The sequence below is a fragment of the Saccharomonospora sp. NPDC046836 genome, from assembly GCF_040645195.1.
GTDB lineage: Bacteria > Actinomycetota > Actinomycetes > Mycobacteriales > Pseudonocardiaceae > Prauserella_A.
In genome coordinates, this window is the sequence record NZ_JBEYXW010000020.1 from 1 (window position 1) to 56,332 (window position 56,332).

The following is a 56,332-nucleotide window of genomic DNA, read 5'->3' on the forward strand; positions in this document are numbered from 1 at the left end:
AGCAGGAGAGCCAGCAACAATCCGATGCGATGCTTAGACGGCAAGGAAAACCCTTTCGTTGATCTTTCCATCGGGAGATTCGCTTGGCACTCCGTATGAGCGCACAGGGTACAAGCACTTGTTGGTGTGCAACGGGGACGCCGCCGGTCATGGTATTGCGGGAATGTCTTGCGCTCGGTCGTCGGCCGGTTCGATCCCGGCGACGAGGTTGAACGCGCCGGTCATCAGGTTGACCGTGACGACACCGACGACCTCAGCAATGGCTCTGTCGGTCCAGCCGTGGTCTCGGAGGGCGCTGATGTTCTGGGGCGCGCTCGCATTCGCCTTCCTGATCGCGTTCCTGGTCACCATGCCGGTCAACGAGTGGCTGATCAGCCGCGGCCACGCCGTCGCCCACGCATACCACCACTAGCCCAACAACCACTCGGCCGACCAAGTACGTCATCTGGACTTGCCAACCCTCCACTTTCATTCGCAACCGCTTGCTGGCCTGGCGCGAGCAACGCCTCGGCCAGCGTGGCGTGAAGTACGGCGCCCGCACGGGAGCCGGTGTCTGACATGCCGCTGCTTGCGAACTCCGAAGCCGTAGGGTCGGGTGGGTGTTCCCAACAGACCAGACTCGGCGCGTGCTCGTCGATGCGGGTGCGGCGGTGCTGTGCGTACTGGTGTTCTGGTTGCCTGTTGATCGCTCGCTCGATGGTCTCGTCATCGCGCTGATCGTGCTGGTCGTGGGCGGTCTGCTCACGCGGTCGCGGTGGCCCGTCGTGGCGTTCGGCGTCGTTGCGGCGGCGACGCTCGCTGGTGCTTTGCTGGGTGTGACGCGTGACCCGTTCGTCGCTGCGGCGTGGACGTTGTACCCGGTCGCGATCGCGCACGGCAGCGCTCACATGTCGCGCGCCATGTCGGTATCGCTCGGGCTCGTCGTCGCGGCCCTGGTCCTGCCCGGCTATGCCCGAGCCGAGGACATCGCCCGGTACGTCATCGTGAGCCTGCTGTTCCTGGCAGGTGCGTGGCGCCTGGGTGAGGCGGTCCGCCGCGAACGCGTCGAGGCCGAACACGCCGCCCGCGCCGAGGGCGCCCGTGCGGTACTGGCGGAACGGCTGCGGGTGGCCAGGGAAGTGCACGACGTCGTCTCGCATTCCTTGGGCACGATCGCCGTGACCGCCGGGGTCGCTGCCCATGTCGATGGTGACAACGCGGAGAAACTGCGGCGGAAACTGGCCCAGATCGAGCGTGCCAGCAAGGACGCCCTTGGTGACCTTCGCGCAGTGCTCGGCGCGGTCAGGGAACCCGGCGAGCAAGCCGAACGGAGCCCCCAGCCAGGGATCGCGGATCTCCCGGCCTTGCTCGATGGCGTGCGTAGCACGGGAATCGACGTACGACTGACCATGTCCGGTGCGGCCGGCATCCCGGCCGGTACCGGACTCGCGGTTTACCGGATCGCGCAGGAGGGGCTGACGAACGCGGCCCGGCACGCCCCGGGATGCAGTTGCGAGGTGACCGTCACCGCGTCCAGCCAGACGGTCACCGTCGAGGTCATCGACGACGGTGGAACACTGAAAGCGTCACCGGCCAAAGGAGGGTTCGGACTGATCGGGCTGAGGGAACGCGTGGAGTCACTCGGCGGCGAACTGACCGTCGGTCCGCGCGAGGTTAACGGGTTCGCGCTACGCGCGTCACTGCCCTATTCGGAGCGGGACGGGTGAGCGGCCGGATCCGGGTGCTCGTCGCGGAGGACGATGACCTGCTGCGTAGCTCGTTGTGCGAACTCGTCTCATCCGATCCGGCGCTGGTCCTGGTCGGCGAGGCGCGTGACGGCGAGGATGCGATCGAAGCCGTGCACCGGCTGCGTCCCGACATCGTCCTCATGGACATCCGGATGCCTGTGCTGGACGGGCTGGCGGCCACGCGGGCCGTGTGCACGTCCGCCTCCACCGCCCGGGTACTGATCCTGACGACGTTCGATGTCGACGAGTACGTGTACGAGGCCCTGCGAGCGGGAGCATCCGGCTTCCTCTTGAAGAACGCCTCGCCGTACGAGATCTTCCGTGCGATTCGGACTGTCCACGAAGGACACGCCTTGCTTTCGCCCGAAGTGACTGGCAGGGTGATCGCCGAGTTCGCGGCGCGCCGGAGCCGTCAGGAGCCGGCGCTCGCCCGCTTCGCCAGACTGACCGACCGCGAGCGTGACGTGGTCGCCGCCATCGCGGAAGGCATGTCCAACGAGGAGATCGCGGGCGCGTTATTCCTCAGCAGGGCGACGGTGAAGACCTACCTGAGCCGCCTCTTCGACAAGGTCGGCGTCCGCGACCGCACCCAGCTGGTGATCCTCGCCTACGAGTCGGGGTTCGTGGACACGCTGCGCTCGTAGGCGCCTGTCAACCTTTGGCCGATGCGCCCGCGCCGGTCCGGCTGAAGGCTGGGGCCGTGATCGAAGTGTCCCGTCTCGTCAAGCGGCACGGCACGAAGCCGGCCGTACACGACGTCAGCTTTACCGCGCCGGCAGGTCGCGTCACAGGATTCCTCGGCCCCAACGGCGCCGGCAAGTCGTCAACACTGCGGATCCTGCTCGGCCTCGATTCGGCCGATTCCGGCACCGCGTTCATCGACGGCAAGCCGTACCGGGCGTTGCGGAACCCGCTCCGCACCGTCGGCTCACTCCTGGAGGGCAGCGGCGCGCATCCGTCGCGGACCGCCCGCGCGCACCTGTCGTGGGTCGCCACCAGCAACGGGATCTCACGAGCGCGGGTTGCCGAGGTGCTGGAGACCGTCGGGCTCAGCGACGCGGCCCGCAAACGCGTCGGAACCTTCTCGCTAGGCATGAACCAGCGGCTCGGGCTGGCCGCCGTGCTGCTGGGCGAACCCGAAGTGCTGGTGCTGGACGAGCCGGTGAACGGTCTCGACCCCCTCGGCATCCGCTGGCTACGTGAGTTCCTCCGGTCCTATGCCGCCGAGGGCAGGACCGTGTTGCTGTCGAGCCACCTGATGAGCGAGCTGGCCAGCACAGCAGACGACCTCGTCGTGATCAACCATGGCCGGATCGTCCACAGTGGATCTGTCGAGAAGGTCACAGCGGGACACGCCTCCCTCGAGGAGGCGTTCTTCGCGCTCACCCGCAAGGACGACCCATGCTGAGGTACATCGACGCTGAGCTCCGGAAACTCGTGTCATTGCGCGCGATGTTCGTCGCGGCCGGGATCTGCGTGGTCGCCGCGCCTGCGCTCGCCGTGCTGAACGCCGGCTCGATCCGCGCACGGCTCGACGCGGGGGACACCAGTTCGCTTGCCGACTGGCCCACGTCGCAGGCCGGTTCCGAGGTCGGCCTACTCGCGGCGGTGGCGGCGGTCGTGCTCGGCGTGTTCGCCATCAGTAGCGAGTACGCGGCCGGTGCCAGCGAGGTCGGCGGCGGCAGGCAGATCGTGACCAGCCTGACCTGTGTTCCCCGCCGTGGCCTGCTGTTCGCGGCGAAAGCGATCGCGCTCGCGGTCGTGACCGCGCCGCTCGCTGGCTTCGGGATCGCCGCGGGAATCGCGGCGGCCCAGCTTCGGCTCGGCGAATACGGGAACTCGGCGCGCCAACTGGCGGACGCCCTCGGCTGGCGGCCGCTCGGCGCCGTCGTCTACTGCGTCTGCACAGCGCTGCTCGCCCTCGCCATCACCACCATCACGCGCAACGGCCTGATCCCGCTGGTCGTCCTCATCATCAACAGCTCCGTCGTGTCGGTCTCGATCCTGCTCTCCAGGCTGACACCGCTGGCGAAGTTCCTTCCCGACGCGGCGGGACTGCAGTTGTTCGCCTACAACGCCGCGATCGAGGACCCACTGTCTCCCGCCATGGGCGGGGTCGTGCTGGCGGTCTGGACCGCCGCCGCCCTGCTTGCCGGTGCGACAGTTCTCGTGCGGCGCGATGCGTGAACCGGAGGGCTCGATGACCAACAGCGTTCGCAACGTGGTCGCCGCCGAACTGGGCAAACTGCGGACCCTGCCGGCCGTGCCCGTCACGGTGGCGGTGACGATCCTCGCCATGCTGGGCCTCGCAGCCGCGTTCGCGGCCAACGCGGCCGGAACGGGGCTTCGCGCGGTGAACTACGGACAGCTCGGCCTCATTGTGCTCGGCATACTGACCGCGGCCAGCGAGTACAGCAGCGGCCAGATCCGGACCAGCTTGGCCAGTGTGCCGAACCGCGCACTGCTCCTGGTGGGAAAGGTACTCGCCTACCTTGCCGTCGCCGCCCCGGTCTCGCTGCTCGCCGTGGCTGGAAGCGCCGCCCTCGGCGGTGTTCCGGTACTGACAGCCAGAAGTCTCGGCGCCACCACGTATCTCACGCTGATCGGGCTGCTCGGGCTCGCCGCAGCCGTGGTGCTCCGCAGCCTTGCAGGCACGTTCGCGCTGATGGCGACGCTCGTGCTTGTCGCTTCCCCGTTGCTCGTATCGGTCACGGCCCTCGCCCGGTACCTTCCCGACCGAGCGGGGATGCAGCTGTACCAGCCCGGTGACCTCACCGCCATCCACGGTGGAGCAGTCATGACAGCCTGGATCATGGCCGCGCTGACCCTCGCCATTGTTACGTTCGTCAAGCGGGATGCGTGACGGGCCCGCTGCCGTTATGGCAGGCGGGCCCGTCACGTCCTTGTTAGCGGGTGGTCTGCTTGCTGGTGCGCCGACGCGTGTACCAGGCACCGCCGCCCAGGGCGGTCAGTGCGACAACTCCGCCTGCGGCGAGGCCGACCAACGGGACCTCGACCTCAATGATCTCGGTGGAGGTGTTGTTGTCGGTGTTCGGGTCGGGGTCATTACCGATGACCTGTGCCGTGTTCGCGACATATGCCACTGTGCCGTCAGCAATCCCGGTCACGGTGTAGGTGTGGGTCTGCCCGTACGGCAGTGGACCACCGGTGCAGGTGACCACCCCGGTCGCGATTTGGCAGCCCGATGACACAGTCACCTGGGTCAGCCCCGCGGGGATTGGGTCCCGCAGGGTGTAGCCGGACGAGTCGTTCGGCCCGTTGTTGGTGACCGTGATCGTGTAGACGATCTCGCTTCCCTGCTGGATCACACTGGACTGGGCGATCTTCGCCACCGCCAGGTCCGCCGCCGGGTCGGTGAAGGTCACGTCAGTCGACCCCGGCGGGTTGAGGCCCACAGTGGACACGTTGTCCGGCCCATTGGTGTAGGTGCCGGTCTCAGACGAGGTGACGTTCACCGTGACGGTGCACGATGCCATGCCCGCGTTGAGGTTGCCGGAAACCTGAATCGAGGTGGCACCAGCGGGAGCGGTCACGGCCCCGCTCGGGCAGTTCGTCGACGCTGCCGGCGAGGCGACCGTCAGACCCGCCGGGAGCGCGTCGGTGAAGGACCAGCCGTTCTTGGCAGCCAGTTCGCTGGTGTTGGTGATGGTGAAGGTCAGCGTGGACGTCTCGCCGACCGTCACGCTGGCCGGGCTGAACGACTTGTCCAGCTGCGGAGTCACATCGAGGATCCTGATGTTGTCGAAGGCATGGTCGTTACCAGTCCCGCTGGGCTGGTTGTTGACCAGCTGCACCCCGATCGAACTGCCGTTGACCAGTACGGCACCGTTCGAGTTGTAGGTGCCGACCTGAACAGGACGCGCAGCGTTCTGGCCGAGGGCCGGCGCGTTGACCGTTGTGGGGCTGCTGCAGCCGTTGATCACCGAGCCGACCGGGGTGGCCGCACCTGAGTCGTTCAGGAGCGAGAACTGCAGCAGCGGCGGGTTTGCATGGCAGTTGAGGGCTGCGACGTCCACGCTGAAGGTGATGAAGCGATTGCTACCACTGAACGGGATGTTCGAGCCGGTCTGGAACTCGACGTGGCCGGCGCCGGGGTCTCCGGCGGTCATGGCCGAGACGGCGAAGTTCGCGTTCGGATCCGCCGCACCCGCGTACGCACCAAGGGCATAGGACGCCTGCTGGACCGAGTTCCAGTGGGTCTGGCTGACGCAGTCGGCAGTCTGTGCGGCATCCGCCACCGGCTGGTTCGCCGCCGCGACCCAGCCGTTGCATCCCGTCAGCCATGGCTGATCCGCGGTGTATGTCTGCCCGCTCGCACCCGTGTACTGGTCAAGCTTGACGATCGGAGTCGGTCCTGAACGGTTCTGGAAGTCCTCCGCGTACACGGTGATCGGCGCCTGCGGCGTGCCGGGGCTACCGGGCGCGGCGCTGGCGGTGGAACCCGCCAGCGCCAGCACCGATCCGACCGCCATCGCTGCGCTCGCGACACCGGCCAATCTGCGCACAGATGATCTCCGTTGTGCTTCAGTCACGCGTTCCCACCTTCTCTTCGAGGTGTGTCGGCCGAAGTTCGCGCATGACGGACTCGACCCTGACCTCCAAAAGACCAGTCCGACGGCGCGAACATGACGGGAGAACGTTCCACGAACGGGCCTACTCATGACCAGCCCTACCGCACTCGGCGACCTGGTCGACGGCCAGGCATCTGGGGTGGGCCTCGCAGCGCCCCAGATCGGAGTCCCGCTGAGGATCGCGGGCATCGAGGATCCGTCTGTCTGGTGTGGACGAAAACGGACAGGCGCTCGACGAAGAGATCCACGGCTGGCCCGCCCGGATCGTCCAGCACGAGACCGACCATTTCGACGGTGTGCTCTACCTGGATCGGGCCGAGATCCGGTCGCTGTCCTCGAACGAGCACGTCCTCGAACGCTGGACCGATCCGACCCCGGCACAGGCCGCGCAGGAACTCGGGTTCTCCCTGCGCGACAGCTGATTCGGAGCCAAGTCGCCACCCTGAACTGAATGCGCGTCGCGCGAGCATGCACTGCTGTGCATCATGATCGTTCAGCCCGCCGAGTCGACCATTCATGACGCCAGCGCCACAGGATCTGGCGGGGTCAGGCGCTTTGATTCCGGCCAGGCGTGGAGGATGTTGCGCCGGGGCCGTTGCCCGGGGTCGATGTGGGGTGGTGGGATGCACCAGGGGATTCCGTTGATCATGCGGATCTTCCAGTCGCTGTGGTGCACCACCCGGTGGTGATAGGCAAACACCAAAGTGAGATTGTCCAAAGTGGTGGGTCCACCGTTACTCCAATGGGCGACGTGGTGGGACTGCGACCACTTGGCCTTACGATCACAGTCCGGGAAGGTGCAGCCAGCGTCCCGGTGGATCAGGGCCCGCCGGAGACTTCGGGGAACCGTGCGGGTCGTCCGTCCGACATCCAGGACCTCGCTGGCGGTACCGAACACCATGGGAGCGGCTTTCGTGTCACAGGCCATCCGCCGGGTCTGCCCCGCCGACATCGCCAGGTGACCATCCACGACGCCCTGGCCGATGCCGGTGGTGAGCTGGTCCAGGGTGGCCGACACCAACAACGTGACCGGTTCCCCCGCCTCGGTGGGGCTGTTCGGACAACGAGCCGCGAGGGCGAGTATCTCGGCGAACGCATCGCCATAGCGTTCGTCCCGGGAGCGGAGGTCCGGCCCGTCATCACTGGACCGGGGCGCCGTCAACGGGGACAGCAGATTGGCCAGCAGCGCACCGGCTTCCTTGTCCAGCCCGAACGTGCCGGTGACGCCGTTGGCGGTTTCCCGGAAGTCCAGCCACCGTTTCGGCCGTATCAGGGCCTCATCCTTGGGCTCGGCGCCATCGGGGTCCAACCGGTCCCGGATCTCCCGACCAAGCCTCGCGATGATGCGGGGCTCGCTCACGATTGCGGCCTCACACAAGATCTTCTCGGCCGCCGCCCGGTCCTCGTCAGTAGCATCAAGCGGTAGCTGGAGGATCGCCTTGTGGATGGCCTCCACATGCTCAGGCCCGATCAGGCCGTTCCGCAGGGTGTCCGCGGTCATGGGCAGTTCCGCCGCGACCGGCGCACCCGAGGTCGTGACCGAGGGCAACAACGCGCGGGCGTGGGCGACCATACGCCGCGCATCGATCGGGTTGAGGTTGAACATCTCCCGGGCATAGGACTCCCGACGGCCCTGCTCCAACCCCCGCAGGCCGTCAACAAGTTCCTTATCCCCCAATGACATCGGGGAGATCACGCTCTCGCACACAAACACAGCTTACCACAATACTCGAACATGTGTTCGACAAATCTGCCCGGGTGTAGTAACCTGGATCGAAGTGGTGCGGACCAATAATCGGAGAAAGGAGTCCTGTTTGGATTAGTTTTGCAGCCGTGTTGGCCGGTGAGGACGGCGCTGGCGCAGGTGGAGCAGGAGTATCGCGAGTCGTGTGACGGTGAGGGCGAGGCCTAGCACGATGATGGCGATGGCGAGATGGCCGATGTCGGGCATGAATCGCACGACGTGCCGTAGTTCCAGGTCGAAGATGCCGGGTAATAGCAGTCCGGCCACGACCGCGGACAGGCTACCGAGCCCGCTCCAGCCAGCTGTGGCAAGCCAGGTTCGCCAGGTGTGAGGCCGACGCGCGAGGAGACGGTAGCTGCTCCAGGCCAGCGCGCCGGCAAGCACGAGGGCCAGCACGCCAAGTGCGACCAACGCGATGGGTTCGGTTGTGTTGCCGGGAATTGGGGCGGGTGTACCGCCGAGCGCGATGGTCAGGGCGCCGAACGCGGCAGCGTTGAGGGCTGGGTCGTGCAGCGGGGAGTAGACGTTCTGCTGGACAGCGATCGCCCAACCGGTCTCGGGTGCGGTGATGAGGGCTGTGTGGTAACCGGTGACCGCGCCCGCGTGCCAGACGATCGGCGTGTTGACGGTTGCGAGTGTGCAGTGGCGCCATCCGAGCGGGTAGTGCCCGCAGGTGGCCTTAGGGCCGCTGTGCTGGAGTGCGGCGATCGTGCCCGGGGTGAGGAACTGGGTGTCGCGGTAGCGGCCGTTGTCGAGGAGTGGAATAGCGAGGTGGGCGAGGTCGGTGACGCTGCCGGCGAGGTAGCCGTAGGCCAGGCCGGAGGTGTCGAAGGTGCGGTCGGCGGCGCGGACGCTGCCGAAGTAGTACTCGTGCCCCGGTGGCATTCGCTCGGCGTCGCGGGCGTCGGCGATGCCATCGGCCATGTCCAGCGGCGTGAACACCTCTCGCCGAATGACCTCGGAAAACGACAGGCCAGTGACTTCCTCGGTCATGGCGGCAAGGATGGTCGCGTTGGCGGGGCTGTACTGATGTCGTTCGCCGGGCGCCGCGGTCGGAGCCACATCCGCCAGACTTGTCACCCAGCGGCTGATCGCGCCCGGAGCATTGTCGTCGAGGTCAGAGCGAACGAAACCGTCCCGCGAGGAGATCCCGCTGGTCTGCTCGAGCAGGTGGCGCACGGTGATCCGGATGGCGTGGTTCTGGTCTGCGAGCCGGAACCAGGGCAGGTGGCGGACAACGGGATCGTCTAGGCCGATCGTGCCCGCGTCGACCATCCGCAGCACCGCGGTGGCGGTCACGGGTTTGGCGACAGAGCCAAATCCGACCGGCGTGCGCGGGGTCATCGGGCGGCCATACCCGTCGTAACCCCACGCCCCGGAACTGACCACGTCACCGCCGTGGATCAGTGCGTAAGACAGCCCCGGTGCTCCGCTGACCCGCATGTGATCGACCAGATACCGCTCAAGGTTCGGCGGCTGCCCCGCCATCGCCCCGGCGGGGGCGGCGGCAAGGAAGAGAACACCCGCGACCAGGCCGACGCACCACCAGCGCCACGACACGCCCACGACCCACCCCGCTCTCCAATATGAGCATATTGTTTCTAGTATGACTGTACTATCGATGACGCGGAGAAGGAAATGGCCACCGAGGAGTACCACGCGCTGCGACGTCGTCAGGTCGCCGAGGCAGTCGAGCGACTGGTCGCCGAACACGGACTTGCGGCGGTGACGATCGCCAAGGCCGCAGCCGAGGCCGCCGTGTCGGTGGGGTTGGTGCAGCACTATTTCGCCAGCAAGGACGACCTGTTGCGCTACGCCTATACTCAGGTCACCGAACGGGCGCTGGCACGCGCCCAGCAGCGGGCACAGGAACTCGACGCGCACCACGGCAGCATCCGCCGCGCGCTCGGCGAGAGCCTGGCCGAACGACTCCCGCTGGACGAGACGCGACAGGCGGAGTGGCGGGTGTTGTTTGCGTTTACCGCCCGCGCCGTGGACCAGCCCATTCTGGCCGCGGTACGTAACCAAACGGAGGCTGCCCTGCGCGCGCAGGTCGCCCAGGCCATCACCAACGGCAAAGAATGCGGCGAAGTCCCGCCTGACACCGATGCCGATCCGGCGGCCGCCGGACTGCTCGCCATCGTCGAAGGGCTGAGCCTGCATGCCTACCTGGATCCGGCCACCATGCCTGCATCGGTCGCACTGGCCGAACTGAACCGCGCGCTCATGACCGTCCTGCCCGGCCAATGCCGGCAGTACGACTGATCAATGCACGACAAATACCCCGAACCGGATCAAATGATCTGACCACAAAGGACTTGCCAGGCCGCGGGAGTCACTCACCAGCTACGCTGCTCGCCAGTTACATCTTTTCATGGGGGAGAATGATGCTTCGTCGCTGTGCCGCTGTGGCCTTCATGGCGATTGTCACCATGGGCGCCCTGGCCGCCTGCTCGCAGACAGTGACCGGAGAAGGTGGGGCCGTCACGACCCGGGCGCAGAGTGTCCCGGTGTCGGACACTCCGGACGCGGCCGAGCCGCCCTACCTCGACGAGCTCAAGGAGTTCGTCCCCGCGCTCGCCACAATGCGGACCTGGGACCCGTGCGCAATGCACGACATCACCGCAGCCGAAACAGCCACCGGCGGGAGCCGCTCGTTCATCGTGCCACTGGGCGAACTCAACCGGTGCACGCTGACCCTAGCCGGAGGCAACGGCGTGAAGGGCGACTGGTCGCTCAACGTCGAGCTGCTACTCGAGACCATTTTGGACAGTTCATATGAGAGCGGGACCCTCGACGGGGCGAGGGTGTTCCGGCAGCTGCCGCCCGAGCCGGACGCCCCGACCTTCGGAATCTCGTGTGCCTTCTTCCTTCCACTCGACGAACCGGTCGGCGCCAAACTGGACGTGACGACGGTCGATGAATCCGTACCGCGCGACACGGTGTGCGAGATCGCCGAGAAGTACTTCACGACTCTGTTGCCGAAGTGGCAGAACCCGCCGCTGGCCGCTGATGGGGCCAGCACACCGCGGATCAGCCTGTACGGCAAGGATCCGTGCGCCGCGCTCGCCCCCGCCGTCGAGGCCGAACCCACCGACCAGGCCGGCGAGCAGCGCTACCTGCTCGCCCTCAACCCCTACGCCTGCCAGCTGACCAGTGAGCAGACGTTCACGCCGATCGAAGTGAGTTACGAGTCCCTGCTCGACGAAGGCGGTCAGAGTGTGGATCTCGCGGGCACGAAGGCGTTCGTCCGCGAGTCGGGCGGCGGCTGCGAGTACAAGGCGCCCATCGACCCGGAGATCAAGTTCCGCGTCGACGACCCCAGCCTGGCCGGCGTCGAGCCTGGCCTGGTGATCTCCCTCGACACCTGTGACACAGCGCTGGCCGCCGAGATCGCCACCGCCGCGCTTGACCAGCCGGAGCCACGCGGCAACGGCTCCCGCACAGCCGAACCGATCACGCTCGGCCGCCTGTAACCGGACCTCACCCGCGGCGGAGGAGGACCCTAGTACCGCCGAGTGACCACAGTCATCGCATGACCACGCGCACACCGGCGGACACCGCCGAACTCGACGAGCTGGGCCCGATCGACTACCTCGTGATCGAGTTCCCAGCGGGCGGACCGACGGGAAAGGCCATGCCCCTGCTCCTCGATCTCGTCGAGCGGGGCATCGTCCGGGTGCTGGACCTGGAGTTCCTGAGCATCAGCCCGGACGGCACGATCACCAGAGTGGCCGTCGAGGATCTCGGCGGCGACGAGGAGCTGGAGCTCACGGTCTTCGCTGGGGCGAAGTCCGGTCTGCTCGACGAGGACGACCTGCAGGAGGCGGCCGCGGCCCTCGAGCCGGATACCAGTGCGGCGATCCTCGTCTACGAGAACCTGTGGGCAGCACCGCTGGCTCGCGAACTGCGACGGAGTGGCGCGCAGCTGGTCGCCGGCGGCCGCATCCCGGTGCAGGCCGTGCTCGCCGCGCTGGACGCCACCGAGAACGCGGAATAGACGGGAGGACCGACCATGCCCGGTCTGCTACGGGGTGTGGCGCGCACCGCCGTAATCGCCGGTACCGCCACCACAGTGTCGAATCGCGTGTCGCGCAGGCAGCGCGGCCGCTGGGCGGCTGAGGAGCAGGCACAAGCCGAACCGCAACCCGCTCCCCAGCCGGAATCTCCCACGGGCAGCGGCGATGTGCTGACGCAGCTCAAGCAACTGGGTGAGCTCCGAGACCAGGGTGTGCTCACCGAGGACGAGTTCCAGACGCAGAAAGCGCGACTCCTCGGGTCCTGACCGATTCGCGGACTCATCCCCCGCGGGTGAGTTCACGATGGCGCACTGACGCGTGGTCGAACCCAGCCGCCTCCGCACCCCGGATGGGTGCGGTCTGCCTGCGCAGGTGCGGCAACAGGTGTTCGAGGTCGTCGAGCAGCAGGTCGGCGATCTCCCGTCCCATACCGTTGCGTACCACGATCCGCAGCACCGCAAGGTCTTCCCGGTGCGGCGGGAACGTGTAGGCGGGCACCTGCCAGCCCCGCTCGCGCAGCCCCGCCGAGACGTCGAACACGCTGAAGTTCGGGATGTTCACGGTGAACGCGAAGACGGGCAGTTCATCGCCGTGGGTCAGCAACCGGAATGGACCCATCGCCGCTACCCGCCGGGACAAGTAGGTGGCGACACGGCGGCATTCGGCCTGGATCTGGCGGAAACCTTCCCAGCCAAGCCGCAGGAACGTGTAGTACTGCGCAACGACCTGCCCGCCAGGCCGCGAGAAGTTGAGTGCGAATGTGGCCATCTCGCCCCCGAGGTAGTTGACCTTGAAGATCAGTTCCTCGGGCACCGCCTCGGCGTCGCGCCACAGCACCCAACCGACGCCCGGATACACCAGCCCGTACTTGTGCCCCGAGGTGTTGATCGAGGCAACCCTGGGCAGCCGGAAGTCCCACACCAGTCCGGGGTCGAGAAACGGCGCGATCATGGCGCCCGATGCCCCGTCGACGTGGACCGGAACATCGAGGCCGGTTCGCGACTGCAGGTCGTCCAGTGCGGCGGCGATCTCGGCGACCGGTTCATAACTGCCGTCAAAGGTCGAGCCGAGGACAGCCACGACCCCGATTGTGTTCTCGTCGCAGAGCCGGACGGCCTGCTCCGCATCGAGGTGGAACCGCTCGCCCTCCATCGGCGCGAAACGCGGCTCCACCTCGAAGTAGGTACAGAACTTCTCCCAGCACACCTGCACGTTGATGCCCATCACGAGATTGGGCCGCGCCGTGTCCGCCCCGTCCCGGCGCCTGCGCTGCTGCCAGCGCCGCTTGAGCGCGAGTCCAGCCAGCATCGCCGCTTCGCTGGACCCTATGGTCGAGCAGCCGAGGGACGTGGCCTCGCTCGGCGCGTGCCACAGCTGGCCGAGCATGCTGACACACCGTCGTTCGAGCTCCGCCGTCTGCGGGTACTCATCCTTGTCGATCATGTTCTTGGCCGAGCATTCGGCGAGCAGGCGGTCGGCCTCCGGCTCCATCCAGGTGGTGACGAAGGTGGCCAGGTTCAGCCGCGCGTTTCCGTCGAGCATGAGGTGGTCGTGCACGAGCTGGTAGGCCGTGTCCGGATCCATCGGCCTGGCAGGCAGCCGATGCTTCGGCACGCTGATCTCCGCACCATGCCGCGCGAACATCGGGTTCGCGGAGACGAACTCGCCGGCCGACGTGCTGTGCTGCCCCTTGTGCAGTGCCATGACCCTCTCCCGCCGACGGTTGTGCCCGACGAGTCGAGGGCGACCCACAATCACCGACCACGCATGTTCACTGCGTCTCGGCGGCGCCGTAACGCGCCATCATGGCGGCCAGCGCCGCGCCGGCGTCCGCGCTGGCCTGCACGTCAGCGCGAACCCGCGCCTGCACATCGGCCGGCATGTCCTGGCTCAGCTTGAACACGCTGCGTGCCGTGCGCACCCGGAGCCGGAACGCGACGACGTGCTCGACCAGTGCGGCGAACCGCTCCCGCGACGACGTCAGGTCCCAGGCACGCGCACGGAGCGACTCGGCGGCGCGCACCGTCTGCTCGACGACCTCGAGCGTCTCCGCGTCGCTGTTGACCAACTCGACCGTGCCGGTCAGGTGAACGGCAGCGTAGTTCCAGGTCGGCACCGCCGGGGTGTAGCCGTAGGTGGTCGGAGACACGTAGCCGTGCGGGCCGCTGAAGACGAGCAGCAGCTCCGCGCCACCGGCGAAGGCACGCCACTGCGGGTTGACCCGAGCCAGGTGCCCGAGCAACGTGGCCCCTGCCCACGCCGTCGGCACCTGCCGGAACACGACCGGCAGGTGCGAAGCCGCCGGCGGTCCGTCCGGCTGCGCGCTGACGACGAGCGCGAACGGATGCCGCCGCACCAGCTCGATCTCATCGGCCGCCGACGGAGCCGCGTACCGGGGGAACTCGTGCACCGCCTACCGGCCGTGCCCGTGACAGTGGCCGCCGGCCGGGGCCGGCACATCGAGCGTGGGATTGCGGTCGAAGAACCCGACGGGTTTGAGCGTGAAACCGCAGCGGTCGACGGGCATCACCGGCCAGTCCTCCAACCTCGGGAAGTGGGTCAGGCCGAAAGTGTGCCAGACGACGAGGTCGGCTCCGTCCAGATCACGATCGCCACCTGTGTATGCAGGCAGCCCGGCGCCCGGCGCGCTCTGGTTCACCAGGTCGCCTGCCGGGAAACGTTCGGACTCGTCGTACCTGGTCACCCAGAGGTGCTTGGTGGCGAACGTCGCGCGCCCGTGGATCGCCGATGCCTCGTCGGCCACCAACGTCGGCAACCCCTGCGGGGTCAGCGCATACCCCGGCGCTTCCCCGAGCCTGTTGCGCTGCTGCGGGTTCACGATGTGCCACACCCTGCCCCGCTCGGGCGCGGCCATGCGCTGCGCCGCACGCTCGCTGGTCAGCCTGCGGCAGCTGCGGGTGAAGGCGTTGCCGAACGGGTTGTCCTCCCCCATCGGCACCCGCTCGACCTCGATCTCGTCGACCGCGTTGATGTCACCGTCGACCGCCATGTCGAGCCGGACGTTGAACAGGTGCTGGTGGTACGGCGCGGCCAGGCCGGGCGCCACCTGTGACGCGTACGGCGCGATCCGCTCGTCGTAGTGCGCGGTGAACACGATGCCGGTGGCCTTGCATTCCAGCTCGATCGTGCCGTCGAGGTAGAGGTACCAGTAGAAGCCGTAGTCGTAGTTGCCGACGGTGACGAAGAAGGAGATGACGAGCCGTCGCTGGCGCCGCGTCTGCCTGCTCCCGTTGGCCGGGTCGGTGTGCTTCCACAGCACGCCGAAGTCCTCCTCGTGAATGCAGATCGCGTTGGCCAGCGTCACCGGTTCCCCGTTGCCGTCTGCGACCACAGCGTCCACATAGGTGATCTCGCCGAGACAGTCGCAGCCGAGCTCCAGCGAGTTGGCGAGCCTGCCCAGCTGATACTCGCCGGTGTCGAAGTAGTTCTGCCAGAACCGGATCGGCCCCGGATCGCCATAGGGCACGACCATCTCGGCAACGGAGGCGCGGTTGACGATCGGGCGCAACCTGCCGTCGTCGGCGAAACCGATCTGGTGCAGAACGAGCCCCTCCCGCATGTCGTAGCCGAGCCGGACCCGCCAGTTCTCCCAGCGCAGCTCGCCGTCCCGCAGCGTGAAGCTGGGCCCCTCGGGCTGGGTGATCTCGATCGGACGCTGCGTCGTCCTCATCGGACCGGACACGGCAGGGTCGTCGTAGTCGCCGGACTCCTGCGGAATCGGCACGACTCCGGTGTCGACGATCTCGACCACCCGCCGCTCGATGAGATCGACGTAGGCAACCAGGCCGTCGACCGGATGCGCCCACACCATCGTGGACGGTTCCGGCTGCCAATGTGCGAGCACCCGCACCAACCGCCGCCCCGCGTCCGGAATGGACTCGAAACGGCCTGCCGACAACGCCGCGAGGTAGACGTGCGCGGGATCGTCGATACCGCGCTTGCGCAGCGCAGCACGCCAACCCTCGTCGGCGGCCATGACCTCGCGGACGACGTCGTGCTCCTCGGCGAGCACCGGCACCTGTCCGTGCTCGCTGCGCACCGGAGTGCGCGACCGGACAGTGCGGTCGGTGATGCCGACCAGGACGTCCTCTGCCTCGCCCGTCCCGATATCCAGCAGCAGTGCGCGCGCGAGCCGGTCGACTGGCGAGCGGTCGCGGTCGTACCGGGCCACGGCCGTCTTGGCCGGCTCAGCGAGGCCGACGTAGGAGAACCGGGTCGTCTCCTGCAGCACACCGCCGGTTTCGAGGATCTTGCGCACCTCCGTGATCTCGGCCGCCGACAGCGGCGCGAGGGGGTGTGCTTCGCAACGGTCCGTCACGTGACTCTCCTGGGTGTCCCGATATCGATTGCCGGAACGTTCCGGCATCGCTTCAGGCAGGCTAACTCGGATCGCGGCACCGGTCAATGATTGGTAAACAGGGGTTGACGGCTCTCTCCGACCATCGTTTAATCACTGCCCATGTCGGAACGTTCCGGCAACTAACGACGGGTCACCTTACCGCGCTCACGCCATGCCACCGCCGGAAAGCTGAGGTCCAATGCGGATCCCCCTTCTCTACTGCGCCGTCGCGGCGACACTCATCGTCACCGGCTGCTCGGCGGCGCCGACGAACACGCCGGCCACCGAACAGGCGCCCGGGTACCTCGCCGTCACCGACGAGTCCGCCCCGGACGGCGGCACCCTCGAGCTGCAGATGACCGTCGACAATGGAGCAGCCACCGGGCTCGACCCGCAGCTGGCCGATGTCGCCACGGCGTGGCAGCTCATGTCGCTGGTCTACGAAACCCTCGTGACCGTGGGCCCCGACTTCACCATCGAGCCCGGACTCGCCGAGAGCTGGGACACCCCAAGCCCCACGCGCTACGTGTTCCACCTCCGCGACGACGTCACGTTCTCCAACGGCAGGGCGATGACCGCCGACGACGTCACCGGTAGCCTCAACCGGCTCCTCGAGAGTGAAGGCGTCTGGCGCACCCAGATCGGCCCGGTCGAGGAGGTGTCCACAGTCGACGAACGCACTGTCGAGGTGACACTCAGCAGCCCATACGAACCGTTTCTTGCCGCTCTGGCGAACATTCCCGCCGCCGTGCTGCCCATGAAGGAAGTGGCCGACGGCTCGGTCGACCTCGCCAGGACGATGCTGGGGACCGGACCGTTCGTCGTCGAGTCACACCGGCAGGACGTGTCCTGGCGGTTCACCGCGCGAGAGGACTACTGGGGCGCAGGCAAACCGGCGGTCGACACCGTCAACATCGCCATCACCGGCCAGGAGCAGGCGAGAATGGCCGCGCTCCAGAACGGCAACGCCGACCTGGTGATGCTCGGCAACGTCGACGCGCCACAGCTCCTCCAGGGCGTGCGCGGCACGACCGTGGCGACCCAGGCCACGACCGACTTCTACTACCTGATGCTCAACAGCAATGCGCCGGGCGGGAAGTTCAGCGACCCGCGCGTCCGCAGGGCGATCAACATCGCCATGGATCGCAACGCGATCAGCGCATCGGCGTTGGGCGGCCTCGGCAAGCCCACCGGCGCCACTCCCGCCGGGCTGCCCGGCGCGTGTGACCCCGCGCAGTTGCCTTCGGCCACAGCAGGCCTCGACCAGGCACGGCAGCTACTCGCCGAAGCCGGGGCCGAGAACCTCACCTTCGAGCTGGCCGTGTTCTCCACCGAGCCCGCACCCGCGATCGCGCAGGTGATCCAACAGAACCTGGCGCGCGTCGGGATCACCGTCACGATCGAACAGCTCGACGAGGGCAGCTGGTCCGGCAAGGTCTACGGCGAGGTGCCTGCCACCTTCGACGCGGCGCTGTCGTGGTTCGCCGGGTATGCCGATGCCGGGATGGTCGGAAAGTGGTGGAATCCCGAGCAAGCCGGGTTCAACGCCGGCTTCATGAAGCCGAATCCGGAGCTGAACTCGGTCATCGACGCGGCGATCTCCACTGCGGACAGTGCGGAACGAACCACCGCCTTGCGAGAGCTGTGTACGGCGGTCGACGAGGACGCACAGATGATCCCGTTGGTGACCCGGCCCGCGCTGATCGGATACCGGACGGACACGCTGAGTCCAACGCTGTACGCGACGGAGGGCTACGGCAACGTCTTCCGCGGAGTCGCCGACTTCCGCCTGCTCACCCAGTAGCCGGCGAAAGGACGGGTTGTGCGACTGTTCTCCTGGTGGCTGCGGCGGGCGCTGAGCGCGGTCGTCACCCTGTTCCTCGTCTCGATCCTGATCTTCGCCGCATCGCGGCTGATGCCGGGCGGCTTCGCCGAGGTGGTACTCGGACCGTTCGCCAGCCCGGAGCAGAAGGCCGAGGTGTCGGCAAGGTACGGATTGGACCAGAACATTCTGGTGCAGTACTGGCTGTGGCTGACCACCGCGCTCACGGGTGATTTCGGGATCTCGATGATCAGCGGCGAACCGGTCACCACCGAGTTCGGGCTGCGCCTGCCGGTGACCGCCGAACTGACCGTGGCCGGTTTCGCCGCCGCGATCTGCCTCGGCGTCCCGCTCGGCGTCTACACCGCGGTGCGGGCGGGCCGCGGGCGGACGGCCGCCGTGGGCAGGCTGGCAAGCGGGCTCGGCGTGAGCGTGCCCGAGTTCGTCCTCGGCAGCATCGTGGTGTTCCTGTTCTCCCGGTTCGCATTAGGACTGACGGTCGGCGGCTACGTGCCGTTGAGCGAAGACCCGGGGCAGAACCTGCGGTCGATGGTGCTGCCCGCGGCCGTGCTGTCGGTGTTCGTCATCGCGGTGACCGCACGCACCACACGCGATGCCGTGCTGACCGTGCTCGTCGAGCCCTACATCACAGCGGCCATCGCGCGCGGGGAGAGTCCCTGGTTCATCGTGACCCGTCATGTCCTGCGCAACGCGTCCATCCCGGTCGTGACGGTGCTCAGCACCATTACCGCGTATCTGCTGGGTGGCGCGGTGATCATCGAGTACCTGTTCAACCTGCCCGGCGTCGGCTCCTACATCGTGCAGGCTGTCGGCAGGCGCGACTACGCGGTGGTGCAGGCGGGTGTGCTGCTGGCGGCCGTGGTGTTCATCGTGCTGAACACGCTCACCGACGCGGCGGCCGGGGCGCTCGATCCCCGTTTCGGTACCGGTTCCAAGGCCAGGAGGTCACGATGAGCTGGTGGCACAGGACCGACTGGCTGACTCGCGCGGGCCTGCTGTGTCTCGCAGTGCTCGTGCTCGGCACCGTCGTGGCCACGGTCTTCGGTATCGGTGGCGACCCGGAGGCCATGGTCGGGCCGAGGCTCGCACCACCGGGGGGCGACTATCCACTGGGGACGGACCAGCTCGGCCGCTCGATGTTGCCGAGACTGTTCGAAGGCATCGGCACTACTCTGCTGCTGTCGACGGTCGCGGTGCTCGTCACCGCCGTGATCGCGACGCTGCTCGGCATTGCCGCCGGGTACTGGGGCGGCTGGCTCGGCGAGGTCGTCATGCGGCTGGTCGAGGTGCTGTACTCGTTCCCGACGATCGTGCTGGCCATCCTGGTCGCCGCTGTCGTCGGCCCCGGGCAGACCGCGACGGTGTGCAGCATCATCCTCATCACGATCCCACTGATGACCCGTCTGGTGCGGGCAGCGGCGATCATCGTGGCACAGCGCGACTACGTCACCTCCGCGGTGATCAGCGGCGCGGGCTGGCCGCGCATCCTGTTCCGGCACGTGCTGCCCAACATCTCCGGCACGATTGCCGTGCAGGGCACCTACGCACTGTCCGTCGGCATTCTCGTCGAGGGCGGCCTGAGCTTCCTCGGGTTCGGCGTGCAACCGCCGCAGTCGTCGCTGGGCGCGCTGATCCAGCAGGGCAGCACCTACCTGATCGCCGCGCCCTGGCTCGTCATCGTTCCCGGGATCGTGCTCGTCGTGGCGATCCTGGCCATCAACGTGTTCGGCGACGGTCTGCGCGACAGTCTCGAACCGAGGGAGGCACGGTCGCTGGTATGACACCACTGCTGGAGATCGACGACCTCGTCGTCGACTACGTCTCGGCGGACCGCACGGTGCGGGCGCTCGACAGCGCCGCCCTCACCGTCTCCGCAGGGGAAACCATCGGCATCGTCGGCGAGTCCGGCTCGGGAAAGTCCACATTGGGCGCCGCGATCGGCGGCCTGCTGCCCGGCGCGGCTCGTGTCGTCAGCGGGTCCGTGCGGGTCGACGGTGCCGACGTCACCACGTTGCGGCCCAAGCAACTTCGTGCGCTGCGGCGGGAACAGCTCGGTTTCGTTTTCCAGGAGCCGATCGGCTCGCTGGACCCCACGATGCGTGTTGGCAAGCAGGTGGAACTGGCCCTGCGTGGCTGGGGCACTCGGGCCGACGTGCTGGCGCACCTCGAGCGTGTGAAGCTCACCGATCCCGAACGCGTCGCCCGCTGCTACCCACATCAGCTGTCGGGTGGGATGGCGCAGCGGGTAGCGATCGCCATGGCCATGGCGGGCCGTCCGGAGATCCTCGTCGCGGACGAGCCGACAGCCGCGCTCGACAGCCAGGTCCGTGACGACGTGCTCGACGTGATCTTCGCGCTGGCCGCCGAGTCGGGAACCACGATCCTGTGGCTCAGCCACGACCTTCCCGCCGTAGCGAAGCGCTGCTCAAGGGTCGTGGTCATGTACGGCGGCGGTGTCGTCGAGTCGGGGGCGGCGAGCGCGGTGCTGGCCGAGCCGCGCCACCCCTACACCAAGGCGCTCGTACGTGCCGTACCCGCCGCTGTCGCCGACGGTGAACGTCTCACGTCGATCCCGGGACAGCCACCGGTACTCACCGGCTCGGCTCCCGGTTGCGTGTTCGCGCCCCGCTGTCCCGACGTACTCGCCTCGTGTACCGAGCAGCGGCCACCGCTGGTCTCGGCGGCAGGCCGGGATGTGCTGTGCCACCTCGCAGAGCAGACCGTGGAGGCAGGCCGATGATCCTGGAACTGGACGCGGTGACCGTCACCTTCAGCTCCGGCCCACCCTGGCGGCGCCGCCACGCGCACGCGATGCGTGAGGTGTCGCTCGGCCTCGCCGCGGGCGAGATCCTGGGTCTGGTGGGCGAATCCGGCTCCGGAAAGACCACCACGAGCATGGTCGCGCTCGGGCTGCAGGCACCGACAACCGGAAGGGTCCTGTTCGACGGAAAGCCATTTCCCAAGCGCCGCAAGGAACTCGCGGGCCGGATGCAGGCGGTGCTGCAGCATCCACAGTGGTCACTCAACCCGCGCATGCGGGTGGGGCAGTGCGTGGCCGAGCCGCTCGCCGTGCTCGGCGGCACGCCGAGAGACGAGCTGAACGAGCGCGTCCGCACGACCCTCGTGCAGGTCGGCCTCGACGACTCGTTCGCGCAGCGCTACCCGCATCAGCTCTCCGGCGGCCAGCGCCAGCGCGTGTCCATTGCGCGCGCCCTGATCACCCGGCCACCTTTCATCGTTTTCGACGAGGCGGTGAGCGCGCTGGATGTGTCAGTACAGGCGCAGATCCTCAATCTCATCAAAGATCTGCGTGCGGAGTTCTCCTTCGCGGCGCTGTTCATCAGTCACGACATCGGTGCGGTGCGCTACGTCGCCGACCGGATCGCCGTCATGCGCTACGGCGAGATCGTCGAGACCGCGCCGGCCACCGTCTTCTTCGGAACCCCCGAACACGAGTACTCGAGACAACTTGTGGAGGCATTGTGAGTACAGGCAACGGCGTCGCCCCGAGACCGGCAACGCCGTCGGCGTTCGCGCCGGGCGCGCCGACCAATGACGACGTCGAGCTGGCTCCGCAACCCAGCCCTGGCAGTGCGGTCGTGCCATTCGACATCCCCGGCGTGTACGTCGGCACCGCCGAGTACTCCGAGGGCCCCACCGGCTGCACGGTCATCTACCTGCCCAAGGGCGCCCGCACAGCGGTCGACGCGCGTGGCGGCGCGGTGGGCCTCAGCGGTGGCTACGACTTCCACCACGCCATCGTCCTGGCCGGCGGGTCCGTCTACGGGCTGGAGGCCGCAGCGGGCGTGAGCACGGAACTGTTGCACCGTGCCGAGAACCGCACGCACTGGGCTGCGCTGGCGCACGTGTCAGGCGCGGTCATCTACGACTTCTCGGCCCGCGACACCGCAATCACACCGGATACCGCGCTCGGCAGGGCCGCGCTGCGCAACGTCGTCGAGGGCGAGTTCCCGATCGGCCGGTGTGGTGCGGGACGCTCCGCGTCGGTCGGCAAGATCGACTTCGCACGCGCCGAGTTCGCAGGGCAGGGCGCTGCCTTTGCAGCCCATGGGCAGGTGAAGGTTCTCGTGGCGACAGTGGTGAACGCCATCGGCGTGATCGTCGATCGCGACGGCACTGTCGTGCGCGGCAACTACCACGCCGCCACAGGGGAACGCCGACGTCCCGCTGTCGACTACGCCGCTGCCGCGACCGGCAACGGAACGGCCCGCACCGTGGCCGGTAACACGACGCTCACCGTGGTCATCACAAATGCACGGCTCACTGATGTGGCGCTCAAACAGTTCGCCATTCAGGTGCACAGCTCGATGCACCGAGCAATCCATCCGTTCCACACCGAACTCGACGGCGACACCCTGTTCGCGCTCACCACCGACGAGGTCGAGCTCGACGGGATCAACGCCACGGGACTCGGCACGCTGGCCTCCGAGGTAGCCTGGGACGCGGTTCTGGCGAGTGCCCGATGACCGCGACCTTGCCTGCCCATGTCTCCACCGAGCACGATCCCGCCGAGCGCGGGCGCGAGTTCGGTCGCGCTCACCGGGAGTCCATTCGCGACACCGCCGAGCGGTATGCCGAGTTGTTCGCTGCCCACGGCCTGCACCCACACCATGTACGGGAGTGGGGCCGTCGAGCATTCGCGGCGACGGCTGCGTGGGCACCGGCCCTCGCCGAAGAGATCGCGGGGACCGCCGAGGGTGCCGGGCTTCCGCTCTGGCGGGTGGCCGCGCTCAACGCGCGCACCGAGATCCTTGCCGCTGCGGCGGTCACCGGCGAGGGCGAGTGCTCGACATCGGTGGTGCTGCCCACTGACGGCAGCGCGCCGCGCACCGTGCAGACCTGGGACTGGCACGACGTGCTACGCGGCGCGATGGTGCTCCGGTCCCTGGAACCGGCGCCGGGGCACCGCACGTCGACGTTCACCGAGTTCGGTGTGGTCGGCAAGATCGGCGTCAACAACCTGGGCCTCGGGGTGCATTTCAACGTGCTGCGGCACCGTTCGGACAGTGCGGACATCGGCGTGCCGGTGCACGTCGTGGCGCGGCGCATCCTGGACGAGGCGAGCACCGTCGCGGAAGCGGCGCAGCTCGCGCGCTCGGCCCGCCTTTCAGCGTCCTCTGTGCTCACCGTCGTGACCCGTGCTGAGGTGCGCTGCCTCGAGCTGTGCCCGGCTGGCGTAGCCGAGCTGTCTCCCCAGGACGGAATCCTGTTGCACACCAACCATTTCCTCGACTCCGAGCTCGCGCAGGGCGAGCGGACCACCGCCGAGGTGTCCAGCACGTTCGCGCGCCTGGCGTGGCTGCGCGAGCAGACCGACGCGCTGGGCGCCACGGAACGCACCGACCGGGCGCGTGCCCTGTGTGCCCACGATGCCGGTGTACCGGTCTGCGCTCATGCGAACACCGCGCTGCCACCGCACCAGCGGTGGGAAAGCCTCGCGACCATCACGCTGGACGTGTCGGCGCACCGCATGCACGTACATCGCGGCGGTCCGTGCACTGTGGACGACCAGTCGTGGACGACCCTATCTGCCGAGGAGGGCGTGCCCGCATGACCGTTGACATCAGCTATGACGCTCGCACCGGGGAACCGGTGACCGAGCTGGCGACGAGCACTACGCAGGACGTCGCCGTCGCACTGGCAGCCGCCGCCGCGGCGGCGCCCGTCGTGGCGTCGACCGCGCCTGCCGAGCGTGCCACCTGGCTCGGCGCCATCGCCCACGCGTTGGACGTGCCCGAAACGGCGGCCGAGCTGGTCCGGCTCGCCGACGAGGAGACCGCGCTCGGCGTCGACCGGTTGACGATGGAGATCGGCCGCACGTCCACACAACTGCGGTACTACGCCGAAGTCGCCGTCGAAGGGTCCTATTTGGATGCCACGATCGACAGCGCACAGACGGACCGACCTGCGTTGGCCAGGGTGGGCGTTCCACTCGGTCCGGTCGCGGTCTTCGGCGCGAGTAATTTCCCGTTCGCGTTCAGCGTGCTGGGCACCGACACCGCTTCCGCGCTCGCCGCGGGCTGCCCGGTCGTGGTGAAGGGCCATCCGGCGCACCCCCGGCTCAGCCGTGCCCTCGCGGACCTCACGCATCGTGCGCTCGCTGGCACAACGGCACCGGATGGGCTGTTCGCCCTGGTCACCGGCTTCGCCGCGGGCACGGCTCTCGTGCGCGACGAGCACACGGCGGCGGTCGCGTTCACCGGCTCCCAGCGAGCTGGGCTCGCGCTCTGGCGGCTGGCGAACGAGCGCGACGTCGTGATTCCCGTGTTCGCCGAGATGGGCACGGTCAACCCTGTCGTGGTCACCCGCCGGGCGGCGACGCGGATGGACGAGATCGCCGCGGGTTTCGCCGCTTCCTTCACCCGCGGGGCCGGTCAGTACTGCACGAAGCCCGGCCTGCTTTTCGTGCCGAGGGGCAGCGGTGCCACCGACGCCGTTGCCGACGCCCTGCGCCGGCTCGCCCCGAGCGCCTGGATGCTCACCGAGCCGATCGCAGGCTCCGCGGCCACCGGTGTCGGTGAGCTCGTGCGGGCCGGTGCCGAGGTCGTGGCTGAGATCCCGGGCCCCGCGGGCGGCTGGGCCGTTGGCACCACTCTGCTCAGGGCGCGGATCGAGCATCTCCGCGCGGGCTCAAGGCTGCTCGACGAGTGCTTCGGCCCGGTCGCGATCGTCACCGAGTACAGCGATCGCGCCGAGCTGGACCGGGCACTCGGCCGACTGCAGGGCACCTTGGTCGCCGCTGTGCAGAGCGGCGCGCCGGACGATGGCGACGATCCCGACCTAGCGCCGCTGCTCACGAGGCTCAGCGCCTTGGCGGGCCGAGTGGTCGTCAACGACTGGCCGACCGGCGTCGCGGTCACGTGGGCGCAGCACCACGGCGGCCCGTGGCCCGCAACGACGGCGCCTGCGACGACCTCGGTCGGCGCCGGTGCGCTGGCACGGTTCACGCGCCCGGTGGCCTTCCAGAACACCCCCGACGCGGCGCTGCCGCCCGCGCTTCGCGCGGACAACCCGTGGCGGTTGCCCAGGCGTATCAACGGAACCGTGAGCTAGAAAGGTGGGTCGTGCAGGGGTTCGGGGCGGCTGGTGTAGGTGGCGCCAGACGGTGTCGTGACCGTGACGGCTTCGGTGGTCGGATGGAGCCGATATGTCCACCCGGGCCGGTCTTTCAAGAGATGGTGGCGGCGGCAGTAGTTGACCAAATTGGACGGTTCCGTTGATCCGTCGTGCTGCCAGGGAGTGTGGTGGTCGTTGTCGCCGAAGTGGGCGGGCCGGTGACACCAGGGAAACCGGCATTCGCGGTCACGTACCCGGACGAACTCGTCGGTGACCGCTGGTGGGCGGTACCGACGGCGCCCGACGTCGATCGGCGCCCCGGTGAGGGGATCGGTAACGATCCGCCGCCACGTCGAGGAGGGTTGGTCGGCGATCTGTCGAGCTACCGAAGCGGGAACCGGACCGTAGCCCGCCAACTGTGCGGGGTTGTCGTTCAGTCCGGCCAGGGTAGTGAGGTCGACGTAGACGTGCACGTTAGCTTTCGCCCCCGAACCGTCGGTGTTCGAACCGAGCAGCAGTTCGGCGAAGACATCCGCCCGTAGTTGATCGAGGGTGCGGGATTCATTGCTGCCGCGCAGGGTACGGGCCATGCGGTCGATCCGCGCATAGGCGGATGAGGCAACCTCGGCCGGCAGGTCAGCGAGAAGGGTGGACATCCCGTCGTCACCAGGCAGCAATTGCACCGACCGCTCAGTCCGACGGTGGTCGGCACGCCGGGCGGCCCCATCCGGATCGGCCCTCATGGCCCAATAGGAGGCAACGCGCCGCACCTGATGAGGATTCTTGCCAGCCAGCTTGGGGGCGACGGTCGAGTCGACCTCCCGAGCCTGCGAGTCACTCAACCAAGCCGTAGCCGCAGCAACCTTCGACGCCCGAAAGGAATCGACAACACCGGACTCCATGGCAGCCAGAGTCCGAGGCAACCGATGAACCAGAGCAGTGGACAGATCCAGAACCCGCCGAGCGTGCTGCTCACTAACCGAGAGCACCAACGCCAACTCAGCAGCCACATCGGGAGCATGCCCGCGAAAGTCATCGAGCTCCTCAATGGTCCGATGCAACGAGGCATCAACCCACATCTTGAGCCGATTAAGACCCTCAATCCGGGCCAGAATTTGTTGGCCTAGCAAGGAATCCCCCACGAGACCATCATACCGAACCAAGTAGCCAACTACAAGCAGAACCTGACAACGATACCCGGACCGTGGGGAACTGTCGCTAGTGGACAGTGACAAAACCCAACCACAGGAGCGACAGTTTCACACGGCGCGCCGAAGGCGTGCTTGAAACCCAAGAATCCCCACCAACAATCTCAACCACGCACCGTAGAACGACGCACGGTGAGACCAATCGGCTGAGCACGCGAGGTGCCCCGGGGCGCCTCGCCGGCGAGGATGTCGAACAGTAGCCGCGCACACGCGGCGCCCGCCTCGCGCGGGCGCAGGTCGATGGCCGTAATGGGCGGATCCGTGTACCGCAGCGCGGTACTGTCCACACAGGACGCGAGGAGCAGGTCCTCACCAATGGTCCTGCCCGCCGCACGAAGGACAGGCAGGACCGCTGCGGCGGCGCCGTCGGGTGCGCACACGAGCGCGTCGACCTCCGGCTCGGCGTTGAGCAGGGCACGCACGTGGTCCTGCATGACCGTCGTCGGTGAGCCGAATGCCATCTCCCGCAGCCGTGCGTGGCGGCCATTCCGCTCGCACCAGTCGAGATACGTCCGCTGCAGGGTCCGGCCCCAGTCGGTGACCGTGCTCGACGCGAGCAGGGCGATGTGCTGGGCCCCGGCATCGGCGAGATGGCCGAGCAGCCGCTCGAGCTGCGCACCGTGATCGGACAGCACCACACCTGCCGGCTCGGCATCACCGGTGAACCGCTCGCAGGTCACGACCGGCACCGACGAGTCCAGCAGCCCGCGCACCACTGCGTCCGTCTCCAATGGATCACCGAGCACCACACCGTCCACGCGATGGGTGGCCCGCGACGGCGGGTGGTGTGAGGTCAGCAGGGTGACGTCGCAGTTCATTCGTGCCGCCTGATCCACTACGCCGAACACGAACGACATGTAGTACTCGGACCGCGTGAGGACCTCGGGCAGGTGCAGACCTATCGCGCCCGTTGTGGCCATGCGCAGTGAGCGAGCGGACGGGTTCGGTGTGTAACCAAGCCGGTTTGCGACGGCGATGACGTGCTGGCGCGTCCGCTCGGAAACCCGACCGGAGTTGCGCAATGCGTCGGAAGCCGTCGTCTTGGACACGCCCGCGGCCTTCGCGACGGCGATCAGTGTCACCGGCCCTTCCGTACTCACGTGGGCACCATAGCCGCAGGTCGGGCAGCACCTCGACAGCGGGCCACAACGGCCGTGGTCACGCCAGCGTGAGGAAAAGTTTCTCCAGCTGCGCCCGGTTGGCCGCCGCCTCCGCGGAACCCGCCTCCCCATCGGCGACGCACTTGTCCAACCCGGTGGCGATGATCTTGAACCCGGCGCGATCGAGCGCGCGGGACGCGGCCGCCAGCTGCGTGATGACGTCCTTGCAGTCCCGACCCGACTCGATCATCTGGATGATGCCGCCGATCTGCCCCTGCGCACGGCGCAACCGAACGACCACATCGGACAGTTCCTCAGCCTCGAACTTCACCGCAAGCCTCCTCATGTACCCCCAAGGGTATCGCCTCAGCGCCCCATCGTCTCCGGCCGCACGATGTCAAGGCCTGCCCTGCCCGCGTTGTCGTAGTCGTCGTCGATCGCCACGACGGACCGGCCCGCGGCGGCGAGTACCGACGCGCCGATCGAGGCGCGGTAACCGGAATGGCAATGCACCCACACCTCCGCTGCCGGGACCTCAGCGAGCCTCGTCAGCAACTCGTGCAGCGGGATGTGAACGGCGCCGGCGAGATGGCTCTCGGCCCATTCCTGGTTGCGCCGGACGTCCAGCACCGCGACAGGGCGGTGGTGCCGTACCTGCGCCAGCTCGGCGAACTGCGCCGTGGGATAGGACCGCAGCTCCCGATCCGCCCAGTCGCGCGGGCCGCCGGTCGCGGCGGCCTCGAGCCGGTCGATCCCGATGCGCGCCAGTTCCCGCTGCGCCGAGGTGACGTCCTCGGCCGTCGCACCGAGCAACGTCAGCGGCGTACCCCACGGGATCAGCCAGCCAACGTAGGTCGCGAAGTTGGTTTCGAGCCCGAAGTTGAGCGTGCCACCGACATGCCCCGCGGCGAACGCGGTGCGGTGCCGCAGGTCCACGACCCACTCGCCCGTCTCGATCCGGCGTCGTAACTCGGCCGGGTCAGCCCGCCGCGGCGGCGCGAGTTCGGGTGCCCGCGGACCGGCCATGTTTGCCGGCGCCATGTGCGCGTAGTAGGCGGGGTATGCATCCAGCCCGGCCAGCAGTTCGTCGACGTAGCCCTGCTCGGAACGAGTGAGCACAGGGTTGGCCTGTTTCTCCCGGCCGATCGTGGACGATTCGACACTCACCTCGGTCACCGCGCAGAAGCTGCCGAAGCCGTGAGTCGGGTAGACCCGGGTCTCATCGGGCAGCTCGGCCGCGAGCCGGCGAGCCGAAGCGTGTTGCGCGCGTGCCAGCTCGCCGGTGTGGGCGGGCCCCAGCAAATCCGGACGGCCCGTCGAACCGAGCAACAGCGAACCGCCGGTGAACACCGCGGGAGTCTCGCCGGGGACCTCGAGCACGTAGGCGAGGTGCGTGAACGTGTGCCCCGGTGTGGCGATCGTGCGCACCCGCATCGAGTCACCGACCGCCACGACCTGGCCCGGCTCGATCGGGTGCCGCTCGAAATCGACCGCGTCCGCAGCGTTGACGTGGTAGTCCGCGCCGGTCACCTTGGCCAAGGCGAAGCCGCCGGTGACGTAGTCGTTGTGAATGTGCGTCTCGAACACATCGGTCAGCCGCACGCCCCGGTCTTCCAGGAGAGCAAGCACGCGGTCGATGTCGCGTTGCGGATCGACCACGAACGCCACCTCCCCGTCTTGCACCAGGTAGCTGCGATCGCCGAGTGACGGAGTGTCAATGGGAACGATCTCCAGCACGATCCCTTCTCCTTCCGCCTCGATCAAATACCCCCTGGGGTATGATCTTTCACGGTAACTCCGCCCCGCTCGGCACCGCAACCAGCTACCTACGGCGGCTGAGGGGATGCTGCTCGACGAGGTCTTCCGGGGCCGACAGGCGCCAGGCTTCGTAGACGAGTTCGGTGAGCTCGTCGGCAGCGATCTTCGGCAACTGGACGACCACCCAGCCGAATCCCCCTGAGGTGAACTGCACCTCGAAGACGTCCGGCCGCTCGGAGACGAGCGCGCTCTGCTCGATCAGTGTCTGCTTCAGGCCAGCGGTCTTCGTGCGCGGCCAGTGGTAGCCGAACCGCTTGCCGCGCACGCTGAACGACGTGTAGTCCCGCGCCTGTGCGCTCTCGACCTCGGCAAGCCGGTTCACCATTCGCAGGAACTGATCATCGCGCACTCCCATGTGGATCATTCTCGCGCAGCCCACCGACAATCGGCGGGGTGCTCCGGTATCACCTGCGCGGGGTGATAGCCGGCCCGCCCAGCACTGCGACGCTCAACACGGCATTGCCGATGCGGGCCCAAAGGAGGAACGATGACCGCCGACTCCGCTCCGCAAGACACGTTGAACGCCGTCGCACAAGGCGACGCCCCCGTGCTGGAACGTCTCGTCGCGATGAACCTCGACTCGCTGGCGAGCTCCGGCCTCGACGACAAGCAGTACTTCCTCGTCCGGCTGGCCGCGCTCGTCGCCATGGACGCCGCGCCGGTGTCGTACCTGGTCAACCTCGGATTGGCCGCCGACGCGGGGGTGACGATCGAGGAGGCGCAGGGCGTGCTGATCGCCATCTCGCCAATGGTCGGCTCCGCGCGGGTCGCCTCGGCCGCGGGCAAGATCTTGCGTGCCTTCGGGTTCGCGGTAGCCGCGGAGGAGGACGCCGAGGAGGAGATCTAGGCGCGCGCGGTTCGCGAGTCCCCCGCTCCGGAGCGCGAGTCCCCGCTCAAGACGGCGAGTCCCCCGCTCCGGTTCACGAGTCGCCCGCTCCGGAAACCGGAACGCGCAACTCGCGTGCACGAAGGGGGAACTCGCGTGCAGGAGCGGGGGACTCGCGGGCTGGAAGGGGGGACTCGCGCTCAGACCAGGTTGGCGTAGACGACGACGTTGTCGGTGTAGCTGTGCTCGGCACGATCGAAGACGCCACCGCAGGTGATCAACCGCAGCTGTGGCTTGTCGGTGTTGCCGTACACCGCCTCGGTCGGGAACTCGTCCTTCGGCACCTGGACGGAGCGCTCGACGACGAAGGTCAGTTCCTCGCCGTCGCTGCGTTCCACGAGGATCTCGTCACCTTCGACCAGCTCGTGCAACTTGTAGAAGATGCCGGGCTGCTTGTTGCCGTCGACGTGACCGAGCAGGATCGCCGGGCCGACCTCGCCGGGCACCGGCGACAACCGGTACCACGCGGCCTGCATCGGGTTCTTCGCCGAAGGGACGGCGATCGCACCGTCCTTGGTCACCGCCACCGAGATCAGCGACGATTCGGCGTCGATCTTCGGGATTTTCACCTGCGTCGGCCGGAGTTTGTCGTAGGGCTTTGTGACAGGGACCGACGTCGGCGGGGCTGACGCCGACTCCGGCGTAGCGGACGAGCTGCATCCGGTCAGCGCGAGAGAGGCGAGCAGGGCGGCCGCGAGGACACGGCCGCCCTGGCGCAACGGAAAAGGCATCGGGCTCAGACCTACGCTGCGCCACCGGCACCGGTTTCAACCCCACCCTGCGGCGCGAAGCCGACCTGGGGGCTGCCGCCGTTCTCACGCTGCCAGTCGTCGGCGTCGCCCGAACCGGGCACCGGCGAGATCGGCGTGCTGCCACCACCGCCGTTGCCGGGCTCGCCACCGCAGACCCAGTCGGCCGTGACGTTGCCGTCGGCGAAGGTGGCGCCGGGCCGCAGGTCCACGAGGTAGAGCCAGTAGCGGCCATCCGTCTCGTCCTGCCAGGGGCCCTCGAGGATCTCGAAGTCCGGCGAGTTGAGGTCCTTCGGCTCACCGGCCGCGCACGCGATCAGCAGCAGCCCGAGGCCGTCCTCGAGGTCGAGACCATAGCCCGTGTCGTCCACATAGGGCGGTTCGGTGGGCTCGGGCGAATCGGTGGTCTCCGACGGCTCCGTGGTCGTGGTGGTCGGGTCTTCCGTGTCCGACGGCTCCGGCTCGGGCTCCGTCGTCGTGGTGGTAGTGGTGGGCTCCTCCGAACTCGTCTCGCTGGACGACGAGGTCTCCGTCGACGGCTCCGTGGTCTCGGGCTCGCTCGTCTCGGAGGTGGTTTCGGCGGGCGCGGTCGTGGTGGTGGTAACCGACACGTCCGGAGTGGTGGTCTCGTCCACCTGCGCGAGGGCGGGCGTCGCGAGGGCGGCCAGTATCAGGACGTTGGCAAGCGCAGCACCAGCGATGCGGCGCAAAGGCTTTCTCAAGGATGCTCCCCAGCAATCTGTGTGAAACCTGTGTTCGGTACCGGGTGATATTGCCGCACAAATCACCCAAATGGGTACTCAAGTTCCATGAGAAACGTCATGCCGGAAACCTGTAACACGCCGCCCCATTCGGGCGATTGACAGGCCAGAAACTAACCGTTTGCGTTGTCTTTTGGTGGGGAGAACTTGCTCCACACCTTTCCGGCGGCACCCGACACCGCCTCGCCGACCTCGCTGAACACCTTCGTCAGCGGATCGGCCGACGCCGCGAAAGAGTCCCGATAGGACTTCGCCGCCGATTTGACGTCCGCGGCCCAGTTCGCCTGCGGCTCGTCGCCGTCACGCCGCGGGTACTCGCCGGCCAGCACAGCACGATAGTCCGCCGAGGCCGCCCACTTCTGCAACTCCGCCGCCCGCACCACGGCCAGCGGGTGCGACATCAGCTCGACGTTGCGCAGTTTCAGCAGGCTGTCGCGGATGTCCTCAGCGGACTCGTACTCGCTCGCCTGCTGCAGGAACGACGCGATGTCCACCTGTGCGGGATCCACACCGCCGGCGAGCAGGATGTGCGTCCGCAGCGCCGCGGCGGGATCCTGGCCGCACAGCAGACCGGCACGGTCACAGGACAGCTCCGCCTTGCGGTACCACTCGTGCAGTGCCGCGATGATCGCGCGCAGGCCGAGCGCGCTCACCGGCATCCACGACATCGTCACCTGCAGCTTCAGCAACCGCAGCAGCATCGTGCGGTACACGGCATGGCCCGACAGCACGTGGCCCATCTCGTGCCCGACCACGAAACGCAGCCCGTCGGTATCGAGCAGGTCCACCATGCCGGTCGACAAGACTACGAACGGCTCATCCATACCGATCGTCATCGCGGTGGCATCCGCGTCGCGGGCAACGAAGACGGCGGGCACCGAGTCGAGGTCGAGCGCCTCGGCACACTCGTGCCGCAGCCGGTCCAACTCCGGGTACTGCGTGGGGCCGACGCGGATCGCCGAGCCGAGTGCCATCAGCCGCTCGCCGCGTTCGTGGAAGAAGCCGGTCAGCGCCTTGAGCACCTCGGCGAACCCGGGAACCATGCGCAGTGTCGCGAGCGCACCGCGATCAACCGGATGTTCGTACGCCCGTGGACTGATCCCGGGAAACCGAACCCTGCCCGGCGTCCCCTGCGGACCGACGACCTCCTCCACCGCGACCCCTTCCCTCGGCGGCCCGAGCCTAGCCGTTCTTACGCGCGACACCCGCCAAATACACCGAATAGGCCGGGTTGCCAGCCCGGCCCGGTGACGGTGCGTCACCATCGAGTTCGGGGTGCCAGTCCGGTGCGGTCGTGATGCCCGGCTCGACGAGATCGAGGCCGGTGAAGAACCGTGCGAACTCGTCCTTGCCCCTGGACCGGATCGGCGTGCTCGATCGCTGGTACAGCGCGATACCGGCCCGCACGCTCTCGGCGAGCTCCTCCGGCGTCACGTGTTCGGTGATATGCGATGCGGCGACCAGCGAGCCGCCGGGCAGCAGCGACCGGTACTTCTCCAGAGCACCAGCCACTTCCTCATCGGCCTCGATGAAGTGCAGTACCGACATGAACAGCAGGCAGATCGGCTGCTACGGATCGAGCACTCCGGTCTCCAGCGCAGCGCGCCAGACGGCGTCGACGTTGCGGAGGTCCTCCTGGATGATCACGTGCCGCCGCGGATCGCCGTGTTCCTCGAGCAGGATCTGGGAGTGCGCGAAGGCGACCGGCTCGGCGTCGACATAGACGCAGCGGCTCTCCGGATCGAGCTCGTCGGCGACCTCGTGGACGTTGCCCGCGGTGGGCACGCCGGAGCCGAGGTCGAGGAACTGGGTGATCCCCTGCGCGATGCTGTAGCGCACCGCCTTGCGCAGGAACCCGCGATTGGCCTGCGCCAGTTGCTTGGTCAGCGGGAACACCTTGAGCGTCTGCGCACCCAGCTCGCGGTCGACGGCCCAGTTGGCGGTGCCACCCAGATACCAGTCGTAGACACGGGCCGGATTCGGGCGGCTGAGGTCGACCCCTCGTGCGGCAAACGCGCGCTCGTCACTCATGGCGCCGCCCCTAGCGTTCCCCTTCCGGGCCAGACGGCGCCCGGTGCGGACTAGTCCGCACCGACAAATTCGTCTTGACAAGAAAAGTTGTCAGTGAGACTTGGATCCAGCACAGGAGGAGAACTCACCATGGGGCATCACTTCGAAAGCCGTGACGAAGTCGAGCTGGCTGCGACACCAGAGCAGGTGTGGGACGCAATCGCGACCGGCCCTGGCATCGATTCGTGGTACATGGGCCGCACGGAGGTCGACCCCGGCGAGGGCGGCGCCGTACGCACGCCCTTCGGCGAGTACGCGCCGGAGTCGCCGATCACCGGATGGGAGCCGCCTCACCTACGGCGGCGAGGTGGCCGAGGACGGCCGGTTCTTCGCCTACGAGTTCCTGGTCGAGGGCCTCGCCGGCGGCAGCACGGTGCTTCGCATGGTGGCGAGCGGCTTCATTCCAGGCGACGACTGGGCCGACGAGTTCGAGGCGATGGGCAAGGGCTTGGACCTGTTCTTCCGCACACTGGCCACCTACCTCACTCACTTCACCGGTCGCGTCGGCACACCGATCACGATCTTCGGCCCACCGGTCGGCGACTGGCGGGAGATCTGGGCGAACGTGCGCGAAGCGCTGGGCCTCGGGGACGCGGCAGGTGTGGGCGATCCGGCACGCTTCACTGTGCACGGTCAGGTCATCGAGGGCACCGTCTACTCCGCGAACTCGCAGACCATCGGCATTCGCACCGCCGACTCCCTATACCGATTCATGCAGGGTTTTCACGGCTCACTCGTACTGGGGCATGCCGTTTTCTCCACAAAGGACACCACGGAAATCGAACGCAGCTGGCAGGCATGGCTGAGCGAGCTGCCCACGAACGGAGGCAACTCATGACCACTGTCACCTCACGCGACGGCACCAGGATCGCCTACGAGAAGGTGGGCAGCGGTGAGCCGCTCGTGCTCGTCGACGGCGCAATGTGTTACCGCGGCCAGGGGCCGATGCGGCCGTTGGCGGCCCAACTCTCCGGCGACTTCACGGTCTACACCTACGACCGGCGCGGCCGTGGCGAAAGCGGCGACACCAAGCCCTACGCCCCGGAACGGGAACTCGAAGACCTCCAGGCACTGCTCGAGGAAGCCGGTGGCTCGGCGTACGTCTTCGGGGCCTCCTCCGGCGCGGCGCTCGCGCTCGAAGCAGCGAACAGTGGGCTGCCGATGCGCAAGCTCGCGCTCTACGAGCCTCCGTTCATCGTCGACAACACCCGGCCACCGATCCCCGCGGACTACGGCGAGCACACCGCGCAGTGGGTCGCGGCGGGCCGCCGCGGCGGCGCCGTCGCGGGATTCATGCGGCAGGTGCAGGTTCCCGGCTTCGCCATCCTGCTGATGCGGCTGATGCCGGCGTGGTCCAAGCTCAAGGGCGTCGCCCATACGCTGCCCTACGACTTCGCGTTCGTGGGCCCGTACCAGCAGGGGAAGCCGTTGCCCTCGGACAAGTGGACCGGCGTCACCGTGCCCACCCTCGTCGCCGACGGCGGCAAGAGCCCGCAGTGGATGCGCAACAGTGTCAAGGCGCTCGCCGGCCTGCTGCCGACCGCCCGGTACCACACCGAGCCAGGGCAGACCCACATGCTGAAGGCGAAGGTGCACGGTCGGATGCTCGCCGAGTTCTTCGCCTAGGGTCGTAGGGTGACCTCACCCGAGACACTGCAGGTGCTCAAGCGCGTCTTCGGCTACGACTCGTTCCGCGCGGGCCAGCAGCAGATCATCGATCACGTCACGGCAGGCGGCGACGCACTGGTGCTGATGCCCACCGGCGGCGGGAAATCACTGTGTTACCAGATACCCGCGCTCGTGCGTGACGGCGTCGGCGTCGTGATCTCCCCGCTCATCGCACTGATGCAGGACCAGGTGGACGCGCTGCGCGCGCTCGGCGTGCGGGCCGGCTTCCTCAACTCGACGCAGGGCCCGGACGAGCGTCGCATGGTCGAGGCGGAGTTCCTCGCGGGTGAGCTCGACCTGCTCTACCTGGCGCCGGAACGGTTGCGCGTGGAGTCGACACATCGACTTCTCGACCGTGGCACGGTCGCGCTGTTCGCCATCGACGAGGCGCACTGTGTCGCGCAGTGGGGACACGACTTCCGGCCCGACTACCTGGCACTGTCCGAGCTGCACGAGCGCTGGCCGCAGGTGCCGCGGATCGCGTTGACCGCGACCGCGACGCAGGCCACGCACGCCGAGATCGTCGCCAGGCTCAAGCTCGAGGACGCCCACCAGCACGTGGCCAGCTTCGACCGGCCGAACATCCAATACCGGATCGTGCCGAAGAACGAGCCGAAGAAACAGCTGCTCGAGCTGTTACGTAGCGAGCACCCCGGTGACGCGGGCATCGTCTACTGCCTGAGCCGCAAGTCGGTGGAGGAGACCGCGGAGTTCCTGGTACGCAACGGCATCGAGGCGCTGCCGTACCACGCCGGGCTCAATGCGCAGACCCGCTCCGCACACCAGGCACGCTTCCTGCGCGAGGACGGCCTCGTCGTGGTCGCGACGATCGCGTTCGGCATGGGTATCGACAAGCCCGATGTCCGTTTCGTCGCGCACCTCGACCTGCCCAAGTCGGTCGAGGGCTACTACCAGGAGACCGGCCGCGCAGGGCGAGACGGGCAGGCCTCGACCGTGTGGCTCGCCTACGGCCTGCAGGACGTGGTGCAACAACGGAAGCTGATCGACAGCTCCGAGGACGCCAGCTCAGCGCATCGACGCAAACTGACCTCGCACCTCGATGCGATGCTCGCGCTCTGCGAGACCGTCGAGTGCCGCCGCGTGCGGTTGCTCGCCTACTTCGGCCAGAACGGCGTCGCCTGCGGCAACTGCGACACGTGCCTGTCACCGCCGGAGTCATGGGACGGCACGGTCGCAGCACAAAAGCTACTGTCCACTGTGGTGCGTCTGCGCCGGGAGCGCAGGCAGAAGTTCGGTGCGGGACAGATCATCGACATCCTGCTCGGCCGTAAGACGGCCAAGGTCATCCAGCACGATCACGACTCGCTGAGCGTATTCGGCGTCGGCGCCGAGCTGTCGGAGGGCGAGTGGCGTGGTGTGGTGCGCCAGTTGCTCGCCGCCGGGTTGATCGCGGTCGAGGGCGACTACGGAACACTCGTCGTCACCGAGGGCAGCGACGAGGTGCTCTACCGGGGACGCACTGTCGCCATGCGGCGCGAGCCCAAACGGGCGGCCAAGGCGGCCCGCGTCAAGGCACCTGCCGCCGCCGAGCTGTCCGCGGAGGCCGTGCCGGTGTTCGAGCGGCTGCGCGCCTGGCGTGCGGCAACGGCGAAAGAGCAGGGCGTGCCCGCGTACGTGGTGTTCCACGATGCGACGCTGCGCGCCATCGCCACCACCGCTCCGGCGACGCTGCAGGAGCTCGGCGGGGTGAGCGGGGTGGGGGAGAACAAGCTCGCCAAGTACGGCGAGCAGATCCTCACGACACTCGCCGGCTAGCCGAGTGCGGCGAGGAGGCGCCCGGCCAGCTCGGGGCGGCAGATGACAAGGTCGGGCAGGTACGGGTGCGGCTCGTTGTAGCGCAGCGGCGTGCCGTCCACCCGGGAGGCGTGCAGCCCCGCGGCCAGTGCGACACCGACCGGCGCGGCGGAGTCCCACTCCCACTGGCCACCGGCGTGCACGTAGGCATCGGCCTCACCGCGCAGCACCGCCATCGCCTTCGCACCCGCTGACCCCATGGGAACCAGCTCGGCATCCAGTTCCTCGGCCACCGCTGCCGCGAAGACCGGCGGCCTGCTGTCGCTGACCAGGATGCGGAGCCGGCCGTCCCGGCGCGCGGCGAGCACGGCGTCGTCACTGGCGTAGACCGTGCCGAGCGCGGGCTGTGCCACGGCCGCGGCTGTGATGCCCTTACCCGCCTCCCACAGCGCGACGTGCACGGCCCAATCGGTACGGCCCGGCCGGGCGAACTCGCGCGTGCCATCGAGCGGGTCGATGATCCACACGCGCTGCGCGGCGAGCCTGCTAGGGCTGTCGGCCGACTCCTCGGAAAGCACCGCGTCGCCGGGGCGGTCCGCGGCCAGGCGGTCCAGCAGCAGCCTGTTCGACAGCGTGTCGCCGCGCGTGCCGAGTGCCTTCGGGTCCAGCTCGCCAGCCCGCACGTCGAGCAGGAGCCGCCCCGCTGACTCGGCGAGCCGTGCGGCAGTGCGCGCATCGGTGGTCATCGTTCTAGCAAAGCAAGGATCGCCGTGGTCGGCGTGGCCGGGTTACGCGTCGCGCCGGATGAGCGCGTAACCACCCGCGCCCAGTGCCAGCACCAGGTATGCCGCGAGTGCGATCGCGGCGCCGGCGGATGACAGCACGGGGTCGTTTGCTTCGCCTGCCAGCTGCACACCCAGGTTCGGGAGCAGGACCGCGCCGACTCGCACGTTCCACGGTGACGACAGGAAACTGGCGACCACGGGCAGCACGAACAGCAACCCGGTCATCGTCACCAGCGTGCCCGCCGCCGAGCGCAGCAGCGCACCGACGCCGAACCCGACCAGCCCGACAACCATCAGCACTGCCGTCGAGGCCAGCGCCGCGGGAACACCGTCCGCCGCCGAGGGCCACGGTGCGATGGGCGCGGGCCGGTCACCGACGATCGCGGTCACCGCACCGAGCATCGCCGACGTCAGGATCAGCCCGGTGAGCAGGGAAACTCCGCCGACGATCACTGCCTTGCCCGCGAAGAGCCGCGCACGCCGGGGCACCGAGGCGAGCGTGCCGCGGATCATGCCGCTGCCGTACTCGGAGGTGACCGTGAAGGCGCCGAACGCCGCCAGGCAGAACTGGACGAACGGCAGCACGACCACCGACATGTCGGCGCTGGCGAATGCCGCCTGCTCCCGCGGCGGGGCGCGGTGCCGGGCCGCGGTGGTCGCCGAGGGAGGCACCGTGCGCGTCGACGTCACCGATGATGGGCCAGGGCACGGCACGGCAGCGCCGGGGCACGGCCTGCTGGGAATGCGGGAACGCGTGTCGGTGTACGGCGGCACGCTGCGCGCCGGCCCCCGGCCGGGCGGCGGGTTCGCGGTGTCGGCGGTGCTGCCGTATGGGTGACGTGCGTGTGCTCGTGGCGGACGATCAGGCGCTCGTGCGCGGCAGTTTCCGCATGCTCGTGGACAGTGCGCCGGGGCTGACCGTGGTGGGCGAGGCCACGACCGGGGTCGAGGCGGTCGAGGTAGCCCGCCGGGAGCGTCCCGACGTGGTGCTCATGGACGTCCGGATGCCGGAGATGGACGGCATCGAGGCAACGGGCCTGCTGACGCGGACCGCCGAGCCGGGCGCGGCGCGGGTGCTGATCCTGACCACGTTCGATCTGGACTCCTATGTCTACGCGGCGCTGCGCGCGGGTGCGAGCGGGTTCCTGCTGAAGGACACGCCACCGGCGGACCTGCTCGCCGCGATCCGGGTGGTGGCGGCCGGGGAGGCGTTGCTCGCGCCGAGCGTGACCAGGCGGCTGATCGAGGAGTTCGCGCGGCGACCACCCGAGCCGCGGCGGTCCTCTGCGCGTGGGCTCGACGTTGTCACGAACCGTGAGCGTGACGTGCTACTGCTCATCGCAAGGGGCTTCTCCAACGCCGAGATCGCCGCCGAGCTACACCTCAGCATGGCGACTGTGAAGACCCACGTCGGCAGGCTGCTCGCCAAACTGCACGCACGCGACCGCGCGCAGCTCGTGATCGCCGCCTATGAAAGCGGACTTGTTCCGCGGTGAGCCTCGTGTTCCCGGTGCTACGTGCTGCCGTTCGCGCCGTTGTCGGTGGCCAGGAGCCGCATCAGCGCCCCCTGAGGAACTTCGAGCACTTCTTCGAGACATCGCAGTGCGGCGAGGGATCCGGCGCGCTCCGGCCGGCACCGGCCGGACTGCCAGTGGCTCAGCGTTGCCAGGCTGACCGGTGCGCCACGGCTGCGTAGCCGGTACTGGATCCGCTCGAGCCCGAGGCCCCGTGCGCGTATCGCGGCGCGCAGTGCCGCCGCGAACGGCCCCGTCGCCAGCAGCGACTCAAGCTCCCGCGCCCGGTCCGTCTGTGAGGTTTGCTGACCGGTCATCATCGCTCCCGCGTCGTCGAGGATCGGGGCAGCGTATGAGAGCCGAGCCTGCCGGAAACAGGGGCGAAGGACCCTGCTCGCCCCCTCACCTCCCGCGAGTCCCCCTTCCAGCGCGCGAGTCCCCCGCTCCCGCACGCGAGTTGCCCACTCCAGCCCGCGAGTTGCCCACTCCAGCCCGCGAGTTGCCCACTCCAGCGCGCGAGTTCCGCGTTCCTGCACGCGAGTCCCCCGGCCCTGCGCGCGAGTTGCCCCTCCCAGCAAGCGAGTTGCCCGCTCTCGCAGGCACACCGCAGCGGGCAACTCGCGGACCCGAGCGGGCAACTCGCGCACCGGACGGGGGGACTCGCGGACCACAACGGGAAGCTCGCCAACCGGACCGGGCAACTCGCGAACCCGAGCGGGCAACTCGCCAACCCGAGCGGGCAACTCGCGCACCCGAGCGGGCCACTCGCGCACCGGACGGGGCAACTCGCGCACCGGAGCGGGGGACTCGCGCTGCGGGCGGCAACCGGTCAGCGGACGGCTACAGATAGCGCCTGCGCTATCTCGGTACCCAGCGCGTGGATGGCCGCCTGAGTAGGTGGGCCGACCTTCACCACGATCGGACCGCCGAACGGCTGACGCTCCACGACCTCGATCCGCTCACCCAGGGTGATCGCCCGCTCGGAGAGGTACCGTAGTAGATCCGGATCGGTGTCCCAGACCCGGACGATCTCGCCGATGGCACCCGCCGGCAGCTCGTCGAGCAGGCGCGTCGACAGTTCCTCCACACTGCCGTCCGCGGCCGGAATCGGGTCACCGTGTGGGTCGCGGACCGGGTTACCGAGCTTGGCCGCGATGCGCTCGATGAGCCGGTCCGACACAACGTGCTCGAGCCCGTCCGCCTCGCTGTGCACCTCGTCCCACGTGTAGCCGAGCTCCGACACGAGATACGACTCGATGAGCCGGTGCCTGCGCAGCACCGACCGCGCCAGCTGCCTGCCGTCCGGGGTGAGCTCGATCCCCCGGTACGGCACGTGCGCCACCAGCCCCTGCTGGGCAAGCTTGGTCACCATCCCGGACGCCGAGGATGGACTCACCTCCAGCCTGCCGGCCAGCGTCGTGTTGGTGACAGGCTCACCGCGCTCGGCAAGGCCATAGATCGCCCGCACGTAGTCCTCGATCGAGGACGAGCGCCGGTTCGAGCCATCAGCCATGATGCATACGATACGGGCCACCACGCGGCGTGCATCAGGGCAGTTCAGGGCGCCAGCGGTAACGGATCCAGCCAGGCACGGGCTCCGCGCCGAGCCCCGCGTAGAACGCGGCGGCTCGCTCGTTGCCCTGCTGCATCTCCCACTCGACCCGCCCTGTGGTGCGGCGCCGGAGTTCGGCCAGCAGCTCCCGCCCGAGGCCGTGCCGCCGGTACCGCGGCCGCACGAAGATGTCGTCGAGCCAGATACCCGGCCTTGCCTCCCAGGTCGAGAAGTTCCACGAGCAGAACGCCATCCCGGCGACCGCACCGTCGACCTCGGCGATCAGCACCCAGGCCTTGGGCTCCGGGCCGAACAGGTGTCCCGCCATCTCGGCACGGTCGAGCTTCAGCTCGTCGTTGCCCTCGTAACGGGCGTGCTCCTCGATGAGCGCGCAGATCTCCTCGGTGTCCGCTGCCGCGGCGTCACGTACCGGCATGCGCCAACGCTATCGATCGATCGATCGGCTCGTCTAGGCTGCCGGACATGGAGACCGTGGAACTCACCGTCACCGACGGCGTTGCGTTCGTCCGGCTGAACCGACCGGACCGGCTCAACGCCGTGACACCGCAGCTGGTGGACGACCTGGTCACCGCGCTGGACACGGTCGCGGCCGATGAGGACGCCCGTACCGTGGTGCTCGTCGGACGGGGACGGGCCTTCTGCGCGGGGCACGACCTCAAGGAGCCCGCATCCGGCGGTGACTCCCGCGCCCGTCTCGAACGGCTGCAGGACGTGACCCGGCGGCTGCGTGCCCTGCCACAGCCGGTGCTCGCCGCCGTGCACGGCTACGCGATCGGCGCCGGGGCGGAGTTCGCGCTGGGCTGCGACCTCGTGGTGGCCGCCGACGATGCCGTGTTCGCCTTCCCCGAGGCCGGCCTCGGGCTGAGCGTGACAGGCGCCGCCTCGCGGCTCCTGCCGCTGCTCGTCGGGCCACTCAAGGCCAAGGAACTGGTCCTGCTCGGCGAGCGCGTCGACGCGGCGAGCGCACACGACATGGGTCTGGTCAACGTGGTGGTGCCGCGTGCGGACCTGATCGAGTTCGCCACCGGCTGGGCCGCGCAGCTGGCCGGCAAGCCGCCGTCGGCGCTCGCGCTGGCCAAGCGCGCGCTCGACCGCGGCATCGACAGCGTGGTCGAGACGGCGCTCGAACTCGAGGTCAGCCATGCGCTGCTGACCGAGCACTCGCCCGAGGTCGCCACGACCACCGAGGAGTTCCGGTCACGATGACCGCGCGCAGCGACGACCTGACCGGCCTGCTCACCGAAGCCGCCCGGCGCTGGCCGGACAAGGACGCGTGGGTGTTCGACGAAACCGGTGAGCGGTTGACCTTCGCCGACGTCGACCGCCGCAGCGCCGAGCTGGCCGCGGCGCTGTCCGCACTCGGCATCGGGCCCGGCGACCGGGTCGCGGCGATGTTACGCAACCGGCCCGAGTTTCCGCTGCTGTGGCTGGCACTCGCCCGGATCGGCGCCGTCCTCGTGCCGGTCAACACGGGCTACCGCGAACTGGACGGCGCCCATGTACTCGCGCATTCCGGTGCCAGGCTGGTGATCGCGGAGCCCGAGTTCACCGACCTGCTCACCGGGATCGCGCCGCGGACATCGGTCGAGCGCGTGCTGACCGTGACCGACCTGCCCCCGGGCGGGCAACCACCCGTTTTCCGCCCCGCACCTGAGCTGCCGACCAACATCCAGTACACCTCGGGCACCACCGGCGCTCCGAAGGGCTGTGTGCTGCCACACCGGTACTGGACCACGCTCGCCAACGGCCTGGTCACCGGTTTCCCGCACATCGGTGATGGCGATGTTCTCCTTACCGCGCAACAGTTCCACTACATCGATCCACAATGGAACGTCGCACTCGGACTCGCAAGCGGTGCGACTCTGGTGGTACTCGACCGCTTCCACCCCTCGGCGTTCTGGGCCAAGATCCGCGAGTACGGTGTCACCTGGTTCTACTGCCTCGGACTCATGCCGACGCTGCTGCTGCGCAGGCCGTCAGCACCGGAGGACCGGCTGCACAAGGTCCGCGCCATCAGCGCATCCGCGATCCCGCGCGAGCTGCATGCCGAGCTGGAGCAGCGGTGGGGGGTGCCGTGGTTCGAGGCATTCGGGATGACCGAGACCGGCGGCGACATCCGGATGTATCCCGAGGACCACGACGAGCTGGTCGGCACCGGGTGCATCGGCAGGCCCGCGCCGGGGCGTGAGGTGATGATCGCCGCCGAGTCCGGGCGGCCGCTGCCGCGGGGGCGGACAGGTGAGCTGTTGATCCGCGGCGTCGGGCTCATGCATGGCTACCACGACGATCCGCAGGCCACCGCCGCGGCATTCCGCGGCGGCTGGTTCCGTACCGGCGACCTGGCGTGGATGGACGACGACGGCCGGGTGTACTACGTGGGCCGGACCAAGGACATGATCCGGCGCAGCGGCGAGAACGTCGCCGCCGACGAGGTGGAGCGCGCACTGCTGCTGCACCCGGCGGTACGCACGGTCGCCGTGCTGGCGGTACCGGATGACCTTCGCGGCGAGGAGATCAAGGCCTACGTCGTACTCGGCGAAGGGCACGAGGTCACCGCCGCCGAGCTCGCCGAGTTCTGCGCCACCAAGCTCGCCTACTTCAAGGTGCCCCGCTTCTGGACCTTTGTGGACTCGTTGCCGATGACGCCGTCGGAGCGCGTCGCCAAGGGCGAGCTGCGCAAGGCCGCCGCCGACCTGCGCGCGGGTTCCTACGACCGGGTGGAGGGCAGATGGCTGTAACGAGCCGGGAACGCGTGCGCAGGGCAGCCGTGAAACTGTTCGCCACCAAGGGGTTTCACGGCACCGGTATCCGCGACCTCGCCCAGGCGGCGAAGCTGTCCTCGGCCAGTCTGTACCACTACATGGGTACCAAGGAGGACCTGCTGGCCGGCATCATGCGCGACAGCCTCGGGCGGCTGCTGGCCGACGCGACCGCGGCCGTGTCGGACGTCGCCGACCCGTGCGAGCGCATGCGCAGGCTGGTCACCCTGCACGTCACGACACACGCGCGGCAGCCGAACGAGACCAGGGTGGTGGACAACCACATCGATGTCCTGTCGGGACGGGCGCGGCAGGAGGTGATCGCGCTACGCGACGCCTACGAAAAGCTGTGGTCGGACACGATCGAGGCAGGGTTACACACGGGCGTGTTCGACACCGCGCAACCCGCCGTCACCCGGATCGCGGTATTGGAAATGTGCAATGCCGTGGCCAGGTGGTACTCACCCCGCGGGGCATTGTCACTGCCCGAGCTGGCCACCCACCACGTGGAGCTCGCCCTGCGTGTGCTGGGCGTTCGTGAGCAGGTGCGCTGTGGTTTGGCGAACTCCTGACGACCCCACGCTTGCCCCGAAGCCGCTGCTGAGGGACGCTCGTGGGGTGAGTGAGGAAACAATCCAGCTGGAACTCAACGATGCGGGTGTCGCTCCGGGGCTGCCAATGCCCACTGACCCGCGGGACCGGGTTCAAGATGTTCCCTACCGCCCGGTCGAGTTCCGCGACGACGATCTTCCGGCCGCGCTGGAGCGCTGCGCCGGCTGGCTCAGGCAGGCCCAGCAGTGGCTCGGTGAGCCGGTGGATGTCCTCGCAGTCCACCTCGACTACGACGACCGCGACGGTTTCCCGTACTACGACCTGAAGATCCTGTGCAATGAGGAGGACCTCGCCGGCGTGCCACTCGCGTTGCGCGAACGTGGCGAGTCCGTCTCCTCCTGACCGTCCAGCCCGCTGCGGCGGCGAGCTGACCGACCACCTCGCCGCCGCAGCCAGCTACTAACCCAGGGCCCCGCCGATCTTGGCGTGGCCCCGCAGCAGGTTGCGCGCGATCGTCCGGCGCTGGATCTCGTCGGTGCCTTCATAGATACGCAGCAAACGAAGTTCGCGGTACCACCGCTCGATCGGCAGCTCTCGGGTGTAGCCCATGCCGCCGTGGATCTGCAGTACCCGGTCGACGATCTCGTTGGCCTTGATACCGCCGTAGAGCTTGGCAATCGACTGGGCATGGCGGGAATCCATTCCGGAATCCACCTGCCAGGCGGCGTGCAGCACCAGCCAGCGCAGCGCCTCGATCTCGACACCGGAGTCGGCGACCATCCACTGGATGGCCTGCCGCTCCGCGATGGGCGCGCCGAAGGTCTCGCGGGTGTTGGCATGGTCGATGGCCATGGCCAGCAACCGCTCACACGCACCGAGGGCGCGCGCCGGCAGCAGGTAGCGGCCGCGCCCGATCCACTGCATCGCCAGTGCGAAGCCCTGACCGAGCTCGCCGAGGATCTGACTTTCCGGCACGCGGACGTCCTGGAAGATCAGCGCTGCCGGGCCCCATTCGCCCATCGTGTCGATGTACTCCGAGCGCCAGCCCATCTCGCGGTCGACGAGGAAGCACGTGACACCGCCGCCCGCTCCCTTCGCGGGGTCGGTGACAGCGAAGACCATGACGAAGTCGGCCTCGTTGCCTCCGGTGATGAAGGTCTTCTCGCCGTTGATGATCCAGTCGCCGCCGTCCTTGCGGGCCGTGGTCCGGATGGCCTTGGCGTCCGAGCCCGCGCCCGGTTCGGTGATCGCGAAACAGGACCTGCGCTTGCCTTCGATGGTGGGCAGCAGGTACCGCTCTCGCTGCTCGTCGTTGGCCTGGAAGAGGATGTTGTCAGCGGTACCGCCGAACCGGAACGGCACGAACGAGCGGCCGAGCTCGGCCTCCAGCAGCGCGGTCATGACCGCGGAGAGGCCCATCCCGCCGTATTCCTGCGGTGTCTGCACGCCCCAGAACCCGGCGTCCCGCGCCTTGAGCCGCAGCTCCTCCAGCTCGTCGGCGGGCAGGCCGGGCTGGCCCGCGCGCTCCCTGCGCAGTACTTCAGGCTCACGCGGGATCAGCTCCCGCTGCACGAAGGTGCGTACCCAGTCCCGGATCTCGCGTTCCTCGACGCTCAAGCTGAAGTCCATTGCTCCGCACGGCTCCTTCGACGACTAAGCGGTTGCTTAGCAACACGGTAACGCACCCGAGGTGCTGGCGGCAGGGCTCGGCGAGCACGTAGGTTCGCAGGGTGATCGACTGCGTGGTGTGGTGGGCGAGACCCGTTGCCGACCCCGGTGAGTACCTGGCGCTGCTCACCCCCGTCGAGCGGGAACGCTACGAGGCCTACCGCCAGGACGCCGACCGGCGGCGGTTCCTGACCGGCCGCACGCTCGCGCGGACCGTCGCCGCCGAACGGCTCGGCGTCGATCCCGGGGACGTCGAGTTCGACGCCACGTGTACCGACTGCGACAAGCAACACGGGCCGCCGCGGATACCAGGTGTGGACCTCGCTCTGTCCATCTCGCACGCGGGCGAGCGAGTCGGTGTCGCGTTGACCGCGGGGGCCCCGGTAGGTCTGGACGTGGAGGCGGCGAGCAGGCGCGCGGACGACGGGCTCCTGCGCTACGCGCTCAACGACACCGAACTGGCCGCCCTCGACCGGCTTTCCGCGCCCGAACGCACCGACGGCTTCTTCCGGTACTGGACCCGCAAGGAGGCCGTCATGAAAGCCACCGGACGCGGCCTGCGAATCCCACTGCAGAGCATCACGCTGTCCCCACCGGGCGAACCGGCCCGGCTCATCGCCTCCGATCACCCGGAACTGACGCCCGAGGGCACCAGGATGGCCGACCTCGACCCCGGCGCCGGTTACCGCGCAGCCGTCGCGGTACTGACCATGGAGGAGATAGAGGTCACGGAGCGGTGGTGGGGCCCAATGCCGGATTCGCACGGACAATAGGAAGGATGGACGCCGCGCGACTGCTCGAGGACTACCGGCGCGGGGACTTCTTCCTCGCGACCGCGGACCGCACAATCCTCGGTGCAGGCGTATCGGCCGAGCTCACCGACACCGACGAGATCCGGCTCAGCGAACGGGTCCGCGAGGCGCTCACCGGCTCTTCGGTCCCGATTGCCGTTGGCGTACTGCCGTTCGACAGCGCGGCCGATCATGGGACACCGGGTCGCATCGTGATCCCCAAGGACGCGCGCGTGGCAGGTGGCGTGCATCCGCGGGTCGATGCCATGGCGCGCCGGCACGTCGGCACACCGGCGCGGGTCCGCCTCGTTCCGCAACCCCGGCGGCACATCGACGCAGTCGCGCGAGCCGTGATGGCGCTGCGGGAGCGCGGCCTGCGCAAGGTGGTCCTCGCCAGGGCATTGGACCTGGAGTTCGACGAGCCCGTGCAGCCCGAGGCGATCCTGCGCAACCTGGTCAAGGACAACCGGCGCGGCTACACCTTCGGCGCTGGACTTCCCGGCGGGCGCACGCTCGTCGGTGCGAGCCCGGAGCTGCTGCTGTCCCGGCATGGCGACCGCGTGGTGTCGCACCCGCACGCCGGGTCGATGCCGCGCTCGGCCGATCCGGTGACCGACACCGAGAACGGCAAGGCACTGCTGTCCTCGCGCAAGGACCACATCGAACACGCGGTGCTGGCCGAGGCGGTAATCGAGGCACTGCGGCCGTTCTGCCGGAAGCTGGACGCCCCCGGCGTCCCGGAACTGGTGTCGACGCCGACCATGTGGCATCTCGGTACGACCGTCACCGGTGAGCTGATCGACCGGGACGTGACCGCGTTGCGGTTGGCCGCTGCCCTGCATCCCACGCCGGCCATCTGCGGCACGCCGACCGAGTCGGCGCGCGAGCTGGTCGGTGAGCTGGAACCGTTCGAGCGCGGCTACTACGCCGGCGCGGTCGGCTGGGTGGACGCCGACGGCGACGGCGAATGGGCAGTGTCGATCCGCTGCGCCGAGGTCGCCGGCCAGTCACTGCGGCTGTATGCGGGCGGCGGCATCGTGCCGGAGTCGGACCCGCAGGCGGAGCTGGACGAGACCTCAGCGAAGTTCGTGACCCTGTTGCGGGCCATGGGACTCCCCCGTGAGTGGCTAGCCCAGTTCTGAGAAGCTAGCCACCCACGAGCGGCCTGGTCACTTGAGCGCGTTGATGAGGGCTTCGCGCTGACGCTCGCCGAGGCCGGCGGCCCTACGGTCGGGGTCGATGCCGGCCTGCTCGAGCAGCGCGGCCACCTTGACCGTGCCCAGCCCGGGCACCGCCTTCAGTAGCTGCGTGACCTTCGTCTTCCCGACGGTCTTGTCTTCCTTCGCCCGGTTCAGCACCTTGTCGATGCTCTCCTTGCCGGACTTGATCGACGCGAGCAGCTCCGAGCGCGCCTTGCGAGCCTCGGCCGCCTTGGCCAGGGCTTCCGCCCGCTGTTCCGGAGTCAACGTAGGCAGAGCCAACGTACTAGTCCTTTCTTCTCGGGTGCCGCGTTGAAAGCGGCGACAGCCCGGGTCCCCAGGCGCTTGCCCCAGCAAGCGCTGGCCAGGCCGTCACTTACCACGCGCCCAGTAAACGCCAACACGGCCGTGACCGCGAAATCGACACGCAATGACCCCCCAACAGGGGCAAGCAGGTCAGCGCGGTCGAACGCCGGCAGAGACCGCCCAACCGCTCTCGGTAAGGGTTGCGCCCATGACACATGCCGTGCTTGCTTGGTCACCGCTAGGCTCTCGTGTCACCCAGTTCACAGTCGAACGAACCTGCAGGAGTCCCCATGTTGAGCACGATGCAGGACGACCAGCTCTCGCTCGCGAACCTCCTCCGTCACGGCACCACGCTGCACGCCCGCAGCGAGGTCATCACCTGGACCGGCTCCGGCGCGCGGCGCAGGAGCTACGGCGAGGTCGGCAAGCGCGCGGCCCAGCTCGCCAACGCCCTGCGCGGCCTCGGCGTCACCGGTGACCAGCGTGTCGGCACCTTCATGTGGAACAACGCCGAGCATCTCGAGGCATACCTGGCCATCCCCGCCATGGGCGCCGTGCTGCACACACTCAACATCCGGCTCTTTCCCGAGCAGCTGAGCTACGTCGCCAACCACGCCGAGGACCAGGTCGTCATCGTCGACGGCACCTTGGTCCCGCTGCTGGCCAAACAACTGCCGCAGCTCAAGACGGTCCGGCACGTGATCGTCGCGAACGGCGACCCTGGAACGCTGGAGGCACCCGAGGGGGTGCAGGTGCACGGTTACGAGCAACTGCTCGCCGCGCAGCCCGACCAGTTCGACTGGCCGGTCATCGACGAACGCTCCGCAGCCGCGATGTGTTACACCTCGGGCACAACGGGTGACCCGAAAGGGGTCGTCTACTCCCATCGTTCGGTCTGGCTGCACTCGATGCAGGTCTGCATGACGGACAGCATGCGGCTCGCTCAGTCCGACAAGGGGCTCATCATCGTGCCGATGTTCCACGCCATGTCGTGGGGCCTGCCGTACGCGGCGTTGATGGTCGGGGCCGCCCTGATGATGCCGGACCGGTTCCTGCAGCCGGAGCCGATCGCCCAGATGCTCGCCGCGGAGAAACCGACGTTCGCCGGTGCCGTCCCCACCATCTGGCAGGGCCTGCTGCAGTACCTCGACGGCAAGCCGCAGGACATCTCCCACCTGCGGGAGGTCGTGGTCGGCGGCTCAGCGGCACCGCCGTCGATGATGCACGCGTTCGAGGAGCGCTACGGCGTGCCGATCCTGCATGCCTGGGGCATGACGGAAACCTCGCCGCTGGGTAGCGTCGCCCGGCCGCCCGGTGCCGCCACAGGCGAGGAGGCCTGGCAGTACCGCTACACGCAGGGCCGCTTCCCGGCCTCGGTGCGGGCCAGGCTCATCGACGACAACGGCAACGAGGTGCCGTGGGACGGCCAGAGCGTGGGCGAGGTCGAGGTCGCAGGCCCGTGGATCACCGCCTCCTACTACGGCGACGTCGACCCGGCGAAGTTCCGCGACGGCTGGCTGCGCACCGGGGACGTCGGCAGGATCACCCCGGACGGGTACCTGACGCTGACCGACCGCGCCAAGGACGTCATCAAGTCGGGCGGCGAATGGATCTCGTCCGTGGACCTGGAGAACTTCGTGATGTCCCATCCGGCGGTGGCCGAGGCAGCGGTGATCGGCGTACCCGACGAGAAGTGGGACGAGCGCCCGCTGGTGGCGGTCGTGGTGCGCGATGGGCAGCAGGTGACGGCGGACGAGCTTCGCGAGTTCCTCACCGACAAGGTCGCCAAGTGGCAGCTCCCTGAGCACTGGACGTTCATCGACGAGGTGCCCAAGACCAGCGTCGGCAAGTTCGACAAGAAGCGCCTGCGCGCCGCGCATGCCGAGGGCACGCTCGACATCAGCCACTTCTGAGGGGCCTGAGACGGAACCTCGGATCGCCTACCACGCCTGGGACTCCGCGCCGGAGTTCGGCCGCGGTGCCTTTACCGGTGCCGTCGCCACGGCTGCTGGCGTGTGCATCGGTGAGCCGGCCGAGTACGGACAGTGGACCTCGCCCGTGCAGGCGCCTGGCTTTCCCGCGACCGAGCTGATCGCGTCGTGGAACGCCGACACCCCGCCCGGCACCTGGCTACGCGTGTCGGCCAGAACCCGCACCAGCACGGGAGCGGTGACCCCGTGGTACGTGCTGGCCGAATGGGCGCACGGCGACACCGACATCCGCCGCACCACGATCCCCGGCCAGGACGATGAACACGCCGCCGTTGACGTCGACACCCTTACCGTCGAACCCGGTGTCCGGCTGCACGCCTACCAGCTGCGGGTGAGCCTCCTTCGGGTTGCGGGCAGCCAGGTCACACCGGTACTGCGTGCCGTCGGTGCGCTGGCCTCGGCGTTGCCGGACCGGTTCACCGTGCCGGTCTCCGCGCCGGGGCGGGCACGCGGCATCGAGCTGCCGGTACCCCGCTTTGCCCAGAACGTCCACCGCGGCAACTACCCCGAGTACGGCGGCGGTGGCGAGAGCTGGTGCAGCCCGGCCTCGACCGCCATGGTGCTGGCGTACTGGGGTCGCGGACCGGATGCCGCCGAACTCGCCTGGCTCCCACCGGGCTATCCCGACCGCCCCGTCGCCCACGCCGCCCGCTGCACCTACGACCATGCCTACCACGGCACCGGGAACTGGCCGTTCAACACCGCCTACGCCGCGCACTACGGCCTGCGTGGCCGGGTCACCCGCCTGCGCTCACTGACCGAGCTGGAGGACTACCTCGCCGACGGTGTCCCGGTGATCACCTCGCAGTCGTTCCTGGCGAGCGAGCTCGACGGTGCGGGTTACGACACGGCCGGTCACCTGCTCGTGGTCACCGGCTGCACCGAAGACGGTGACGTGATCGTCAACGATCCGGCCGCGGACGACGTGCGCAGGGTGTACCCGCGCGCACAGTTCGAGACGATCTGGCAACGCACCAGACGCCACACCGCGGACGGCACCGTTGCCGGCGGGCCGGGCGGGATCGCCTACCTCATCGAGCCCTGAGGAGGCAAGCCGCTTTCCGGTCACCGCAAGACTCGTGGCCAAAGCCATGCGGATGTCGCGATGAGTGCATGTTCCGTGGCAAGCTGCGGCACAGAACAACGTTGTTGAAAGGACTGAAGCGAAATGCCGTACGAGGTGCAGGGTGTGGTGTCCCGCGCGAAGGGTGAGCCGGTCTCCCTTGAGACGGTGCTCGTGCCGGACCCCGGCCCGGGTGAGGCGGTCGTGTCGGTCAAGGCGTGCGGAGTGTGCCACACGGACCTGCACTACCGCGAAGGCGGGATCAACGACGAGTTCCCGTTCCTGCTCGGTCATGAGGCAGCCGGTTATGTCGAGAAGGTCGGCGAGGGTGTCACCGACCTCGAGCCGGGCGATTTCGTCGTGCTGAACTGGCGGGCCGTGTGCGGCACCTGCCGCGCGTGCAAGCGCGGCAAGCCGTGGTACTGCTTCTCGACCTTCAACGCCAGCCAGCCGATGACGCTGGCCGATGGCACGCCGCTGAGCCCGGCGCTTGGCATCGGGGCGTTCCTCGAGAAGACCCTTGTCCACAGCGGACAGTGCACAAAGGTCAATCCGGAAGCCGAGCCCGCGGTGGCCGGCCTTCTCGGCTGCGGTGTGATGGCGGGAATCGGTGCCGCCATCAACACCGGCGCCGTTACGCGTGGCGACTCGGTGGCCGTCATCGGCTGCGGCGGTGTCGGTGATGCCGCGATCGCGGGCGCTCGGCTGGCCGGTGCCACCACCATCATCGCGGTCGACATGGACGACCGGAAACTGGCGTGGGCCAAGGACTTCGGCGCCACGGCGACTCTCAACGCGCGCGGGAAGAGTCAGGACGAGATCGTCGAGGCGATCCGGGAACTGACCAACTCCTTCGGTGCCGACGTCGTCATCGACGCGGTGGGCAGGCCGGAGACCTGGAAGCAGGCCTTCTACTCCCGCGACCTCGCCGGCACGGTCGTGCTCGTCGGTGTCCCCACACCGGACATGCGTCTCGACGACATGCCGTTGATCGACTTCTTCTCCCGCGGCGGCTCGCTCAAGTCGTCCTGGTACGGCGACTGCCTGCCGGAGCGGGACTTCCCGATGCTGGTGGACCTGTACCTGCAGGGCAGGCTGCCGCTCGACAAGTTCGTCACCGAGCGCATCGGCGTCGGCGACGTGGAGCATGCGTTCGAGCGGATGCACAAGGGCGAGGTACTGCGCAGCGTCGTGGTGTTCGACTGAGGTAGCGCCGTTAAGGGAGGAGCTTGCCGGGGTTGAGAATCCCGGTGGGATCCACCGCCTGCTTCACCGCCGCGAGTGCTGCCACGCCGACGGCACCGATCTCAGCCTCCAGATAGGGGGCATGCTCGGTGCCGACGGCGTGGTGGTGCGAGATCGTCCCCAGTGACTCGTCCGCGATCGCCGCCGACGCCGCGTGCTTCGCCCGTTCCCACTGCCCGATGGGGTCGTTCTCGTCGCGCGCGGTGAGGACGGTGAAATACAGCGAGGCGCCCGTCTCGTAGGCGTGCGAGATATGGCAGAACACGAGCGGATCGCCGAGCGCGTCACGCAGGGCGGCACGCGCTTTCGCATACAGCGCATCGAGATTCGCCCAGCGCGTGGCGGTTTCGAGTGTCTCGACGCACACACCGAGTGCCAGGAGCGCGTCCCGCTGCCGTGGCCCGGCGAAGCGGTGTCGCAGCCAGGCCCGCCCCGGAGCCTGCCCGAGTCCGACCGCGCCCGCCGCACGCAGGCTCCGCACCGCCTCGCGCCGCCGGCGCAGCGATTCGCCGTACCAGCCGAGGATCAGCAGGCACGGCTCGGCAATCCCCCGCACGGCGAGGTAACGCCGCAGCAGTGCGGTCCCCCACCCCGCCGACAGCGCCAGCGACGACGCCGTTTCGTCCACATCGGACAATCGGGTCACATCGGCGAGCAGACCACGTTGCGCCAGGTGGCGTACCAGCGCGTTGCCGCGCTCCCAGCCGTCGATGGCGAACGCCTCGAAGCGTTCGGTCTCCGGCAGCGGGCGCACCCGCACGGCCACCTCGGTGATCACGCCGAGCGTGCCCTCGCTGCCGATGGCGAGCTGCCGCAGGTCGGGCCCGGCCGCGGAGGCGGGCGCCACGCCGAGCCGCCACTCGCCGCGTGGCGTGGCCAGGCGCAGACCGGTGACCATGTCCTCGAACCGCCCGTAGCCGGACGACGCCTGGCCTGCCGAGCGGGTCGCCGCGAAGCCACCGATGGTCGCGCGCTCGAACGACTGAGGCACGTGTCCGAGGGTGAAGCCGTGCAGGGAGAGCTGGCGCTCGGCGTCGGGCGCGCGCATCCCGGCCTGCAGGACGGCGATACGGGAGACGGGATCGACGGACACGAGCCGGTTGAGCCGTTCCAAGTCGAGCACCAGCACGCAGTCCTTGTCCCCGCGTACCGCGGAGACCCCGCCGACCACGGAGGTGCCACCACCGAAGGGCACCACGCCGATGTCGTGGGCAACACACACGTCGAGAACCCGCTGCACCTGGTCCGGGTCGGCGGGCAGGACCACGGCGTCGGGCACCGCGATTCCGGCTGCTGGGTAACGGCGGCGCACCAGATCGAGATAGGAAAGGCCCCCGCTGCGGGCCAGCCGCTCCTCGGAGCTCCTCAGTACCTGACCGGCACCGACGACCTCGGTGAGCTGGGCCAATGCGGCGGCGGGCAGGCCGGACGGCGCGACCGCGATCGCCGAATCCGGTGCGAGCGGGGCGCCAGGGGCCAGGCGGCCGATACGCTGGACGAGCCAGCGCAGTGCCGCGGGAGCCAGCGCCACGGCGTCGGCACCCTCGGGCGTCCAGGCGCCGCGCAGCCGGTGGTCAATACTGTCGGTCACCACTAGAGTGTGACATATGAAGGCGGAACGTCACATGTTTGTCGCCGGCCGCAGTGCACTGGCCGCCACCCGCGAACGCACCGCGGCCAGCCGGGTCCCCGACGACGTGCTGCTCGACGCGGCGAAGAAGTGCGTGCTGGCCAACGGAATGCGGCGGACCACGCTCGCCGAGATCGCGCGGACGGCCGAGGTCAGCCGGATGACCCTGTACCGCCGCTTCCCGGACGTGCGGAGCCTGCTCGCCGCGCTCATGACGCGCGAGTTCGGCACGTTGCTGCACAACGTGGCCGCCGAGGTAACCGGCGCGGCACACGCACGGCAGCGCCTGGCCGACAGTGCGGTCGCCGCAGTGCGTGCCCTGGTCGCCGACCCACTCATGCGCACGGTGCTCGACCTCGACCCCGAACTCCTGCTGCCCTACATCACGCAACGGCTCGGCGCGACGCAGCAACTCGCCGAGAACGTCATCCACGCACTCGTCGTGGCCGGACAACAGGACGGCTCGGTGCGGCGCGGTGAGACCGCCACGCAGGCCCGCGTGGTGCTCCTGGTCGTGCAGTCGTTCGTGATGTCCCTGCGTCCTGCCACCGCCGACCTCGACGAGGACAGCCTGCTGGCCGAGCTGCGGCACGTTCTCGACGCGGCACTCGCACCATGATCAGGGCATCGCTGTCGGCCAGGCGCCGCACCAGGGAACTCACCGAGCTGGCCTCCGGCGAGCGGGTGGACCTCATTGTGATCGGCGGCGGGGTGACCGGCGCAGGCATCGCACTGGACGCCGCGTCCCGCGGCCTTTCCGTCGCGCTGGTCGAGGCACACGACCTCGCCTACGGCACATCCCGCTGGTCGAGCAAGCTCGTGCACGGCGGGCTGCGCTACCTCGCGCACGGCGATGTGGTGCTGGCGCGGGAAAGTGCGGTGGAGCGCGGCATCCTGATGACGCGGACCGCGCCGCACCTCACCCGCCCGCTCGCCCAGCTCCTGCCGCTGTTCGACACGACGTCACGCGGCAGCAGGCTGCTCGCCGCGGCTGGGCTGCACGCGGGGGACGCACTGCGCCGTTCCGCGGGCACCCCGTCGACGCTGTTGCCACGTCCACGCTCGATCCCGGCGGCCGAGGCCCTCGCACTGGCACCCGGGCTGCGCCGCACCGGCCTGAATGGTGGGCTGCTGTCGTTCGACGGCGCGTTGACCGACGATGCCCGCCTCGTGGTGGCACTCGCCAGAACGGCCGCGGGATTCGGTGCCCGGATTCTGACGCGGCTGCGCGCCACCGAGGTGCGGGGCGACCGGGTGCGCGCGACCGACGAGCTCAGCGGCGAGATGGTGGAGCTGCATGCCCGCCAGGTGATCAACGCCGCCGGTGTCTGGGCGGGCCGCCTGGTGTCGTCGGTGCGACTGCGCCCCTCGCGCGGCTCGCATCTGGTGCTCGCCACCGAGCACACTGGACTCAGTGAGACAGCGGTGCTGGTGCCAGTACCAGGCGAGCACAGCAGGTTCGTGTTCCTGCTTCCCCAGCCCAGCGGCAAGCTCTACCTCGGCCTGACCGACGAGCCGCTCACCGGCGAGCCGGAGGACGTCCCGAAAGCACCACAGTCCGATGTGGACTTCCTCCTCGACATCGCCTCAACGGTGCTGGCGCGCAGACTCGGGGCCGCTGACGTGCTCGGCACCTTCGCCGGACTACGCCCGCTACTCGCCGCCGACGGGCAGACCGCCGACCTGTCCCGCAGGCACGCGGTAATCACCGACGACACCAGTGGCATCATCACGGTCGTGGGTGGCAAGCTCACCACCTACCGGAAGATGGCCGAGGACGCCGTCACGACCGCGGTCCGGACCGCGGGACTGCAGGCGGGCCCGGTACGGACCGCGCACCTGCCGCTGCTGGGCGCCGCCGATCGGGCAGCGTTGTCTA

56 protein-coding genes and 3 pseudogenes (1 of these 59 cut by a window edge) are annotated in these 56,332 nt (G+C 68.6%); 36 read left to right on the top strand and 23 right to left on the bottom strand.

The genetic code is table 11. From position 1 onward, the window contains the following. Nucleotides 1-298: 298 nt before the first annotated feature. The 6 genes and pseudogenes from ABZ863_RS21780 to ABZ863_RS21805 all read left to right on the top strand — a co-directional run. A pseudogene (locus tag ABZ863_RS21780) lies at nt 299-412 on the top strand (DUF4396 domain-containing protein); the annotation flags it as partial. A 214-nt stretch (nt 413-626) separates the two neighbouring features. Then, complete coding sequence (locus tag ABZ863_RS21785) at nt 627-1,706, top strand: sensor histidine kinase (protein WP_358538508.1); 1,080 nt, start codon at nt 627-629, stop codon at nt 1,704-1,706. Then, entirely contained in the window at nt 1,703-2,371 is a 669-nt protein-coding gene (locus ABZ863_RS21790; protein ID WP_358538510.1) for a response regulator transcription factor, read from the top strand. Before ABZ863_RS21785 ends, ABZ863_RS21790 begins: the two co-directional genes overlap by 4 nt. 56 nt (nt 2,372-2,427) lie before the next feature. Beyond that, nucleotides 2,428-3,135, top strand: a complete 708-nt coding sequence (locus ABZ863_RS21795; protein WP_358538512.1) for an ABC transporter ATP-binding protein — start codon at nt 2,428-2,430, stop codon at nt 3,133-3,135. Further along, a complete protein-coding gene (locus ABZ863_RS21800) occupies nt 3,129-3,914 on the top strand; it encodes an ABC transporter permease (RefSeq protein WP_358538514.1) in 786 nt (261 codons plus the stop codon). The genes ABZ863_RS21795 and ABZ863_RS21800 overlap by 7 nt, the downstream gene beginning before the upstream one ends. A 13-nt stretch (nt 3,915-3,927) precedes the next feature. Continuing rightward, complete coding sequence (locus ABZ863_RS21805; RefSeq protein ID WP_358538516.1) at nt 3,928-4,590, top strand: hypothetical protein; 663 nt, start codon at nt 3,928-3,930, stop codon at nt 4,588-4,590. 43 nt (nt 4,591-4,633) lie between these two features. Here the strand turns inward: ABZ863_RS21805 and ABZ863_RS21810 are convergent, their stop codons facing one another. Continuing rightward, a complete protein-coding gene (locus tag ABZ863_RS21810) occupies nt 4,634-6,280 on the bottom strand; it encodes a DUF11 domain-containing protein (RefSeq protein WP_358538519.1) in 1,647 nt (548 codons plus the stop codon). Nucleotides 6,281-6,513: 233 nt separating this feature from the next. Here ABZ863_RS21810 and ABZ863_RS21815 point away from each other — a divergent pair, with 233 nt between their 5' ends. Continuing rightward, complete coding sequence (locus tag ABZ863_RS21815; RefSeq protein ID WP_358538796.1) at nt 6,514-6,741, top strand: peptide deformylase; 228 nt, start codon at nt 6,514-6,516, stop codon at nt 6,739-6,741. Between the two features lie 92 nt (nt 6,742-6,833). Here the strand turns inward: ABZ863_RS21815 and ABZ863_RS21820 are convergent, their stop codons facing one another. Both ABZ863_RS21820 and ABZ863_RS21825 read right to left on the bottom strand, forming a co-directional pair. Next, a complete protein-coding gene (locus ABZ863_RS21820; protein ID WP_358538521.1) occupies nt 6,834-8,027 on the bottom strand; it encodes a DUF222 domain-containing protein in 1,194 nt (397 codons plus the stop codon). Between the two features lie 111 nt (nt 8,028-8,138). Next, nucleotides 8,139-9,629, bottom strand: coding sequence for a serine hydrolase domain-containing protein (locus tag ABZ863_RS21825; protein ID WP_358538524.1), 1,491 nt, complete (start codon nt 9,627-9,629; stop codon nt 8,139-8,141). A 72-nt stretch (nt 9,630-9,701) separates the two neighbouring features. Between ABZ863_RS21825 and ABZ863_RS21830 the strand changes: the two genes are divergently transcribed. The 4 genes from ABZ863_RS21830 (at nt 9,702) to ABZ863_RS21845 (ending at nt 12,348) form a co-directional block, all read left to right on the top strand. Continuing rightward, nucleotides 9,702-10,328, top strand: a complete 627-nt coding sequence (locus tag ABZ863_RS21830; protein ID WP_358538526.1) for a TetR family transcriptional regulator C-terminal domain-containing protein — start codon at nt 9,702-9,704, stop codon at nt 10,326-10,328. Nucleotides 10,329-10,480: 152 nt separating this feature from the next. Continuing rightward, the gene (locus ABZ863_RS21835; protein WP_358538528.1) at nt 10,481-11,539 is read left to right on the top strand and encodes a hypothetical protein; all 1,059 of its coding nucleotides are present in this window, start codon (nt 10,481-10,483) and stop codon (nt 11,537-11,539) included. 59 nt (nt 11,540-11,598) lie between these two features. Beyond that, nucleotides 11,599-12,063: a DUF6325 family protein gene (locus ABZ863_RS21840; protein WP_358538530.1), complete on the top strand. Its 465-nt coding sequence runs from the start codon at nt 11,599-11,601 to the stop codon at nt 12,061-12,063. A 15-nt stretch (nt 12,064-12,078) separates the two neighbouring features. Beyond that, entirely contained in the window at nt 12,079-12,348 is a 270-nt protein-coding gene (locus ABZ863_RS21845; protein ID WP_358538532.1) for an SHOCT domain-containing protein, read from the top strand. A gap of 13 nt (nt 12,349-12,361) precedes the next feature. Here the strand turns inward: ABZ863_RS21845 and ABZ863_RS21850 are convergent, their stop codons facing one another. From ABZ863_RS21850 to ABZ863_RS21860, 3 genes are all read right to left on the bottom strand, one after another. Beyond that, a complete protein-coding gene (locus ABZ863_RS21850; protein ID WP_358538798.1) occupies nt 12,362-13,726 on the bottom strand; it encodes a glutamate decarboxylase in 1,365 nt (454 codons plus the stop codon). A gap of 127 nt (nt 13,727-13,853) precedes the next feature. Continuing rightward, nucleotides 13,854-14,492, bottom strand: coding sequence for an FMN-binding negative transcriptional regulator (locus ABZ863_RS21855; protein WP_358538534.1), 639 nt, complete (start codon nt 14,490-14,492; stop codon nt 13,854-13,856). 3 nt (nt 14,493-14,495) lie between these two features. Beyond that, complete coding sequence (locus ABZ863_RS21860) at nt 14,496-16,421, bottom strand: primary-amine oxidase (protein ID WP_358538536.1); 1,926 nt, start codon at nt 16,419-16,421, stop codon at nt 14,496-14,498. 220 nt (nt 16,422-16,641) lie between these two features. On the opposite strand from ABZ863_RS21860, the gene ABZ863_RS21865 reads away from it, so the two are divergent. The 8 genes from ABZ863_RS21865 to ABZ863_RS21900 are packed head-to-tail and all read left to right on the top strand — an operon-like array spanning nt 16,642 to nt 25,359. Then, complete coding sequence (locus ABZ863_RS21865) at nt 16,642-18,246, top strand: ABC transporter substrate-binding protein (RefSeq protein ID WP_358538538.1); 1,605 nt, start codon at nt 16,642-16,644, stop codon at nt 18,244-18,246. An 18-nt stretch (nt 18,247-18,264) separates the two neighbouring features. After that, entirely contained in the window at nt 18,265-19,239 is a 975-nt protein-coding gene (locus ABZ863_RS21870) for an ABC transporter permease (RefSeq protein WP_358538540.1), read from the top strand. Next, nucleotides 19,236-20,066, top strand: a complete 831-nt coding sequence (locus ABZ863_RS21875; RefSeq protein ID WP_358538542.1) for an ABC transporter permease — start codon at nt 19,236-19,238, stop codon at nt 20,064-20,066. Before ABZ863_RS21870 ends, ABZ863_RS21875 begins: the two co-directional genes overlap by 4 nt. Continuing rightward, a complete protein-coding gene (locus ABZ863_RS21880; protein ID WP_358538544.1) occupies nt 20,063-21,025 on the top strand; it encodes an ABC transporter ATP-binding protein in 963 nt (320 codons plus the stop codon). The genes ABZ863_RS21875 and ABZ863_RS21880 overlap by 4 nt, the downstream gene beginning before the upstream one ends. Next, the gene (locus ABZ863_RS21885; protein WP_358538546.1) at nt 21,022-21,771 is read left to right on the top strand and encodes an ATP-binding cassette domain-containing protein; all 750 of its coding nucleotides are present in this window, start codon (nt 21,022-21,024) and stop codon (nt 21,769-21,771) included. Before ABZ863_RS21880 ends, ABZ863_RS21885 begins: the two co-directional genes overlap by 4 nt. Continuing rightward, a complete protein-coding gene (locus ABZ863_RS21890; protein ID WP_358538548.1) occupies nt 21,768-22,772 on the top strand; it encodes a P1 family peptidase in 1,005 nt (334 codons plus the stop codon). Before ABZ863_RS21885 ends, ABZ863_RS21890 begins: the two co-directional genes overlap by 4 nt. Continuing rightward, nucleotides 22,769-23,860: a C45 family peptidase gene (locus ABZ863_RS21895; protein ID WP_358538551.1), complete on the top strand. Its 1,092-nt coding sequence runs from the start codon at nt 22,769-22,771 to the stop codon at nt 23,858-23,860. The genes ABZ863_RS21890 and ABZ863_RS21895 overlap by 4 nt, the downstream gene beginning before the upstream one ends. Continuing rightward, a complete protein-coding gene (locus ABZ863_RS21900) occupies nt 23,857-25,359 on the top strand; it encodes an aldehyde dehydrogenase family protein (protein WP_358538553.1) in 1,503 nt (500 codons plus the stop codon). Before ABZ863_RS21895 ends, ABZ863_RS21900 begins: the two co-directional genes overlap by 4 nt. Here the strand turns inward: ABZ863_RS21900 and ABZ863_RS21905 are convergent. From ABZ863_RS21905 to ABZ863_RS21925, 5 genes are all read right to left on the bottom strand, one after another. Then, the gene (locus ABZ863_RS21905; RefSeq protein WP_358538555.1) at nt 25,356-26,504 is read right to left on the bottom strand and encodes a DUF222 domain-containing protein; all 1,149 of its coding nucleotides are present in this window, start codon (nt 26,502-26,504) and stop codon (nt 25,356-25,358) included. The two genes, ABZ863_RS21900 and ABZ863_RS21905, sit on opposite strands and share 4 nt — an antisense overlap. A gap of 170 nt (nt 26,505-26,674) precedes the next feature. Then, on the bottom strand, nt 26,675-27,670 hold the full coding sequence (locus ABZ863_RS21910) for a LacI family DNA-binding transcriptional regulator (protein ID WP_358538557.1): 996 nt from the start codon (nt 27,668-27,670) through the stop codon (nt 26,675-26,677). A 58-nt stretch (nt 27,671-27,728) separates the two neighbouring features. After that, nucleotides 27,729-28,016: a metal-sensitive transcriptional regulator gene (locus ABZ863_RS21915; protein ID WP_358538559.1), complete on the bottom strand. Its 288-nt coding sequence runs from the start codon at nt 28,014-28,016 to the stop codon at nt 27,729-27,731. A gap of 20 nt (nt 28,017-28,036) precedes the next feature. After that, on the bottom strand, nt 28,037-29,407 hold the full coding sequence (locus ABZ863_RS21920; RefSeq protein WP_358538561.1) for an MBL fold metallo-hydrolase: 1,371 nt from the start codon (nt 29,405-29,407) through the stop codon (nt 28,037-28,039). Nucleotides 29,408-29,492: 85 nt separating this feature from the next. After that, nucleotides 29,493-29,843, bottom strand: a complete 351-nt coding sequence (locus ABZ863_RS21925; protein ID WP_358538564.1) for an MmcQ/YjbR family DNA-binding protein — start codon at nt 29,841-29,843, stop codon at nt 29,493-29,495. Nucleotides 29,844-29,975: 132 nt separating this feature from the next. Here ABZ863_RS21925 and ABZ863_RS21930 point away from each other — a divergent pair, with 132 nt between their 5' ends. Then, nucleotides 29,976-30,335, top strand: a complete 360-nt coding sequence (locus ABZ863_RS21930; protein ID WP_358538567.1) for a carboxymuconolactone decarboxylase family protein — start codon at nt 29,976-29,978, stop codon at nt 30,333-30,335. A 179-nt stretch (nt 30,336-30,514) separates the two neighbouring features. On the opposite strand, the gene ABZ863_RS21935 is transcribed toward ABZ863_RS21930, so the two are convergent. The 4 genes and pseudogenes from ABZ863_RS21935 to ABZ863_RS21950 all read right to left on the bottom strand — a co-directional run bounded on the left by ABZ863_RS21935 (nt 30,515) and on the right by ABZ863_RS21950 (nt 33,915). Beyond that, nucleotides 30,515-31,105, bottom strand: a complete 591-nt coding sequence (locus ABZ863_RS21935; protein ID WP_358538569.1) for a class F sortase — start codon at nt 31,103-31,105, stop codon at nt 30,515-30,517. 11 nt (nt 31,106-31,116) lie between these two features. Further along, on the bottom strand, nt 31,117-31,845 hold the full coding sequence (locus ABZ863_RS21940) for a hypothetical protein (protein WP_358538571.1): 729 nt from the start codon (nt 31,843-31,845) through the stop codon (nt 31,117-31,119). Nucleotides 31,846-31,997: 152 nt separating this feature from the next. Beyond that, a complete protein-coding gene (locus tag ABZ863_RS21945; RefSeq protein ID WP_358538573.1) occupies nt 31,998-33,038 on the bottom strand; it encodes a M48 family metallopeptidase in 1,041 nt (346 codons plus the stop codon). A 28-nt stretch (nt 33,039-33,066) separates the two neighbouring features. Next, nucleotides 33,067-33,915, bottom strand: a pseudogene (locus ABZ863_RS21950) (SAM-dependent methyltransferase). Nucleotides 33,916-34,261: 346 nt separating this feature from the next. On the opposite strand from ABZ863_RS21950, the gene ABZ863_RS21955 reads away from it, so the two are divergent. Genes ABZ863_RS21955 through recQ form a run of 3 tightly spaced genes read left to right on the top strand, consistent with a single transcriptional unit; the run spans nt 34,262 to nt 37,398 of the window. Continuing rightward, nucleotides 34,262-34,792, top strand: coding sequence for a hypothetical protein (locus tag ABZ863_RS21955; RefSeq protein WP_358538575.1), 531 nt, complete (start codon nt 34,262-34,264; stop codon nt 34,790-34,792). Beyond that, complete coding sequence (locus tag ABZ863_RS21960) at nt 34,789-35,580, top strand: alpha/beta hydrolase (protein ID WP_358538577.1); 792 nt, start codon at nt 34,789-34,791, stop codon at nt 35,578-35,580. Before ABZ863_RS21955 ends, ABZ863_RS21960 begins: the two co-directional genes overlap by 4 nt. Before the next feature lie 9 nt (nt 35,581-35,589). After that, a complete protein-coding gene (gene recQ / locus ABZ863_RS21965) occupies nt 35,590-37,398 on the top strand; it encodes a DNA helicase RecQ (RefSeq protein ID WP_358538580.1) in 1,809 nt (602 codons plus the stop codon). On the opposite strand, the gene ABZ863_RS21970 is transcribed toward recQ, so the two are convergent. Together ABZ863_RS21970 and ABZ863_RS21975 are read right to left on the bottom strand one after the other, a co-directional pair. Continuing rightward, nucleotides 37,395-38,123, bottom strand: coding sequence for a 3'(2'),5'-bisphosphate nucleotidase CysQ (locus ABZ863_RS21970; RefSeq protein ID WP_358538583.1), 729 nt, complete (start codon nt 38,121-38,123; stop codon nt 37,395-37,397). The genes recQ and ABZ863_RS21970 overlap by 4 nt on opposite strands. A gap of 42 nt (nt 38,124-38,165) precedes the next feature. Next, nucleotides 38,166-38,852 carry an ABC transporter permease gene (locus ABZ863_RS21975; protein ID WP_358538585.1) on the bottom strand — a complete coding sequence of 229 codons (687 nt, stop codon included), beginning with the start codon at nt 38,850-38,852 and terminating at the stop codon, nt 38,166-38,168. On the opposite strand from ABZ863_RS21975, the pseudogene ABZ863_RS21980 reads away from it, so the two are divergent. Both ABZ863_RS21980 and ABZ863_RS21985 read left to right on the top strand, forming a co-directional pair. Beyond that, nucleotides 38,836-39,000, top strand: a pseudogene (locus ABZ863_RS21980) (sensor histidine kinase); the annotation flags it as partial. The gene ABZ863_RS21975 and the pseudogene ABZ863_RS21980 overlap by 17 nt on opposite strands. Then, nucleotides 38,993-39,658, top strand: coding sequence for a response regulator transcription factor (locus ABZ863_RS21985; RefSeq protein WP_358538587.1), 666 nt, complete (start codon nt 38,993-38,995; stop codon nt 39,656-39,658). The pseudogene ABZ863_RS21980 and the gene ABZ863_RS21985, both read left to right, overlap by 8 nt. Nucleotides 39,659-39,675: 17 nt before the next feature. On the opposite strand, the gene ABZ863_RS21990 is transcribed toward ABZ863_RS21985, so the two are convergent. From ABZ863_RS21990 to ABZ863_RS22000, 3 genes are all read right to left on the bottom strand, one after another. Continuing rightward, nucleotides 39,676-39,993 carry a transcriptional regulator gene (locus tag ABZ863_RS21990; RefSeq protein ID WP_358538590.1) on the bottom strand — a complete coding sequence of 106 codons (318 nt, stop codon included), beginning with the start codon at nt 39,991-39,993 and terminating at the stop codon, nt 39,676-39,678. Nucleotides 39,994-40,505: 512 nt separating this feature from the next. Continuing rightward, complete coding sequence (locus tag ABZ863_RS21995) at nt 40,506-41,189, bottom strand: metal-dependent transcriptional regulator (protein WP_358538592.1); 684 nt, start codon at nt 41,187-41,189, stop codon at nt 40,506-40,508. Nucleotides 41,190-41,223: 34 nt separating this feature from the next. Continuing rightward, the gene (locus tag ABZ863_RS22000) at nt 41,224-41,664 is read right to left on the bottom strand and encodes a GNAT family N-acetyltransferase (protein WP_358538595.1); all 441 of its coding nucleotides are present in this window, start codon (nt 41,662-41,664) and stop codon (nt 41,224-41,226) included. Nucleotides 41,665-41,711: 47 nt separating this feature from the next. On the opposite strand from ABZ863_RS22000, the gene ABZ863_RS22005 reads away from it, so the two are divergent. The 4 genes from ABZ863_RS22005 to ABZ863_RS22020 are packed head-to-tail and all read left to right on the top strand — an operon-like array spanning nt 41,712 to nt 44,962. Beyond that, the gene (locus tag ABZ863_RS22005; RefSeq protein ID WP_358538598.1) at nt 41,712-42,455 is read left to right on the top strand and encodes an enoyl-CoA hydratase/isomerase family protein; all 744 of its coding nucleotides are present in this window, start codon (nt 41,712-41,714) and stop codon (nt 42,453-42,455) included. Then, nucleotides 42,452-43,987 carry an AMP-binding protein gene (locus ABZ863_RS22010; protein ID WP_358538601.1) on the top strand — a complete coding sequence of 512 codons (1,536 nt, stop codon included), beginning with the start codon at nt 42,452-42,454 and terminating at the stop codon, nt 43,985-43,987. Before ABZ863_RS22005 ends, ABZ863_RS22010 begins: the two co-directional genes overlap by 4 nt. Then, nucleotides 43,978-44,580 (top strand): TetR/AcrR family transcriptional regulator, encoded by a 603-nt coding sequence (locus tag ABZ863_RS22015; protein WP_358538603.1) that lies wholly within the window; start codon nt 43,978-43,980, stop codon nt 44,578-44,580. Before ABZ863_RS22010 ends, ABZ863_RS22015 begins: the two co-directional genes overlap by 10 nt. 46 nt (nt 44,581-44,626) lie before the next feature. Further along, nucleotides 44,627-44,962 carry a hypothetical protein gene (locus ABZ863_RS22020; RefSeq protein ID WP_358538606.1) on the top strand — a complete coding sequence of 112 codons (336 nt, stop codon included), beginning with the start codon at nt 44,627-44,629 and terminating at the stop codon, nt 44,960-44,962. 57 nt (nt 44,963-45,019) lie between these two features. Here ABZ863_RS22020 and ABZ863_RS22025 read toward each other — a convergent pair whose 3' ends face one another. Then, nucleotides 45,020-46,189: an acyl-CoA dehydrogenase family protein gene (locus ABZ863_RS22025; protein WP_358538609.1), complete on the bottom strand. Its 1,170-nt coding sequence runs from the start codon at nt 46,187-46,189 to the stop codon at nt 45,020-45,022. A 101-nt stretch (nt 46,190-46,290) separates the two neighbouring features. On the opposite strand from ABZ863_RS22025, the gene ABZ863_RS22030 reads away from it, so the two are divergent. Both ABZ863_RS22030 and ABZ863_RS22035 read left to right on the top strand, forming a co-directional pair. Beyond that, nucleotides 46,291-47,001, top strand: coding sequence for a 4'-phosphopantetheinyl transferase superfamily protein (locus tag ABZ863_RS22030; RefSeq protein ID WP_358538611.1), 711 nt, complete (start codon nt 46,291-46,293; stop codon nt 46,999-47,001). A gap of 5 nt (nt 47,002-47,006) precedes the next feature. Continuing rightward, nucleotides 47,007-48,161, top strand: coding sequence for an isochorismate synthase (locus ABZ863_RS22035; protein ID WP_358538614.1), 1,155 nt, complete (start codon nt 47,007-47,009; stop codon nt 48,159-48,161). 27 nt (nt 48,162-48,188) lie between these two features. Here the strand turns inward: ABZ863_RS22035 and mihF are convergent, their stop codons facing one another. Next, nucleotides 48,189-48,500, bottom strand: a complete 312-nt coding sequence (mihF, locus tag ABZ863_RS22040; RefSeq protein WP_168214177.1) for an integration host factor, actinobacterial type — start codon at nt 48,498-48,500, stop codon at nt 48,189-48,191. 314 nt (nt 48,501-48,814) lie between these two features. On the opposite strand from mihF, the gene ABZ863_RS22045 reads away from it, so the two are divergent. From ABZ863_RS22045 to ABZ863_RS22055, 3 genes are all read left to right on the top strand, one after another. Beyond that, on the top strand, nt 48,815-50,437 hold the full coding sequence (locus ABZ863_RS22045) for a long-chain fatty acid--CoA ligase (RefSeq protein ID WP_358538617.1): 1,623 nt from the start codon (nt 48,815-48,817) through the stop codon (nt 50,435-50,437). A 100-nt stretch (nt 50,438-50,537) separates the two neighbouring features. Next, entirely contained in the window at nt 50,538-51,560 is a 1,023-nt protein-coding gene (locus tag ABZ863_RS22050; protein ID WP_358538620.1) for a peptidase C39 family protein, read from the top strand. 123 nt (nt 51,561-51,683) lie between these two features. Further along, nucleotides 51,684-52,784 carry an S-(hydroxymethyl)mycothiol dehydrogenase gene (locus ABZ863_RS22055; protein WP_358538621.1) on the top strand — a complete coding sequence of 367 codons (1,101 nt, stop codon included), beginning with the start codon at nt 51,684-51,686 and terminating at the stop codon, nt 52,782-52,784. 10 nt (nt 52,785-52,794) lie between these two features. Here ABZ863_RS22055 and ABZ863_RS22060 read toward each other — a convergent pair whose 3' ends face one another. After that, a complete protein-coding gene (locus ABZ863_RS22060) occupies nt 52,795-54,414 on the bottom strand; it encodes an FAD-binding oxidoreductase (protein WP_358538624.1) in 1,620 nt (539 codons plus the stop codon). Nucleotides 54,415-54,430: 16 nt separating this feature from the next. On the opposite strand from ABZ863_RS22060, the gene ABZ863_RS22065 reads away from it, so the two are divergent. Further along, on the top strand, nt 54,431-55,072 hold the full coding sequence (locus tag ABZ863_RS22065; protein ID WP_358538626.1) for a helix-turn-helix domain-containing protein: 642 nt from the start codon (nt 54,431-54,433) through the stop codon (nt 55,070-55,072). Then, on the top strand, nt 55,069-56,332 hold the 5' portion of the coding sequence (locus ABZ863_RS22070) for a glycerol-3-phosphate dehydrogenase/oxidase (RefSeq protein ID WP_358538629.1). It continues 287 nt past the right edge of the window; 1,264 of the gene's 1,551 nt are visible here — the first part of the coding sequence; the start codon lies at nt 55,069-55,071; its stop codon lies beyond the right edge, outside the window. The genes ABZ863_RS22065 and ABZ863_RS22070 overlap by 4 nt, the downstream gene beginning before the upstream one ends.

Coding starts and splice junctions, on each gene's coding strand:
- ABZ863_RS21800 (WP_358538514.1), top strand. CDS start 3,129: ATGCTGAGGTACATCGACGCTGAGCTCCGGAAACTCGTGTCATTGCGC.
- ABZ863_RS21805 (WP_358538516.1), top strand. CDS start 3,928: ATGACCAACAGCGTTCGCAACGTGGTCGCCGCCGAACTGGGCAAACTG.
- ABZ863_RS21830 (WP_358538526.1), top strand. CDS start 9,702: ATGGCCACCGAGGAGTACCACGCGCTGCGACGTCGTCAGGTCGCCGAG.
- ABZ863_RS21835 (WP_358538528.1), top strand. CDS start 10,481: ATGGCGATTGTCACCATGGGCGCCCTGGCCGCCTGCTCGCAGACAGTG.
- ABZ863_RS21840 (WP_358538530.1), top strand. CDS start 11,599: ATGACCACGCGCACACCGGCGGACACCGCCGAACTCGACGAGCTGGGC.
- ABZ863_RS21845 (WP_358538532.1), top strand. CDS start 12,079: ATGCCCGGTCTGCTACGGGGTGTGGCGCGCACCGCCGTAATCGCCGGT.
- ABZ863_RS21850 (WP_358538798.1), bottom strand. CDS start 13,726: ATGTTCGCGCGGCATGGTGCGGAGATCAGCGTGCCGAAGCATCGGCTG.
- ABZ863_RS21865 (WP_358538538.1), top strand. CDS start 16,642: ATGCGGATCCCCCTTCTCTACTGCGCCGTCGCGGCGACACTCATCGTC.
- ABZ863_RS21875 (WP_358538542.1), top strand. CDS start 19,236: ATGAGCTGGTGGCACAGGACCGACTGGCTGACTCGCGCGGGCCTGCTG.
- ABZ863_RS21880 (WP_358538544.1), top strand. CDS start 20,063: ATGACACCACTGCTGGAGATCGACGACCTCGTCGTCGACTACGTCTCG.
- ABZ863_RS21885 (WP_358538546.1), top strand. CDS start 21,022: ATGATCCTGGAACTGGACGCGGTGACCGTCACCTTCAGCTCCGGCCCA.
- ABZ863_RS21895 (WP_358538551.1), top strand. CDS start 22,769: ATGACCGCGACCTTGCCTGCCCATGTCTCCACCGAGCACGATCCCGCC.
- ABZ863_RS21900 (WP_358538553.1), top strand. CDS start 23,857: ATGACCGTTGACATCAGCTATGACGCTCGCACCGGGGAACCGGTGACC.
- ABZ863_RS21915 (WP_358538559.1), bottom strand. CDS start 28,016: ATGAGGAGGCTTGCGGTGAAGTTCGAGGCTGAGGAACTGTCCGATGTG.
- ABZ863_RS21925 (WP_358538564.1), bottom strand. CDS start 29,843: ATGGGAGTGCGCGATGATCAGTTCCTGCGAATGGTGAACCGGCTTGCC.
- ABZ863_RS21930 (WP_358538567.1), top strand. CDS start 29,976: ATGACCGCCGACTCCGCTCCGCAAGACACGTTGAACGCCGTCGCACAA.
- ABZ863_RS21935 (WP_358538569.1), bottom strand. CDS start 31,105: ATGCCTTTTCCGTTGCGCCAGGGCGGCCGTGTCCTCGCGGCCGCCCTG.
- ABZ863_RS21960 (WP_358538577.1), top strand. CDS start 34,789: ATGACCACTGTCACCTCACGCGACGGCACCAGGATCGCCTACGAGAAG.
- ABZ863_RS21970 (WP_358538583.1), bottom strand. CDS start 38,123: ATGACCACCGATGCGCGCACTGCCGCACGGCTCGCCGAGTCAGCGGGG.
- ABZ863_RS21985 (WP_358538587.1), top strand. CDS start 38,993: ATGGGTGACGTGCGTGTGCTCGTGGCGGACGATCAGGCGCTCGTGCGC.
- ABZ863_RS21990 (WP_358538590.1), bottom strand. CDS start 39,993: ATGACCGGTCAGCAAACCTCACAGACGGACCGGGCGCGGGAGCTTGAG.
- ABZ863_RS21995 (WP_358538592.1), bottom strand. CDS start 41,189: ATGGCTGATGGCTCGAACCGGCGCTCGTCCTCGATCGAGGACTACGTG.
- ABZ863_RS22000 (WP_358538595.1), bottom strand. CDS start 41,664: ATGCCGGTACGTGACGCCGCGGCAGCGGACACCGAGGAGATCTGCGCG.
- ABZ863_RS22005 (WP_358538598.1), top strand. CDS start 41,712: ATGGAGACCGTGGAACTCACCGTCACCGACGGCGTTGCGTTCGTCCGG.
- ABZ863_RS22010 (WP_358538601.1), top strand. CDS start 42,452: ATGACCGCGCGCAGCGACGACCTGACCGGCCTGCTCACCGAAGCCGCC.
- ABZ863_RS22015 (WP_358538603.1), top strand. CDS start 43,978: ATGGCTGTAACGAGCCGGGAACGCGTGCGCAGGGCAGCCGTGAAACTG.
- ABZ863_RS22025 (WP_358538609.1), bottom strand. CDS start 46,189: ATGGACTTCAGCTTGAGCGTCGAGGAACGCGAGATCCGGGACTGGGTA.
- ABZ863_RS22035 (WP_358538614.1), top strand. CDS start 47,007: ATGGACGCCGCGCGACTGCTCGAGGACTACCGGCGCGGGGACTTCTTC.
- ABZ863_RS22045 (WP_358538617.1), top strand. CDS start 48,815: ATGTTGAGCACGATGCAGGACGACCAGCTCTCGCTCGCGAACCTCCTC.
- ABZ863_RS22055 (WP_358538621.1), top strand. CDS start 51,684: ATGCCGTACGAGGTGCAGGGTGTGGTGTCCCGCGCGAAGGGTGAGCCG.
- ABZ863_RS22065 (WP_358538626.1), top strand. CDS start 54,431: ATGAAGGCGGAACGTCACATGTTTGTCGCCGGCCGCAGTGCACTGGCC.